This is a genomic window from Serratia sp. JKS000199 (genome assembly GCF_900215455.1).
In the GTDB taxonomy this organism is placed as follows: domain Bacteria; phylum Pseudomonadota; class Gammaproteobacteria; order Enterobacterales; family Enterobacteriaceae; genus Serratia; species Serratia ureilytica.
The window spans coordinates 2,094,190-2,150,693 of sequence record NZ_LT907843.1; the positions used below are offsets into that span (position 1 = coordinate 2,094,190).

56 protein-coding genes (1 of these 56 running past the window's edge) are annotated in these 56,504 nt (G+C 57.8%); 27 read left to right on the forward strand and 29 right to left on the reverse strand.

Going from position 1 to position 56,504, the window contains the following annotated elements; genetic code table 11:
* Positions 1-22: 22 nt before the first annotated feature.
* Positions 23-574, reverse strand: a complete 552-nt coding sequence (locus CPH57_RS10040) for an NAD(P)H nitroreductase (RefSeq protein WP_046687229.1) — start codon at positions 572-574, stop codon at positions 23-25.
* Between the two features lie 160 nt (positions 575-734).
* Between CPH57_RS10040 and sppA the strand changes: the two genes are divergently transcribed.
* The 4 genes from sppA to CPH57_RS10060 all read left to right on the forward strand — a co-directional run bounded on the left by sppA (position 735) and on the right by CPH57_RS10060 (position 5,867).
* Positions 735-2,591: a signal peptide peptidase SppA gene (gene sppA, locus CPH57_RS10045; RefSeq protein ID WP_033643311.1), complete on the forward strand. Its 1,857-nt coding sequence runs from the start codon at positions 735-737 to the stop codon at positions 2,589-2,591.
* Between the two features lie 93 nt (positions 2,592-2,684).
* Positions 2,685-3,701, forward strand: a complete 1,017-nt coding sequence (ansA, locus tag CPH57_RS10050) for an asparaginase (RefSeq protein ID WP_033643312.1) — start codon at positions 2,685-2,687, stop codon at positions 3,699-3,701.
* 22 nt (positions 3,702-3,723) lie between these two features.
* The gene (gene pncA / locus CPH57_RS10055; protein ID WP_046687230.1) at positions 3,724-4,356 is read left to right on the forward strand and encodes a bifunctional nicotinamidase/pyrazinamidase; all 633 of its coding nucleotides are present in this window, start codon (positions 3,724-3,726) and stop codon (positions 4,354-4,356) included.
* Between the two features lie 233 nt (positions 4,357-4,589).
* Positions 4,590-5,867, forward strand: coding sequence for a glycoside hydrolase family 18 protein (locus CPH57_RS10060; protein ID WP_033643314.1), 1,278 nt, complete (start codon positions 4,590-4,592; stop codon positions 5,865-5,867).
* A gap of 45 nt (positions 5,868-5,912) precedes the next feature.
* On the opposite strand, the gene CPH57_RS10065 is transcribed toward CPH57_RS10060, so the two are convergent.
* Positions 5,913-6,185 (reverse strand): YeaC family protein, encoded by a 273-nt coding sequence (locus CPH57_RS10065; protein WP_004932218.1) that lies wholly within the window; start codon positions 6,183-6,185, stop codon positions 5,913-5,915.
* A 63-nt stretch (positions 6,186-6,248) separates the two neighbouring features.
* The gene (gene msrB / locus CPH57_RS10070) at positions 6,249-6,662 is read right to left on the reverse strand and encodes a peptide-methionine (R)-S-oxide reductase MsrB (protein ID WP_033643315.1); all 414 of its coding nucleotides are present in this window, start codon (positions 6,660-6,662) and stop codon (positions 6,249-6,251) included.
* 348 nt (positions 6,663-7,010) lie between these two features.
* Here msrB and gapA point away from each other — a divergent pair, with 348 nt between their 5' ends.
* Positions 7,011-8,006: a glyceraldehyde-3-phosphate dehydrogenase gene (gene gapA / locus CPH57_RS10080; RefSeq protein WP_004932222.1), complete on the forward strand. Its 996-nt coding sequence runs from the start codon at positions 7,011-7,013 to the stop codon at positions 8,004-8,006.
* A 194-nt stretch (positions 8,007-8,200) separates the two neighbouring features.
* Entirely contained in the window at positions 8,201-9,076 is an 876-nt protein-coding gene (locus tag CPH57_RS10085; protein WP_096242314.1) for a D-hexose-6-phosphate mutarotase, read from the forward strand.
* A 94-nt stretch (positions 9,077-9,170) separates the two neighbouring features.
* On the opposite strand, the gene CPH57_RS10090 is transcribed toward CPH57_RS10085, so the two are convergent.
* On the reverse strand, positions 9,171-9,935 hold the full coding sequence (locus CPH57_RS10090; protein WP_069100696.1) for a MipA/OmpV family protein: 765 nt from the start codon (positions 9,933-9,935) through the stop codon (positions 9,171-9,173).
* Between the two features lie 426 nt (positions 9,936-10,361).
* Between CPH57_RS10090 and yeaG the strand changes: the two genes are divergently transcribed.
* From yeaG to CPH57_RS10105, 3 genes are all read left to right on the forward strand, one after another.
* Positions 10,362-12,296: a protein kinase YeaG gene (gene yeaG / locus CPH57_RS10095; protein WP_016927472.1), complete on the forward strand. Its 1,935-nt coding sequence runs from the start codon at positions 10,362-10,364 to the stop codon at positions 12,294-12,296.
* Between the two features lie 132 nt (positions 12,297-12,428).
* Positions 12,429-13,697, forward strand: coding sequence for a YeaH/YhbH family protein (locus CPH57_RS10100; RefSeq protein WP_033643318.1), 1,269 nt, complete (start codon positions 12,429-12,431; stop codon positions 13,695-13,697).
* A gap of 328 nt (positions 13,698-14,025) precedes the next feature.
* Positions 14,026-14,256, forward strand: coding sequence for a hypothetical protein (locus tag CPH57_RS10105; RefSeq protein WP_033643319.1), 231 nt, complete (start codon positions 14,026-14,028; stop codon positions 14,254-14,256).
* Positions 14,257-14,430: 174 nt separating this feature from the next.
* Here the strand turns inward: CPH57_RS10105 and CPH57_RS10110 are convergent, their stop codons facing one another.
* Positions 14,431-15,120, reverse strand: a complete 690-nt coding sequence (locus CPH57_RS10110) for an alpha/beta hydrolase (RefSeq protein WP_033643320.1) — start codon at positions 15,118-15,120, stop codon at positions 14,431-14,433.
* An 874-nt stretch (positions 15,121-15,994) separates the two neighbouring features.
* Here CPH57_RS10110 and CPH57_RS10115 point away from each other — a divergent pair.
* Positions 15,995-16,171, forward strand: coding sequence for a GhoT/OrtT family toxin (locus CPH57_RS10115; RefSeq protein WP_033634815.1), 177 nt, complete (start codon positions 15,995-15,997; stop codon positions 16,169-16,171).
* 161 nt (positions 16,172-16,332) lie between these two features.
* On the opposite strand, the gene CPH57_RS10120 is transcribed toward CPH57_RS10115, so the two are convergent.
* Positions 16,333-16,629 carry a hypothetical protein gene (locus tag CPH57_RS10120; protein WP_096242315.1) on the reverse strand — a complete coding sequence of 99 codons (297 nt, stop codon included), beginning with the start codon at positions 16,627-16,629 and terminating at the stop codon, positions 16,333-16,335.
* A gap of 225 nt (positions 16,630-16,854) precedes the next feature.
* Between CPH57_RS10120 and CPH57_RS10125 the strand changes: the two genes are divergently transcribed.
* From CPH57_RS10125 to CPH57_RS10140, 3 genes are all read left to right on the forward strand, one after another.
* Positions 16,855-17,337 (forward strand): hypothetical protein, encoded by a 483-nt coding sequence (locus tag CPH57_RS10125; protein ID WP_033643322.1) that lies wholly within the window; start codon positions 16,855-16,857, stop codon positions 17,335-17,337.
* Between the two features lie 306 nt (positions 17,338-17,643).
* Positions 17,644-18,204: a 3'-5' exonuclease gene (locus tag CPH57_RS10135; protein WP_033643325.1), complete on the forward strand. Its 561-nt coding sequence runs from the start codon at positions 17,644-17,646 to the stop codon at positions 18,202-18,204.
* A 77-nt stretch (positions 18,205-18,281) separates the two neighbouring features.
* Entirely contained in the window at positions 18,282-19,475 is a 1,194-nt protein-coding gene (locus CPH57_RS10140; RefSeq protein WP_033643326.1) for a Bcr/CflA family efflux MFS transporter, read from the forward strand.
* Positions 19,476-19,483: 8 nt separating this feature from the next.
* Here CPH57_RS10140 and dadX read toward each other — a convergent pair whose 3' ends face one another.
* Together dadX and CPH57_RS10150 are read right to left on the reverse strand one after the other, a co-directional pair.
* Complete coding sequence (gene dadX / locus CPH57_RS10145; protein ID WP_033643327.1) at positions 19,484-20,557, reverse strand: catabolic alanine racemase DadX; 1,074 nt, start codon at positions 20,555-20,557, stop codon at positions 19,484-19,486.
* A 76-nt stretch (positions 20,558-20,633) separates the two neighbouring features.
* A complete protein-coding gene (locus CPH57_RS10150; RefSeq protein ID WP_046687235.1) occupies positions 20,634-21,938 on the reverse strand; it encodes a D-amino acid dehydrogenase in 1,305 nt (434 codons plus the stop codon).
* A 534-nt stretch (positions 21,939-22,472) separates the two neighbouring features.
* Between CPH57_RS10150 and CPH57_RS10155 the strand changes: the two genes are divergently transcribed.
* The gene (locus CPH57_RS10155) at positions 22,473-22,790 is read left to right on the forward strand and encodes an antibiotic biosynthesis monooxygenase (protein ID WP_046687236.1); all 318 of its coding nucleotides are present in this window, start codon (positions 22,473-22,475) and stop codon (positions 22,788-22,790) included.
* A 46-nt stretch (positions 22,791-22,836) separates the two neighbouring features.
* Here CPH57_RS10155 and zinT read toward each other — a convergent pair whose 3' ends face one another.
* Complete coding sequence (gene zinT, locus CPH57_RS10160; RefSeq protein ID WP_046687237.1) at positions 22,837-23,487, reverse strand: metal-binding protein ZinT; 651 nt, start codon at positions 23,485-23,487, stop codon at positions 22,837-22,839.
* A gap of 298 nt (positions 23,488-23,785) precedes the next feature.
* Between zinT and CPH57_RS10165 the strand changes: the two genes are divergently transcribed.
* Positions 23,786-25,321 carry a SpoVR family protein gene (locus CPH57_RS10165; protein ID WP_033643331.1) on the forward strand — a complete coding sequence of 512 codons (1,536 nt, stop codon included), beginning with the start codon at positions 23,786-23,788 and terminating at the stop codon, positions 25,319-25,321.
* Positions 25,322-25,378: 57 nt separating this feature from the next.
* On the opposite strand, the gene fadR is transcribed toward CPH57_RS10165, so the two are convergent.
* Positions 25,379-26,098 carry a fatty acid metabolism transcriptional regulator FadR gene (gene fadR / locus CPH57_RS10170; protein WP_033643333.1) on the reverse strand — a complete coding sequence of 240 codons (720 nt, stop codon included), beginning with the start codon at positions 26,096-26,098 and terminating at the stop codon, positions 25,379-25,381.
* 243 nt (positions 26,099-26,341) lie between these two features.
* On the opposite strand from fadR, the gene nhaB reads away from it, so the two are divergent.
* The 3 genes from nhaB (at position 26,342) to CPH57_RS10185 (ending at position 29,969) form a co-directional block, all read left to right on the forward strand.
* On the forward strand, positions 26,342-27,907 hold the full coding sequence (gene nhaB / locus CPH57_RS10175) for a sodium/proton antiporter NhaB (protein WP_033643334.1): 1,566 nt from the start codon (positions 26,342-26,344) through the stop codon (positions 27,905-27,907).
* Between the two features lie 120 nt (positions 27,908-28,027).
* Positions 28,028-28,558, forward strand: a complete 531-nt coding sequence (gene dsbB, locus CPH57_RS10180; RefSeq protein WP_033643335.1) for a disulfide bond formation protein DsbB — start codon at positions 28,028-28,030, stop codon at positions 28,556-28,558.
* Between the two features lie 649 nt (positions 28,559-29,207).
* A complete protein-coding gene (locus CPH57_RS10185; protein WP_033643337.1) occupies positions 29,208-29,969 on the forward strand; it encodes an aspartyl/asparaginyl beta-hydroxylase domain-containing protein in 762 nt (253 codons plus the stop codon).
* Between the two features lie 118 nt (positions 29,970-30,087).
* Here the strand turns inward: CPH57_RS10185 and CPH57_RS10190 are convergent, their stop codons facing one another.
* The 4 genes from CPH57_RS10190 to CPH57_RS10205 form a co-directional block, all read right to left on the reverse strand.
* Positions 30,088-30,534, reverse strand: a complete 447-nt coding sequence (locus CPH57_RS10190; RefSeq protein WP_025159803.1) for a YcgN family cysteine cluster protein — start codon at positions 30,532-30,534, stop codon at positions 30,088-30,090.
* Between the two features lie 122 nt (positions 30,535-30,656).
* Positions 30,657-31,313 (reverse strand): fumarylacetoacetate hydrolase family protein, encoded by a 657-nt coding sequence (locus tag CPH57_RS10195; RefSeq protein WP_033643338.1) that lies wholly within the window; start codon positions 31,311-31,313, stop codon positions 30,657-30,659.
* A gap of 58 nt (positions 31,314-31,371) precedes the next feature.
* Complete coding sequence (locus tag CPH57_RS10200; RefSeq protein ID WP_046687238.1) at positions 31,372-32,394, reverse strand: lytic transglycosylase domain-containing protein; 1,023 nt, start codon at positions 32,392-32,394, stop codon at positions 31,372-31,374.
* A gap of 28 nt (positions 32,395-32,422) precedes the next feature.
* On the reverse strand, positions 32,423-32,695 hold the full coding sequence (locus tag CPH57_RS10205) for a YcgL domain-containing protein (protein ID WP_033643340.1): 273 nt from the start codon (positions 32,693-32,695) through the stop codon (positions 32,423-32,425).
* 136 nt (positions 32,696-32,831) lie between these two features.
* Between CPH57_RS10205 and minC the strand changes: the two genes are divergently transcribed.
* Genes minC through minE form a run of 3 tightly spaced genes read left to right on the forward strand, consistent with a single transcriptional unit; the run spans position 32,832 to position 34,638 of the window.
* On the forward strand, positions 32,832-33,527 hold the full coding sequence (gene minC / locus CPH57_RS10210) for a septum site-determining protein MinC (RefSeq protein ID WP_033650952.1): 696 nt from the start codon (positions 32,832-32,834) through the stop codon (positions 33,525-33,527).
* A 25-nt stretch (positions 33,528-33,552) separates the two neighbouring features.
* Positions 33,553-34,365, forward strand: a complete 813-nt coding sequence (gene minD, locus CPH57_RS10215) for a septum site-determining protein MinD (RefSeq protein ID WP_004932300.1) — start codon at positions 33,553-33,555, stop codon at positions 34,363-34,365.
* A gap of 3 nt (positions 34,366-34,368) precedes the next feature.
* On the forward strand, positions 34,369-34,638 hold the full coding sequence (gene minE, locus CPH57_RS10220; protein WP_004932303.1) for a cell division topological specificity factor MinE: 270 nt from the start codon (positions 34,369-34,371) through the stop codon (positions 34,636-34,638).
* 237 nt (positions 34,639-34,875) lie between these two features.
* On the opposite strand, the gene rnd is transcribed toward minE, so the two are convergent.
* From rnd to CPH57_RS10245, 5 genes are all read right to left on the reverse strand, one after another.
* Positions 34,876-35,997, reverse strand: a complete 1,122-nt coding sequence (gene rnd, locus CPH57_RS10225; protein ID WP_096242316.1) for a ribonuclease D — start codon at positions 35,995-35,997, stop codon at positions 34,876-34,878.
* 81 nt (positions 35,998-36,078) lie between these two features.
* Positions 36,079-37,767, reverse strand: coding sequence for a long-chain-fatty-acid--CoA ligase FadD (fadD, locus tag CPH57_RS10230; RefSeq protein WP_033643344.1), 1,689 nt, complete (start codon positions 37,765-37,767; stop codon positions 36,079-36,081).
* 209 nt (positions 37,768-37,976) lie between these two features.
* Entirely contained in the window at positions 37,977-38,567 is a 591-nt protein-coding gene (locus tag CPH57_RS10235; protein ID WP_021503867.1) for a Slp family lipoprotein, read from the reverse strand.
* Positions 38,568-38,668: 101 nt separating this feature from the next.
* Complete coding sequence (gene tsaB / locus CPH57_RS10240) at positions 38,669-39,370, reverse strand: tRNA (adenosine(37)-N6)-threonylcarbamoyltransferase complex dimerization subunit type 1 TsaB (RefSeq protein WP_089194857.1); 702 nt, start codon at positions 39,368-39,370, stop codon at positions 38,669-38,671.
* 79 nt (positions 39,371-39,449) lie between these two features.
* Complete coding sequence (locus CPH57_RS10245; protein WP_004932318.1) at positions 39,450-41,366, reverse strand: ATP-dependent DNA helicase; 1,917 nt, start codon at positions 41,364-41,366, stop codon at positions 39,450-39,452.
* A 133-nt stretch (positions 41,367-41,499) separates the two neighbouring features.
* Between CPH57_RS10245 and CPH57_RS10250 the strand changes: the two genes are divergently transcribed.
* Positions 41,500-41,844 carry a RidA family protein gene (locus CPH57_RS10250; RefSeq protein WP_004932322.1) on the forward strand — a complete coding sequence of 115 codons (345 nt, stop codon included), beginning with the start codon at positions 41,500-41,502 and terminating at the stop codon, positions 41,842-41,844.
* A gap of 61 nt (positions 41,845-41,905) precedes the next feature.
* Here CPH57_RS10250 and mdtI read toward each other — a convergent pair whose 3' ends face one another.
* The 4 genes from mdtI to zwf form a co-directional block, all read right to left on the reverse strand.
* The gene (mdtI, locus tag CPH57_RS10255) at positions 41,906-42,235 is read right to left on the reverse strand and encodes a multidrug/spermidine efflux SMR transporter subunit MdtI (protein ID WP_046687242.1); all 330 of its coding nucleotides are present in this window, start codon (positions 42,233-42,235) and stop codon (positions 41,906-41,908) included.
* Positions 42,222-42,590, reverse strand: a complete 369-nt coding sequence (gene mdtJ / locus CPH57_RS10260; RefSeq protein WP_004932327.1) for a multidrug/spermidine efflux SMR transporter subunit MdtJ — start codon at positions 42,588-42,590, stop codon at positions 42,222-42,224. Before mdtJ ends, mdtI begins: the two co-directional genes overlap by 14 nt.
* A gap of 552 nt (positions 42,591-43,142) precedes the next feature.
* Positions 43,143-43,784: a bifunctional 4-hydroxy-2-oxoglutarate aldolase/2-dehydro-3-deoxy-phosphogluconate aldolase gene (locus CPH57_RS10265; protein WP_096242836.1), complete on the reverse strand. Its 642-nt coding sequence runs from the start codon at positions 43,782-43,784 to the stop codon at positions 43,143-43,145.
* Between the two features lie 154 nt (positions 43,785-43,938).
* A complete protein-coding gene (zwf, locus tag CPH57_RS10270; protein ID WP_033643346.1) occupies positions 43,939-45,414 on the reverse strand; it encodes a glucose-6-phosphate dehydrogenase in 1,476 nt (491 codons plus the stop codon).
* Between the two features lie 447 nt (positions 45,415-45,861).
* Here zwf and CPH57_RS10275 point away from each other — a divergent pair, with 447 nt between their 5' ends.
* The 3 genes from CPH57_RS10275 to CPH57_RS10285 all read left to right on the forward strand — a co-directional run bounded on the left by CPH57_RS10275 (position 45,862) and on the right by CPH57_RS10285 (position 49,333).
* Entirely contained in the window at positions 45,862-46,734 is an 873-nt protein-coding gene (locus CPH57_RS10275; RefSeq protein WP_033643347.1) for a MurR/RpiR family transcriptional regulator, read from the forward strand.
* A 190-nt stretch (positions 46,735-46,924) separates the two neighbouring features.
* Positions 46,925-48,367 (forward strand): pyruvate kinase, encoded by a 1,443-nt coding sequence (pyk, locus tag CPH57_RS10280; protein ID WP_019452801.1) that lies wholly within the window; start codon positions 46,925-46,927, stop codon positions 48,365-48,367.
* A gap of 84 nt (positions 48,368-48,451) precedes the next feature.
* Positions 48,452-49,333: a leucine-rich repeat domain-containing protein gene (locus tag CPH57_RS10285; RefSeq protein WP_096242317.1), complete on the forward strand. Its 882-nt coding sequence runs from the start codon at positions 48,452-48,454 to the stop codon at positions 49,331-49,333.
* 49 nt (positions 49,334-49,382) lie between these two features.
* Here CPH57_RS10285 and lpxM read toward each other — a convergent pair whose 3' ends face one another.
* The 3 genes from lpxM to znuA form a co-directional block, all read right to left on the reverse strand.
* Positions 49,383-50,351: a lauroyl-Kdo(2)-lipid IV(A) myristoyltransferase gene (lpxM, locus tag CPH57_RS10290; RefSeq protein WP_042785718.1), complete on the reverse strand. Its 969-nt coding sequence runs from the start codon at positions 50,349-50,351 to the stop codon at positions 49,383-49,385.
* Positions 50,352-50,501: 150 nt separating this feature from the next.
* On the reverse strand, positions 50,502-51,824 hold the full coding sequence (gene mepM, locus CPH57_RS10295; RefSeq protein WP_033643350.1) for a murein DD-endopeptidase MepM: 1,323 nt from the start codon (positions 51,822-51,824) through the stop codon (positions 50,502-50,504).
* Between the two features lie 20 nt (positions 51,825-51,844).
* Positions 51,845-52,789, reverse strand: a complete 945-nt coding sequence (gene znuA / locus CPH57_RS10300; RefSeq protein WP_033644289.1) for a zinc ABC transporter substrate-binding protein ZnuA — start codon at positions 52,787-52,789, stop codon at positions 51,845-51,847.
* Positions 52,790-52,867: 78 nt separating this feature from the next.
* On the opposite strand from znuA, the gene znuC reads away from it, so the two are divergent.
* Both znuC and znuB read left to right on the forward strand, forming a co-directional pair.
* Positions 52,868-53,626: a zinc ABC transporter ATP-binding protein ZnuC gene (gene znuC, locus CPH57_RS10305; protein ID WP_004932357.1), complete on the forward strand. Its 759-nt coding sequence runs from the start codon at positions 52,868-52,870 to the stop codon at positions 53,624-53,626.
* Positions 53,623-54,408 (forward strand): zinc ABC transporter permease subunit ZnuB, encoded by a 786-nt coding sequence (gene znuB / locus CPH57_RS10310; RefSeq protein ID WP_033643351.1) that lies wholly within the window; start codon positions 53,623-53,625, stop codon positions 54,406-54,408. Before znuC ends, znuB begins: the two co-directional genes overlap by 4 nt.
* A gap of 61 nt (positions 54,409-54,469) precedes the next feature.
* Here znuB and ruvB read toward each other — a convergent pair whose 3' ends face one another.
* The 3 genes from ruvB to ruvC form a co-directional block, all read right to left on the reverse strand.
* Positions 54,470-55,474 (reverse strand): Holliday junction branch migration DNA helicase RuvB, encoded by a 1,005-nt coding sequence (gene ruvB, locus CPH57_RS10315; protein WP_033643352.1) that lies wholly within the window; start codon positions 55,472-55,474, stop codon positions 54,470-54,472.
* A gap of 19 nt (positions 55,475-55,493) precedes the next feature.
* Entirely contained in the window at positions 55,494-56,105 is a 612-nt protein-coding gene (gene ruvA / locus CPH57_RS10320) for a Holliday junction branch migration protein RuvA (RefSeq protein WP_033643353.1), read from the reverse strand.
* Between the two features lie 112 nt (positions 56,106-56,217).
* Positions 56,218-56,504, reverse strand: partial view of a crossover junction endodeoxyribonuclease RuvC gene (gene ruvC / locus CPH57_RS10325; protein ID WP_004932367.1) — the 3' portion only. It continues 235 nt past the right edge of the window; only the last 287 of its 522 coding nucleotides appear in the window; its start codon lies off the right edge, out of view; its stop codon occupies positions 56,218-56,220.

The window sequence follows — 56,504 nt, forward strand, 5'->3', positions numbered from 1 at the left end:
GCCGCGCCCCGTCGGATAATACTTAGAAATAGCTGACGAAAGGCGTGCTGTCCGGCGGCGTCACTTTAGTGGCGGCCTTCAGCTGCGGCGTGCCCAGATAGAGGAAACCGACGATCTCGTCCTGCTCGCGGCAACCGAAGGCTTCACGCACCAGCGCATGCTCGGTCCAGGCGCCGGTGCGCCAGATGCCGTTAAAACCCTGCGCCAGCGCCGCCATCTGCATCGCCTGCACGGCGCAACCGGCGGAAACCACCTGCTCCCAGCGCGGCACCTTGGTCTCTTCAGTGCAATGCGCGATGACGGTGATGATCAGCGGTGCGCGGAACGGCGCCTTGGTGGCTTTTTCGATCGCCGCTTCATCCAACTGATCCTGCTTCGCCACCGCCTGCAGCAGCTGACTGAAACGCTCCAGGCCCTGATTCTCGATCATCACGAAACGCCACGGCTGCAGCGCGCCGTGATCGGGCGCACGCAGGCCCGCGTTGATGATGTTTTGGCGCACTTCCCCCGCCGGCGCCGGTTCCGCCAGGCGCGAAGCCGAGCGACGATTCAATAAAAGATCCAGAGCATCCATCGTAAACTCCTGATAACAATTTTCATTCCGGCCACGTTAACATAGCTAAACGGCGAGTTACAGCCTCGGCGATAGCGTCTGTGTGCCACGATTTAAAGCTGACATTTACCCGGCCGCTCATTAGGATAGCGGAACATTCTCGACTCTTGTTGGAGAGCACATGCGCACATTGTGGCAAATTATTGCCGGCATTTTCCGGTGGACATGGCGTCTGCTGAATTTTATCAGGGAACTGATCCTTAACCTGTTCCTGGTCCTGCTGATCCTGGTTGGGGTCGGCATCTATCTGTCCTTCCAAAGTTCCTCCACCTCGACGGCCCCGGCGCGCGGCGCGCTGTTGGTCGATTTAAGCGGTGTGGTGGTCGATCAGCCTTCGGTAAACAACCGAGTGCGGCAATGGGGGCGTGAACTGTTGGGCGCCTCCAGCAGCCGCCTGCAGGAGAATTCGCTGTTCGACGTGGTGGACAGCATCCGCAAGGCCAAAGACGACAAAAACATTACCGGCATGGTGTTGCAGCTAAATGACTTCGCCGGCGCCGATCAGCCCTCGCTGCGCTATATCGGCAAAGCGCTGCGCGAGTTCCGCGACAGCGGCAAACCGATCTTCGCCATCGGCGACAGTTACAATCAAACGCAATACTACCTGGCCAGCTACGCCAACAAGGTCTACCTCTCGCCGCAGGGCGCGGTCGATCTGCACGGTTTCGCCACCAACAACCTGTATTACAAGTCGTTGCTGGACATGCTCAAGGTCACCACCAATATCTTCCGCGTCGGCACCTATAAATCGGCGGTCGAACCGCTGATCCGCGACGACATGTCCCCGGCGGCGCGCGAAGCGGACAGCCGCTGGATTGGCGGCCTGTGGCAGAACTATCTGGAAACCGTGGCGGCCAACCGGCAGCTGACGCCGCAGCAGCTGTTCCCCGGCGCCGCCGGCGTGCTGAGCGGCCTGCAGGCGGCAGGCGGCGACACCGCCCGCTATGCGCTGGACAATAAGCTGGTGGACGAGCTGGCGTCGCGCACCGCGATCGAAAATCAGCTGGTCAAAACCTTCGGCTGGGACAAACAGGCGAACGATTTTAACGCCATCAGCATCTACGACTACCAGCCGAAGCCGGACGCCAACCAGGGTGGCAAGATCGCCGTGGTGTTCGCCAACGGCGCCATCATGGACGGCCCGCAGACGCCGGGCAACGTCGGGGGCGACACCACCGCCGCCGAGCTGCGTCAGGCCCGTCTGGATCCGGCCGTCAAAGCCGTGGTGTTCCGCGTCAATAGCCCTGGCGGCAGCGTCAGCGCGTCCGAAGTGATCCGCTCCGAGCTGGCCGCCGTGCGCGCCGCCGGCAAACCGGTGGTGGTGTCGATGGGCGGCATGGCCGCGTCGGGCGGTTACTGGGTCTCGACGCCGGCCGACTACATCATCGCCAGCCCGAGCACGCTGACCGGCTCCATCGGTATTTTTGGCATCATCAATACCTACGAGAAAACCCTGGATACGCTGGGCGTGCACACCGACGGCGTAGCGACATCCCCGCTGGCCGATATCGCGGTCACCAAGGCGTTGCCGCAGGAGTTCTCGCAGATGATGCAGCTGAATATCGAAAACGGGTATAAGAACTTCCTCGATCTGGTCGCCAAATCACGCAAGATGACCCCGCAGCAGGTTGACCAAATCGCGCAGGGCCACGTGTGGCTCGGCAGCGACGCCAAGGCCAACGGCCTGGTCGATCAGTTGGGCGATTTCGACGACGCGGTGAAGAAAGCCGCTGAGCTGGCGAAACTGCAACAGTGGCAGCTCGACTGGTTCGTCGACACCCCGAGCCTGAGCGATATGGTGCTCAGCCAGTTCGGCGTTTCCATTCACGCCATGCTGCCGGCGGCGATTCAGGCCATGCTGCCTGCCCCGCTGGCCTCGGTCGCCAATGCGGTGAAAGAGCAGCCGGGTTTGTTCAATAACTTGAACGATCCGCAGAACCGCTACGCGATCTGTCTGACCTGCGGAGAAGTCCGCTAACAAATAATTCTGCAGCCCGGCCTCCGCCGGGCTTTTTTTCTGCCGCCATGTCCCTATAATTCAGCCCATCTTATCTTTGTTAAAATCATAACCATGCAAAAGAAATCCATTTACGTCGCCTACACCGGCGGCACCATCGGCATGCAGCGTTCCGAGCACGGCTATATTCCGGTTTCCGGCCACCTGCAGCGTCAGCTGGCGCTGATGCCGGAATTCCATCGGCCGGAGATGCCGGATTTCACCATTCATGAATACGCGCCGCTCATCGATTCCTCGGACATGACGCCGGAAGACTGGCAGCACATCGCCGACGACATCAAACAGAACTACGATCGCTACGACGGCTTCGTGATCCTGCACGGCACCGATACCATGGCGTTCACCGCCTCGGCGCTCTCCTTCATGCTGGAGAACCTGGCCAAACCGGTGATCGTCACCGGCTCGCAGATTCCGCTGGCGGAGCTGCGCTCCGATGGCCAAACCAATCTGCTGAATGCACTGTATCTGGCGGCCAACCATCCGGTGAACGAAGTCAGCCTGTTCTTCAACAACAAGCTGTTCCGCGGCAACCGCACCACCAAAGCGCACGCCGACGGCTTCGACGCCTTCGCCTCCCCGAATCTGCCGCCGCTGCTGGAAGCCGGTATCCACATTCGTCGCCAGCACGGCATCGACAGCCCGGTTTGCAACGGCGCGCTGCAGGTACATGACATCACGCCGCAACCGATCGGCGTCGTCACCATCTATCCGGGCATTTCCGGCGCGGTGGTGCGCAACTTCCTGCTGCAGCCGGTCAAGGCGCTGATCTTACGCTCCTACGGCGTCGGCAACGCGCCGCAGAAGGCCGAGCTGATCGACGAGTTGCGCGCGGCTTCCGAACGCGGCATCGTAGTGGTCAACCTGACGCAGTGCATCTCCGGGCGCGTCAATATGGAAGGCTACGCCACCGGCAACGCGCTGGCGCACGCCGGGGTGATAAGCGGTTTCGACATGACGGTGGAAGCCGCTCTGACCAAGCTGCACTATCTGTTGAGCCAGCCGCTGACGCCGGAACAAATCCGCGCCCTGATGCAGCAAGATCTGCGCGGCGAGCTGAGCATCAACGGTTAATCGACTGAACTCTGGAGCGGCGATGAAAACGGCCCTGTTGTTGATCGATCTGCAAAACGACTTCTGCCCCGGCGGCGCGCTGGCGGTCGCGGAGGGCGACGCCGTCATCCCGGTCGCCAATCAGGCGATCGCCGCCTGCCTGGCGCGCGGCGAACCGGTGGTGGCCAGCCAGGACTGGCATCCCGCCAATCACCGCAGCTTTGCGGTGAACTCCGATGCGCAGGTCGGCACCCTCGGTGAGCTGGAAGGCCTGCCGCAGGTATGGTGGCCGGTGCACTGCGTACAAGGGAGCCTCGGCGCCGATTTTCATCCCCAGTTACAGCGGCAACACATCAATGCCGTCTTTCGCAAAGGGCAAGATACGAACATCGACAGCTACAGCGCGTTCTTCGATAACGGCCACCGTGCGCAAACCGAACTCCACGGCTGGCTGCAATCGCAGGGCGTCCGGCGGTTGGCTGTCATGGGCCTGGCGACCGACTACTGCGTGAAGTTCAGCGTGCTGGATGCGCTGGCTGCCGGCTATCCGACGCAGGTGATCGTCGACGGCTGCCGCGGCGTGAATCTGCAGCCGGACGACAGTGAGCGGGCGCTGCAGGAGATGGCGCGCGCCGGCGCTCAACTGGTTACCCTGTCACAATTTCTCGCCAATTAAATCCTGCCGGGCGCTATCGGCGCCCTCTCTGGGCGGCGGCGAAAATATCGACGCCGCTCACAATGCTGTTCTTCTTCTCCTCCAGCCGCTTGTGACCGGCAGGCGCTTTTGCTGTTATGGCAGCGACGCTTTTGGCGTCAATCGGTTATACGCATCCGGGGCCCGCTGAGCCCGGCTTTATTGTGACCGCTACTGGCGGTACGGTCGGCCTTGCCGATCCCAAGGAGACAAACATGAAAATAACCCGAAAACTGCTGCCTTTGCTGGCAGCGGTGCAGTTGGCTATCGCCGGTACCGGCGCGGCTCAGGCGGCCTATCTCTCCGTCGGCTACTTCAACGGCGGCGGCGACGTCACCGCCGGCCCCGGTGGTGACATCGACAAGCTGGACGTGACGCAAATCACCCACCTCAACTATTCGTTTGGCCTGATCTACAACGACGAGAAAGACGAAACCAATGCGGCGCTGAAAGACCCTGCTCGCCGCCACCAGATCTACCTGTCACCGAAAGTCACGGCCGATCTGCAACGTCTGCCGGTGCTGCGCAAACAGAACCCCGAGCTGAAAGTGCTGTTGTCGGTCGGAGGCTGGGGCGCACGCGGTTTCTCCGGCGCCGCCGCCACCGCGGAAAACCGGGCGATTTTCATTCGCTCCGCGTTGCAGGTGATCGAACAGTACCGGCTGGATGGGATCGATCTGGACTGGGAATACCCGGTAAACGGCGCATGGGGTTTGGTGGAAAGCCAACCGGCAGACCGCGACAACTTCACCCTGCTGCTGAAAGAGCTTCATCAGACGCTGGGTAAAGGCAAACTGTTGACCATCGCCGTTGGCGCCAACGTCAAAAGCCCACGTGAATGGGTCGATGTAAAAAATATTGCGCCCTACCTCAATTACATCAATCTGATGACCTACGACATGGCTTACGGCACGCAGTACTTCAATGCCAACCTGTACGATTCAACGCGTTGGCCAACCGTAGCCGCCGCCGATCGCTACAGCGCCGATAACGTGGTAAAGCATTATCTGGCCGCCGGTCTGAAACCGGCGCAGATGAACCTGGGTATCGGTTTCTACGGCCGGGTACCGAAACGGGCGACCGAGGCGGGCATCGACTGGGACAAACCGGATGCCGCCAACCATCCGGTGACGCAGCCTTACTTCAGCGCGCGAGAAATCGCCCTGTTCCGCACGCTGGGATTGGATCTCAGCAAAGACACTTATTTTAAATACCGCGATATCGTCAACAAATTGCTCAACGATCCGCAGCAGCGTTTCCGCGAGCACTGGGATGACGACGCCAAAGTGCCATACCTGACGCTGCAATCCGCCGAAGGCAAGCCGCTGTTCGCCATTTCGTACGAGAACCCGCGTTCGGTGGCCATCAAGGCCGATTATATTAAAAGCCAGGGATTGGGCGGTGCGATGTTCTGGGAATACGGCGCAGACGACAACAACCGGCTGGCGCAGCAGCTGGCGGAATCGCTGGGCATAAAGGGCGAGAAACGTTGAATCGACGGGGCGATGGCGACATCGCCCCGCTTTAGGGGTGGAGCCTTACTGCGGCTTGAGTTTCACCAGCGGCTCGGCAACGAACTGCTGCTTCAGCTCTTGTTTGCTCTTCATCACGATCTGCCCGTCGGTGCCGATGCTCATATGCTGCGGATCGACGTTGTTCATCGACTGCCACAGCATCACCGCCTGCAGGCTGTTTTCCTTTTGCTCCGGCGTCAGCGCCACGCCGTCCGGCCATTTGCCCAGTTCAACCGCCTGCACCAGGCGTTGGTATATCTCGGGCGTCATCGCCGCAATCAGATCTTTCACGTCCATCAGGGCCCTTCTCGCTTACGGAAGAATAATTAGCTGAATCGATTTTGTTGGTTAAATTACCGCTTAACCGGCCGTTTGATCGCCATTTTCGCCATCGGTGAAACTCAGCGAGGCGGAATTGACGCAGTAACGGTCACCGGTCGGCTGCGGGCCATCGGGGAATACATGCCCCAGGTGCGCGTCGCAGTGGCCACAGCGGATTTCAACACGATGCATATTATGTGAATTATCATCAAGATAACGGATTGCATCGGCGGAAACCGGCTCGTAAAAGCTGGGCCAGCCGCAGCCGGAATCGTATTTGGTTTCGGAATAGAACAGCGGCTGGTTACAGCACAGACAATGGTACACGCCCTCACGCTTGTTATGCAGCAATTTGCCGCTAAACGGCGCTTCGGTGCCACGCTGTTGCGTGACATAACGTTGGATTTCATTCAGTTCCGTGACCGGATGAGCGGGGGTTGTCTCTTTAGCCATTTGTGCTTATCTCTGAATGTGGATAATGTCAACGAAAACAATGATTAATAATAACAAAAAATTAACACCGCTGCAGGGGTTTTTGGCCTAAACTGTAGCCCATAAAGGCCACGTCACGATGATATGTGATAGCGATCACACATCTTGCGTATGCTGACTTTATACTTGGCGGCTTGTCCCCATATAACGGATGAGGCCGAGCGCAAATGGACTGTGCAATAAGCGTGCAAAACCACCCTTCCGGTTTGACTTGCCGCAAGTATTGACACGATTCCGCTTGACGCTGGGTAAGGTTTTTGTAATTTTACAACCAACCTTTTATTCACTAACAAATAGCTGGTGGAATATATGACTATCAAAGTAGGTATCAACGGTTTTGGCCGTATCGGTCGCATTGTTTTCCGTGCTGCTCAAGAGCGTTCTGACATCGAGATCGTTGCAATCAACGACCTGTTGGACGCAGAGTACATGGCTTACATGCTGAAGTATGACTCTACTCACGGCCGTTTCAACGGTACGGTAGAAGTTAAAGACGGCCACCTGGTTGTTAACGGCAAAACCATCCGTGTTACCGCAGAGAAAGACCCGGCTAACCTGAAGTGGAACGAAGTGGGCGTTGATGTGGTTGCTGAAGCGACCGGTATCTTCCTGACCGACGAAACCGCACGTAAACACATCACCGCCGGCGCTAAAAAAGTGGTTCTGACTGGCCCATCCAAAGATGCGACCCCAATGTTCGTTCGCGGCGCCAACTTTGACAAATATGCCGGCCAGGACATCGTGTCCAACGCCTCTTGCACCACCAACTGCCTGGCGCCGCTGGCTAAAGTCATCAACGACAACTTCGGTATCGTTGAAGGCCTGATGACCACCGTTCACGCCACCACCGCGACTCAGAAAACCGTTGATGGCCCGTCTCACAAAGACTGGCGCGGCGGCCGCGGCGCATCCCAGAACATCATCCCTTCTTCTACCGGCGCAGCGAAAGCGGTTGGCGTGGTTCTGCCAGAGCTGAAAGGCAAACTGACCGGCATGGCGTTCCGCGTACCGACCCCTAACGTGTCCGTTGTTGACCTGACCGTGCGTCTGGAAAAAGCGGCTACCTACGAAGAAATCAAGAAAGCCATCAAAGACGCCGCTGAAGGCTCTATGAAAGGCGTTCTGGGCTATGTTGAAGACGACGTGGTTTCCACCGACTTCAACGGCGAAGTGCTGACTTCCGTGTTCGATGCCAAAGCCGGTATCGCACTGAACGACAACTTCGTGAAACTGGTTTCCTGGTACGACAACGAAACCGGCTACTCCAACAAGGTTCTGGATCTGATCGCTCACATCTCCAAGTAATGGCATGATGTTAAGCTGATAATGAGGGCGACATTTTTTTGTCGCCCTTTTTTTACCCGTCATCTTTCGAGTCACAGCGTTGTTCGCTGCACACACTCACCTCAGTCACTGTCTAAGCATGCGCCTGAGGGCCTGGTTGTGACCCGAAAGCTAATAGGGTCCATTTCTATTTCCGGCAAACAATAGGTTATGAAATGAACGAGAAAATTTTCACCCTGCCCGTTTCCGAACAGATTTCTCCTTATATCAGCCAGCGCCAACTCGATGAGCTGGGCGTGGTGGTCGTGTCGCACCCGAAAGTGCGCGCGGCGGTCGCGCTGCAGGGCGCCCATTTGCTGGCCTGGCAGCCCAGCGGTGAGCAGCCGGTGATTTGGCTCAGCAACAACACGCCTTTCGCCAAAGGCAAGGCCATCCGCGGCGGCGTGCCGATCTGCTGGCCGTGGTTCGGCCCGGTGGCGCAACCCTCCCACGGGTTCGCCCGCAACCAGCCCTGGAGCCTGACGGCGCACGATGAAGATGACAACGGCGTCATCCTGACCTTTACGCTGAAAGACAATGAGCAGACCCGCAAGCTGTGGCCGCACGACTTCACGCTGATTGCTCGCTTCAAGCTGGGTGAAGAGTGCGAGATCGAACTGGAATCGCACGGCGATTATCAAGCCACGGCGGCGCTGCACAGCTACTTCCAGGTTGGCGATATCGATCGGGTCAGCGTGGCGGGCCTGGGCGAACCTTATATTGATAAGGTGGCGGGCGGCGTCGAAGCGCGTCAGACGGGCGAAGTGACCTTCGTCGGCCAAACTGACCGCGTCTATACCCGTCCGGAGGCCTTCAGCCTGATCCGCGATCCGGCGCTCGCACGCACCATCGAGGTTCATCACCATCATATGAGCGACGTTATCGCCTGGAACCCCGGCGTAGAGCTGTCCTGCAGCATGGGAGACATGCCGAACGACGGTTACAAGACCATGGTCTGCGTTGAGACCGGGCGCGTCAGCAAACCGCTGGTCGCCGCCGGCGAACAACCCGCCCGTTTGGGTGTGACCTTCCGCAGCCGTAAAAAGGCCTGAAACCCCGTGCGCGCCAGCGCACTACGGATGTGCAAAAGGGGCGCTTGCGCCCCTTTTTGATGCACGCCATGCACGCTTATCGTGCAATGCGCGATTAGAAGGTGTAGCTCACACCCGTCATCAGCAAACCGGTGTAAGATTTATCCACCATCGGGCTGTCTTTCACTTCATCCGACAACTTCACATAGCGGCCGAGGAAGAAGGCGTTCCAGCTCTTGTTGATCTGGTAATTGGCGCTCAGCTCGAGATACGGCGCCCAGCTATCGCTCGGGGTGTAGCTGTCCAGACCGCTGCGGCGCGATTCATTGGCGCTGATGCCATAGTAATATTTGTTCTGGTTTTTGCTGTTCCACATCACGCCTACGCCCGGAACCAGCGTCAACGCGTCCAGATCAAACTTGTACAGATAGGCCACATCGCCCACCAGCCCGTTGCTGTAGTTCAGCGTGTCGCCGGTGAAGGTGGTGCGAATGGTGCCCCACTCTGCGTTGTGTGAATAGGCCAGGCCGGCCATCAGCGTGCCGCGACGCTTGTCGAGACGCTTCATGCGATCGTCGTCGCTGTCGCCCGGACGGTAGCCCCATGGCGTGTAATACCCCATGATGCTCAGCTGATTTTCTTGATCTTTCCACAGGTAGTAACCGGCGGTCAGAGTACGGAAGTAGAAGTCGTCACCTTCATAGTCGATGACGGGCACCGGATAAACGCGATCCTGATAACCGCGATACGGGTCCGGGCTAACCAGCGCGGCAGCACCCAGTGACCAGGTTCCCGCCTGGGCACTTTGCGCACAAACCATTGCGGAAGCGATAATTGCTAGCGTTTTGAGTTTTGAAATCTTCACTGGTTCTTTTTCCATAAATTACAGGGTTAATAGCCGCAATAGTTTATGTGAAAATTTAGTTACGCGCCTAATCTTTACAATAGAAAACGACCAAGATCGAATAACTTATAGCGGAATTATGAATTAATCATGGCGGAACGATGACGATTCATGCCGCAGGCCGCGCCAGACAAGGCATTTGGTTATCCCGGCAATAACTGAGTCATTGATATGACTTAAAAAAAGCTTTTTCTACGGCAGGAAATTTTCCGGCAAGCAAACTAAGCTTAAATCAGAAGGTGAATTTATCCTGGGCCCAGTGGCATACAGCGCAACTCGCGATAATAAGCGCACCAAGTTGGCATACGGGTTGCTGTACTCAGGCGTATTCTCATCTTTCGGGAGCCAGAACACTATCACACGCTCTCTTTAACCTGTGCTAATAACGAAAGGACGGGCATCATGAACATATTTGACCACTATCGCCAGCGCTACGAAGCTGCCAAGGACGAAGAGTTCACACTGCAGGAATTTCTTACCATTTGCCGGCAAGATCGCAGTGCCTATGCCAACGCGGCCGAACGTCTGCTGATGGCTATCGGTGAACCTGTGATGGTCGACACTGCGCTAGAATCACGCCTGTCGCGCCTGTTCTCCAACCGCGTGATCGCACGTTATCCGGCCTTCGAAGAGTTCTACGGCATGGAAGAGGCCATCGAACAGATCGTCTCTTACCTGAAACACGCCGCTCAGGGCCTGGAAGAGAAGAAACAGATCCTTTACCTGCTGGGCCCGGTGGGCGGCGGCAAGTCCTCGCTAGCGGAACGTCTGAAAGCGCTGATGCAGCGCGTGCCCATCTACACCCTCAGCGCCAACGGCGAACGCAGCCCGGTCAACGATCATCCGCTGTGCCTGTTCAATCCGCAGGAAGATGCCACGATCCTGGAAAAAGAGTTCAATATCCCAAGTCGCTATCTCGGCACCATCATGTCGCCGTGGGCGGCGAAGCGCCTGCATGAGTTCGGTGGCGATATCACCAAGTTTAAAGTCGTGAAAGTGCGCCCTTCCATTCTGGAACAGATCGCCATCGCCAAAACCGAGCCGGGCGATGAGAACAACCAGGACATCTCGGCACTGGTCGGTAAAGTGGACATCCGTAAACTGGAGAACCACGCGCAGAACGATCCGGACGCCTACGGCTATTCCGGCGCCCTGTGCCGCGCCAACCAGGGGATTATGGAATTCGTCGAGATGTTCAAAGCGCCGATCAAGGTGCTGCATCCGCTGCTGACCGCAACCCAGGAAGGCAACTACAACGGCACCGAAGGCATCTCCGCCCTGCCGTTCAGCGGCATTATTCTGGCGCACTCCAACGAATCCGAGTGGGTGACCTTCCGTAACAACAAGAACAACGAAGCGTTCCTCGACCGCGTGTATATCGTCAAGGTGCCTTACTGCCTGCGCGTGTCGGAAGAGATCAAAATTTACGACAAGCTTCTGGATCACAGTGAGCTGACCCATGCGCCCTGCGCGCCGGGCACGCTGGAAACGCTGGCGCGCTTTAGCGTGCTGTCGCGGCTGAAAGAGCCGGAAAACTCGAGCATTTACTCGAAAATGCGCGTGTATGACGGTGAAAGTCTCAAAGATACCGACCCGAAAGCCAAGTCCTATCAGGAATACCGCGACTACGCCGGGGTTGACGAAGGCATGAACGGCCTCTCCACCCGTTTCGCCTTTAAAATCCTCTCGCGGGTATTCAACTTCGATCACGCCGAGGTGGCAGCCAACCCGGTGCACCTGTTCTATGTGCTGGAACAGCAGATCGAGCGCGAACAGTTCCCGCAGGATTTGGCGGAGAAATACCTGGAGCACCTGAAAGGCTATCTGATCCCGAAATACGCCGAGTTTATCGGCAAAGAGATCCAGACCGCCTATCTGGAATCCTACTCGGAATACGGACAGAACATTTTTGACCGCTACGTCACCTATGCCGACTTCTGGATCCAGGATCAGGAGTATCGCGATCCCGACACCGGCCAGCTGTTCGACCGCGAGTCCCTGAACGCCGAACTGGAGAAAATTGAAAAACCGGCCGGCATCAGCAACCCGAAAGATTTCCGCAACGAAATCGTGAACTTCGTGCTGCGCGCCCGCGCCAACAACAACGGCCGCAACCCGAACTGGACCAGCTACGAGAAGCTGCGCACCGTGATTGAGAAAAAGATGTTCTCCAATACCGAAGAACTGTTGCCGGTGATTTCGTTCAACGCCAAAACATCGACGGACGAGCAGAAAAAACACGACGACTTCGTCGATCGCATGATGGAGAAAGGCTATACCCGCAAGCAGGTGCGCCTGCTGTGTGAATGGTATCTGCGGGTCAGAAAATCCTCATAACGCCTCAGGTAAGCGGCATTATCAGGGCCATGTCCATAGTCATGGACGTTGCAGCGCAGCCCACGGAGGGGCTGACACATTGCGCTGCCGCGGCCGGGACATGAAGAGTTGGCAACGTCGTTTGGGGGAAGTATGGCCTATTTCATTGACCGGCGGCTGAACGGCAAAAACAAGAGCACGGTGAACCGCCAGCGCTTCTTGCGCCGTTACAAGTCGCAAATCAAACAGTCGATTGCCGAAGCCATCAACAAGCGTTCGGTCACCGACGTAGACAGCGGGGAGTCAGTCTCTATCCCCACTGACGATATCAACGAACCGATGTTTCATCAGGGGCGCGGCGGCACGCGCCATCGCGTTCACCCGGGCAATGACCACTTCGTGCAGAACGATCGCGTCGAACGGCCTCAGGGCGGCGCAGGCGGTGGCGGCGGCCAGGGCAACGCCAGCCAGGACGGTGAAGGCCAGGATGAGTTCGTCTTCCAGATATCCAAAGACGAGTACCTCGATCTTTTGTTCGAGGATCTCGCCCTGCCCAACCTGAAAAAGAATCAGTACAAGCAGCTGACCGAGTTCAAAACCCACCGCGCCGGCTATACCGCTAACGGCGTGCCGGCCAACATCAGCGTCGTGCGTTCGCTGCAAAACTCGCTGGCGCGGCGTACCGCCATGACCGCCGGTAAAAGGCGCGCGTTGCACGAACTGGAAGACGCGCTGACCCAGTTGGAAAACACCGAGCCGGTGCAACTGCTGGAAGAAGAGCGGCTGCGCAAAGAGATTGCCGAACTGCGCAAGAAAATCGAAAGCGTGCCGTTTATCGACACCTTCGATCTGCGTTACAAAAACTACGAGCGTCGGCCGGAGCCCTCCAGCCAGGCGGTGATGTTCTGCCTGATGGACGTATCCGGTTCGATGGATCAGGCCACCAAAGACATGGCCAAACGTTTTTACATTCTGCTTTATCTGTTCCTGAGCCGAACCTACAAAAACGTCGAGGTGGTCTATATTCGCCATCACACCCAGGCGAAAGAGGTGGACGAGCAGGAGTTCTTCTATTCGCAGGAAACCGGCGGCACCATCGTCTCCAGCGCATTGAAACTGATGAACGACGTGGTCGAAGAGCGTTACGATCCGGCGCAATGGAATATCTACGCCGCGCAGGCGTCGGACGGAGACAACTGGGCCGACGATTCACCGCTGTGTCACGAGCTGTTGGCGAAGAAGATCCTGCCAATGGTGCGGTACTACAGCTACATCGAAATCACTCGCCGCGCTCACCAAACGCTGTGGCGCGAATACGAAGATCTGCAAGCGAAATTCGACAACTTCGCCATGCAGCATATCCGCGAACCGGACGATATCTATCCGGTATTCCGCGAACTGTTCCGCAAACAGACCGCGTGAATAATATCGCGGTAATCATAGCAGCCGGAGAACCCGTTTTCCGGCTGTTTCTTTTTCACCCTGATATATCCCTCACACATAAATTTTGACCTTCACCGGCAAAATAATAAGCCGCATTATCCCGAATGACGACCTCTATTATTATTTCTTCTGAGGTTATTCCTAAACCTTCACATCCTCCCTCATGCGTCTTGATGGGAATATTCCCATTCAGTTATCGTTAACACACGCATCGGGTTCCACCCTAAGCGAAATTTGACTCATTTTATTTTCTATGGCTTCTCAGCCCGCTTCGGCGGGCAATTTACCTGTCAGCAGGTTAGACACCATGATCGATTACACCCTCTATGGCCTCAACAAGAATGATGTTGATGAATACCATAAGCAAATCTGCTGCCTGCTCGGCAAAAGCGTGCTGCTGGTGCTCATCGCCAACAAACCGATCACCAAACAGAATCTGCTGGCCAGTCTTATTCAGGAAGTTGAACAACAGCACGACGAGTATTTTCAAAAATTGCATCGCGCGGCAATAGAAATGATCGGCGTTAACGGGCGCTAGATCGATATGCGCAAGGCGGAAATCTACGCCATTATTGCCGCCGTCGTGGTGTTGATTATGCTGTTAATAATGAACTCCGGCAGCGATATCAGCGCTTATCCCTAATGTGAAGCGCAGCACTCCTTTGCCGCAAGGTGCCTCTTTTTTGGCCCGAAGCGCGTTTCTGCCCGGGTTTTATTTTGAACCGGCCGCTTCGTCAATCAATCCCGCCACGTCATCGGCATGGGAAACCAGCGAGGCATGACTGGCCTTCAGCACCATGACTTTCTTAGCCTGCAGCCGCTGCGCCATACGCCGTTGGTTCTCCGGCGCTATCATGCGGTCGTCGCTGGAGAGTTGATACCACGACGGTTTATGTTTCCAGGCGGGCTCACCGAGGGGGTTGCCGAAGGTATCGGCCAATGGCGCCTTCTGCGTCGCCGCCATCACCAGAGCCTCGTCGGCGGTAAGATCCTGGCAAAAGCTTTCGTGAAACTTGTCGTTCTTGATCCACAGATAACCGTCGCTGTCAGGAATCAGATTCGCGACTGCCGCAGGAGGATGCGCTTGCGTAATGCCACCGGGGCTTTCACCGGCATCCGGCGCAAACGCGGCAATGTAGACCAGGCCGACCACGTTAGGCTGGTTGCCCATTTCCGTGATCACCGCGCCACCGTAAGAGTGCCCCACCAACAATACCGGTCCCGCTTGCTGCGCGACCATCTTGCGCGCCCGTTCCGCATCCTCAGCCAGTGAGGTCAGCGGCATTTCCACCGCATGAATCGCCGAATAGCCCCTGCGCGACAACTCGATAATCACCTTACTCCAGTGCGCGGCGCCGCCCCAGAATCCGTGCACCAGCACGATGGTTGGTTTTGTGCTCATTTGCCGACCTCTTCATCTCATTTGGAGGCGCTGTAGACAGATCAACAGCGGCCCTACAGGGACGCGCCTTGCAACCGGCGACGTCGCGCGATCTCCATTTATATAGTTATCACTGCGGCATTCGGCAATAGCTACGACGGGTTAAGGCGCTCGGTTTACAGGCGTCGTCATGACTTGCCGAGGCAGCGTACGCCGTGGCGGCAGTGCAAAAAACGGGATTAAAACTAGGATTTTTACCCATACCGATCTAAAATCCCACGCAAAAACAAAGACAAGTAAATTTGGTTCACTGGGAAAAGGAATGAAGTTGTGAAGGAAATGATCTCCATCGTATTGATGACATGCCTGCTGGCGCTGCTGTTTTCGTGGCTGTTCGTCTACGGTCTTAACATTCATTAAACCTACAGCAACACCAAACCCCCCTTCCTGGCTGACCGGCAGCGCATCCGGACGATGCGCTAAAAACCCCCTCTCCCCGCATGTTTCTATCCCATCATTCGCCCGCCGACAGCTAAAAAGCCCCCCAAAGCTCGCCGGCGCAACGCGATCTCGCCTTCGTCTGCTCGCCCACTAAAACATCAATAATATTTATGAGTTATAACCTCGTCGCGTTTCCGGACGTCTGAATGACTATTTTCCTTCTTCACACCGTTCCCGCCTGAAATCAGGCTGACAACCTTAAAATGTTACCGGTAACTATGTTGTTGATTTCTTTTCGTAATAAGCATAAAGCCGTTAATAACCTTACATTCTTTATAGAAATAAATTATGCATTCTTATGGATAAAGGCATGAATTAACGGCCTTCGGTCATTGATTATCGCCCGCCAAGCTCCTAAAATTCGCGCGTAAAAATACAACTGGGATCGAGTTTCATGTCGTCGCTGTGGGTTGCAACGCAATACTGTTATTTTATTGGTCTGTTAGTTTCAATGATTTTCACCTACCTGGTAAGCAGGGACACCGTCAAAATTCGTTGCATCAGCGCGCTGACCATCGGGTTAACCTGGCCGTTGAGTCTGCCGGTCGTCTTGCTGTTTTCGCTGTTCTAACGCCCTAACCGGCTGTGCCGCCACGGATGCTTTTAAACAGCCGCGCTAATGGAATGGGTCAGCCGACGACGCTGCCCCCTCACCGGCGAAACAAGTGACGATACGGCGCATTGTTAAATGAAAGGCCATTTCCCCGCGTAATGTTTTACTTGGGGGGTAGACTATTCGCCGCGCCGCGATCGCCAACGGCGGTACAGCCGCCCCAAGCCCCATACCATCAGCCATAGCAAAATATTCCCCCCCAACCAAAGCATCAGCAGGTAGAGGAAAGTCTGATAACCGGGTATGCCCCGATCGGCGAAGAACGGATTAAAGTGCAAGAATTTGACGATCGCGAAGGGATTAAGATTGAAACGGGTGAAGACGCAGGCGGTCAGCACAGGCGGCAACAGGATGTAAAACGCCAGGGTGAATATCAGCAGCAGCCTGGTGCCATGCGTGTTTTTATAATCTTTCATATCAGCGTATTGCTTGCTTCATCTCAGTGCGAGAATCGCCTGGCGATCGCTCGCCAATCGACCCTGCGGGCCAAAAATAGTTCCGCGCAAACGTAGGAATAAAGCCGGTTCAGCGTTTAATTCTCATTTAGCGCTCGGGTGATATATACCCTGTGGATTATAAATTACGATGCCGACGCGCCGCCTTCAACTGCAGCGTTTGCGTGGCGTCATCAGGAGGCCCTAATGAAACCGGACGCACTCTCCCTGCCGCCGAGCGCCAAAAAACTCAAAGTGATCTACGGCTGGTATATTTACGTGATCTATATCCTGCTGGTTTTCAACATTTACATGGCGGTCTACAACGTCTGCGTTCGGCATCCGATCGAAGCCCCGCTGCTATCGCTGTTTCACAGCCTGTTTCTCGCGCTGATGTTGCAACAGGTGCTCAAGAAAAACGTCGTTTTCGCCTGGATCTTGTTGGGCTATTTTATTCTGATGCGCCTGTATTACGCCAATGTGCTGCACATTGAGTTCACGTTGGTGAGCCGTGGCCTAGTGCTGCTGATTCTGACGCTGCTGCTGACCGGCACCGTGGCCGTCGGGCAGCTGGCCACGCCGCCACAGCGGCATGACTGGCTGGCTCGCCTAGGCTGGCGGCAATGGACGACGCTCGCGGCGCTGGCAGCGATCCTGACCCCGCTGATCACCACCGATTACCTCGGCTAAACGCGGTGCTATCTGGGGATATGGGGCTCTGAAATGTCTACGATGCGGCATATTTTGGTGTAGTTGCCTGCCTTCTCACAGATCTTGTCCGTGACGAACACGCTAAGGTAGCCCAGCAGCAGCAAGTAGCCAACCATGCACAAAATAAAGATAAGCGTTCTCACCGATAGCGACCAACCTGACAAGAGTATCTCCAGCATCATAACCTGAACGAGGCGCTTTAAAAGGATTTCATGTGCGCACTGGCCGCATCGTCGCACGTTCTGTAGTAACATTAAGCCACCACGCCAACCACCGGAAACGCCGATGCACCATCTGATGTTAGACATTGAAACCCTGGATATAAAACCCAGCGCCGTGATTTTGGTGGTCGCGGCGGTGTTTTTCGATCCCCGCACCGGGGAACTTGGCGCCGAATTCGAGGCCGCCGTCAGCAGCCAGAAAGATCAGCCGGGGCGAACCATAAGCCTGGACACGGTTGCCTGGTGGGCGAAACAATCCGATGAAGCGCGCAAGCTGGCCTTCGGCGGCACCGAGAGCCTCAAGCGCGTGCTGAGCAGTCTCAGCCGTTTTATCCATATGAACAGCACCGATACGGTAAAGGTCTGGGGTAACGGTAAAGAGTTCGACTGCGCGATCCTCGAACACGCCTTCCAGCAGTTGGAGATGCCCTGTCCGTGGAAATTCTGGGATACCCAGGATGTGCGCACGGTGATAACGCTGGCGGAACTGCACGGCTTTAACCCGAAAAAGACCCGTCCGTTCGAAGGCATGCCGCATCGCGCGTTGGATGACGCTCGCCATCAGGCCCGTTATGTGGCCGATACCGTCTCGGCGCTTTATCTCCGCCCGGGAGCGCAGCGCTGACCCGCTTTGCCCCTTTTCATTTGCCGCCAGAATCTCTACTCTAGCCCTCTTTGTCACTCGGACGTGCCTTTCCTGCTATGCAAAAGTTCCTGTTTCTGCTTCTCAGCCTGGTGCTGCTCGGCCCATTGGGCATCGATCTCTATCTGCCCACCATTCCCGCCATCGCCGCCGGCCTGGGCAGCAGTGAAGCGCTGATCCAATCCACCATTTCGCTGTTTATTCTGGTGCTCGGCCTCGGTCAAATCATCGCCGGTCCGTTGGTGGATAACTATGGCCGCAAACCGGTGGCGCTGGCCGGCATTATTCTCTACACGATCGGCGCGGCAATGGCGGCACTGGCCACCAGCCCGACGATCTTCATCGCGTCGCGCCTGTTGCAAGGGGTTGCGGTCTGTTGCACCGCCGTCGTCGCCTTCAGCGGCGTGCGCGATCGGCTGAATGGCGACGACGCCGCCCGCGCCTTCGGCTTTCTCAACGGCACGCTGAACATCATCCCGGCATTGGCGCCGCTGCTCGGCGGCCTGCTCGCCGAAGCCTTCGGCTGGCGCGCGCCCTTTTGGTTCCTGGCCAGTTACGCGCTGCTGGTGTTGGTGCTCATCGCGCTGCGCCTGCCGGAAACTCGCCCCGCCGACACCGTGCCGGTCAAAGGGCTGCCGGTGCGCCAATACGCGCGCATCCTCAGCGAACGGCGTTTCCTCTCTTTCGCGGTGGTGAACTCCGGGGCGATGGGCATGGCACTGACCTACGTTTCTCTGGCGCCTAACGTGCTGATGGGCACTGCGGGCCTGACTCCGCTGCAATTCTCGTTGGTGTTCGGCGCCAACGGCTTCTGGATCATGTTGGTCAGCTTCTTCGCTAACCGCATCATCCACAAAGTCGGCCGCCCGGTTTGTCTGGCGACCGGCGGCATTTTGATGGGGTTGGGCTGCCTGGGCCTGCTGCTGGGCGTCATGTGGCTTCCCGCGGCGGCGCAAGCGCACTGGCTGGCGTATATGCTGCCGGTCGCCAGCGCCTGCGCCGGGTTGGCGTTCGTGATGGGCCCGGCCACCAGCTATGCGCTGGAACCGTACTCCAATGAGGCCGGCGTCGCGTCCGCACTGGTCGGTTTCGTACAGATGGCCGGGGGCGCCGCGCTGGGGCTGCTGGCGATGGCGCTGCCGCTGCAACCGAAGCTGTCGCTGGCTTTGGTCATGCTGGCGGGCTGCCTGCTGGCGCTGCACGCGCGGCGGCTCAGCAAGCAGATTAAAGGACAGATCAGAAAAGTCGCCTGAGCCGCGGCTCAGGCTTCGGTAACGACCGGCACCCGTGCCGCCAACGCCGACAACAGTTCATAGCCTAACGTCCCTGCCGCCGTGGCCACCTCGTCCACCGGCAGGCGTTTTCCCCACAGCTCCACCTCGGCGCCCAGTTCAACGTGGGGACAGGGCGTCAAATCCACCGCCAGCATATCCATCGATACCGTTCCCAGGGTGCGTGTCAGCACGCCATCGACCCATACCGGCGTTCCGGTCGGCGCATGACGCGGATAGCCGTCGGCATAACCGCAGGCCACCACGCCGATACGCTGCGCGCCGGCGGCGCTGTAACGGCCACCGTAGCCCACGCGATCTCCAGACTTCAGCTGCTGAATGCCGATGATCTCGCTGCTCAGCGTCATCGCCGGCTGCAACCCCGTCGATGCGATATCGTTCCAGCATCCGCTCGGCGAAGCGCCATAGAGAATGATCCCAGGGCGCACCCAGCTGCCGTGGGTCGCAGGATGCCACAGCGTAGCGGCCGAGTTGGCCAGGCAACGCGGCAGCGGTACATCGGCCGCCGCCGCCTCGATGGTGGCCATCTGTTGAGTTACGCCTTCCGGCCCGTCGGCGGTGGCGAAGTGACTCATCAGCGTAAGCTCGGCAATATTGGCGACAGCCTGCGCCCTGCGCCACACCTCATGCAGGCGCTCGGGCGCAAACCCCAGCCGATTCATGCCGCTGTTCACTTTCAGATAGACATCAAGCGGCGCACTCAGCTTTGCGTCGGCGATCGCCGCCAGTTGCCAGTCGCTGTGCACCGCCGTCGTCAGGCGATAACGATCGAGCAAGGCCAGATCCTGTCGCTGGAAGAAGCCTTCCAACAACAGGATCGGCCCCTGCCAACCGGACTCGCGCAGCAACACCGCTTCGGCCAGATCCAGCATGGCGAAGCCGTCGGTGTGCGCCATGCTGCGCCAAACGTGTTTGATGCCGTGGCCATAGGCGTTGGCCTTGACCACCGCCCAGACTTTGGCGCCGGGGGCGAAACGGCGCACCACCTGCAGGTTGTTTTCAATTGCACCGAGATGCATCGTGGCGGTTATCGGACGGGGCATCGCTTCTCCTTGGGGCAGCGTACAGCGGCCACGCGCGCCTGCGCGTGGCCGAAAAAGTCTATGACAGCGTCGACGATTAACGTGCGGGATGCACGTCGTTCAGCGGAACCGCGTGTTGCTGGCGAAATCCGGCGCTGTAACGCGCCACCGCCAGGTCATCGGAAGGGATTGCCGGCGTAATGCCGGACATCAGATCGGACAACAACTGCCCGGAACCGCAGGCCATGGTCCAGCCGAGCGTGCCATGCCCGGTGTTGAGGTACAGGTTTTTCAACGAGGTGCGGCCGACGATCGGCGTGCCGTCCGGCGTCATCGGGCGCAAGCCGGTCCAGAACGTCGCCTCTTCCACTCTGCCGCCGTTCGGGTAGAGATCGCGCACCACCATCTCCAGCGTTTCTCGCCGCTTTTGCTCCAGCTGAGTATTGAAACCGACGATCTCCGCCATGCCGCCGACGCGAATGCGCTGGTCGAAGCGCGTGATGGCGATTTTATACGTCTCATCCAGTACCGTAGAGAATGGCGCCGCCGCCTCATCGACGATAGGGATCGTCAGCGAATAGCCCTTGAGCGGGTAAACCGGAATAGACACCAGGCCGCGCAGCAGCGCCGTGGAGTACGAACCGAACGCCACCACATAGCTATCGGCTTTGAACACTTCCTCGCCGCACTGTACGCCGGCGATCTTGTCCCCCTCCACCAACAGACGGTCTACGCTGCGGTTGAACAGGAAGGTCACGCCCGCCTGCTCAGCCATCTTCGCCAACTGTTGCGTAAACAGTTGGCAATCGCCGGTTTCGTCGTTCGGCAACTGCAGGCCGCCGGTCAGCTTGTGCGCCACCTGCGCCAGCGCAGGCTCAACGCTGCCGAGTTGGCCGGCCTCCAGCAATCGGTAAGGCACTCCGGCATCTTCCAATACCGCAATATCTTTCGCGGCGTTTTCGAACTGTTGTTGGGTGCGGAACAGCTGCAGCGTGCCGCCCTGACGGCCTTCGTACTGGATGCCGGTTTCCTGCCGCAGCGCCTTGATGCAGTCGCGGCTGTATTCCGCCAGGCGCACCATGCGGCCTTTGTTGGTCATGTAGTGTTCGGTGTTGCAGTTTTTCAGCATCTGCCACATCCAGTTCAGCTGGAAGCTGCTGCCGTCGAGACGGATCGCCAGCGGCGCATGGCGTTGGAACATCCACTTAATGGCCTTCAGCGGCACGCCCGGCGCCGCCCAGGGAGCGGCATAGCCCGGTGAAATCTGCCCGGCGTTCGCCGCGCTGGTTTCCAGTGCCGGGCCAGGCTGACGATCGATCACCGTCACCTCATGCCCAGCCTTCGCCAAATACCAGGCACTGGCTACGCCCACCACTCCACTACCTAAAATTACCACTCGCATCGCTGACTCCAGCCCAAGGCTTCACAAAGCACAATATTCTGCTAACAGGAAATTAACTCAGTGAAAAAATCCGTCCAACAACTTCGTCATCAAACGTGACAATATTCACAATTAATTTATCGTCGATGGCCCGCGCATTTGCAATAGCCGCCAGAAAATAGCGATAAGATACGGTTTAAGGGGGTTTATGGCGCGAGGTCACCCCTGATTCGCTAGCATTGCTATCATTGATGTCATGGAAAATTGGCGTGATAAGCAACATGGATTTAACAGAATATAAAAATATCAGCTAACCTATAAATAGAATAAAAAACCACAAAAACAAAAAATACCAAAACAACTGGCAAATAACGGCACCACCCGCTGCAGCAGAAAAATCGCGTAAATTTTCAGCCCTTAATAGCCTTATTTTTACTGTTGGAATAAAGCGGCGTTCACTGTGGCGCCATCTTGTTTTCGCTGCAGCACGATATGAACGTTCAAGCCCCCAGCCGCGCCCAGAGTTCATACTGTCGCTATTCAGGAGAACCTCGCATGTTCATCGCTCTCTATCAGTTCTCAGTCAAAACCGGACACGAACACGCTTTTCGCCAGGCCTGGCTTGAATTGACGCAGGGCATCTATCAGCAACGCGGCAGCCTGGGCTCGCGCCTGCATCGGGAGGTGAACGGCAAATATATCGGCTATGCGCAGTGGCCAAGCCGCTCGGCATGGGAAAACGCCGGTGATATTCAGCTGGATGAACGGTACCGAGCGGCTCGGGATCGCATGCGCGCCACTTTATTGGCGGATGAAACGCTATTTGAAATGGACGTCACGGACGATTACCTGCAAATCAGGCCGTTCGACTGACCACAAGCCCACGCGTGCGGGCTTGTGGTGGCAGAAGAGAGACGCATCAATGATGCAGCATCTCGTCCACGACTTCTTTGGTCTGCAGCTGGAATGGGTAGTAGGTCGGCCAGTTATCCATCTCTTTCAGCAACGCCTCCTGCGACGTGTTGCCCATAAAGATATGGAAATGCGCCGATTTGCGCGGCCCGATAATGTGATCGCTGAACTGTACGAATTTCGGTGCCTGGCTGTCGGCATCCTGGCACTCGAACAGATAACGCACGCCTTTCTTACCGGAGACATACGTCAGGATCTTATGCCCGGCGTACTTGTACTGACAGGCGCTGGATTGGTCGCCACGGTGAAATTCCATGACACCGTTCTCAATGCCAATGGTATCCACATCGGTGGCGTAACCTTGGCGGTAATACGCCTTCACCTCTGCGAAGGTTTTGCTCTTATCCTGCGCCGCTTTCTTCTTGAACACCGGGTCAAGATCCCCATTGATCAGATACGGATACACGGATTGCCATACGCCCTCCCAATCAGTCAGGTCGCGATCTTTGACGTCTTTATCGTCGAACACGCCTCCCTCCGCCTTTTTTTCCAATTCCGTCAGCGGCTTGCCATGTGAATGATGCCCGTGAGCCAACGTTTGCCCACTGATGAACAGCGCCGCCAGCGCCACTGCCAATTTGCCCAAATGCCTCGTCAAAACGCGCTCCTTGTCCGTTATTGAGAAAAATGAAAAGTTACAATATAACATAACAATTTTCAATCCCTGTCGCACAGCAGGCAATGTGTTGCACGCCCCTGCCGCAGGGCTATACTCGGAGAAGATGCGCGGTGTTGCACCGCCTTCTGCCGGGACGGGCGCCGGATCGACCGCCGTTCGCCCCTTTGCGTACCGGCATTTTTATTTCACTGATTTGCAATGGTTAATTATGACTTGAACTATGCTTGTTACAGGGTCTGCCGTTTGAGCAAGGCCCGTGAATAATGAGGGTGCGCTGATGACTACTTCAACACATGACAAGGTTAAGGATGATAAACGTCTGAGCGATGGACCGGACTGGACGTTCGAACTGCTGCAGGTGTATTTGGAGCAGATCGACCGCGTCGCCAAGCATTACCGGCTCGACACCTACCCCCATCAGATCGAGGTGATCACCTCAGAACAGATGATGGACGCCTATTCGAGCGTCGGCATGCCGATCAACTATACCCATTGGTCCTTCGGCAAAAAATTCATCGAAACCGAGCAGCGCTACAAACAGGGCCAGCAAGGGCTGGCGTATGAAATCGTCATCAACTCCAATCCCTGCATCGCCTACCTGATGGAGGAGAACACCATCACCATGCAGGCGCTGGTGATGGCGCACGCCTGCTATGGCCACAACTCGTTCTTCAAGAATAACTACCTGTTCCGCAGTTGGACCGACGCCAGCTCCATCGTCGATTACCTGCTGTTTGCTCGCCACTACATCAGCCAGTGCGAAGAACGCTACGGCGTCGAAGAAGTGGAACGGCTGCTGGACTCCTGCCATGCGCTGATGAACTACGGGGTCGACAGGTACAAACGCCCGCAAAAAATCTCTTTGGTGGAAGAAAAAGCGCGCCAGAAAAGCCGCGAAGAGTATCTGCAAAGCCAGGTGAATACGCTGTGGAAGACCCTGCCACGCGTCGAGCGCGAAGAGTCGCCTGAGCAGGCGCGCCGATATCCGAGCGAACCGCAGGAAAATATCCTCTATTTTATCGAGAAGAATGCGCCGCTGCTGGAACCGTGGCAGCGTGAGGTGCTGCGCATCGTGCGCAAAGTCAGCCAATATTTCTACCCGCAAAAACAGACCCAGGTAATGAACGAGGGGTGGGCGACCTTCTGGCACTACACCATCCTTAACCATCTTTACGACGAAGGCCGGGTGACCGAGCGGTTCATGCTGGAGTTTTTGCACAGCCACACCAACGTGGTTTATCAGCCGCCGTACAACAGCCCATACTATAACGGCATCAACCCCTACGCGCTGGGCTTCGCCATGTTCCAGGACATCAAGCGAATCTGCCAATCGCCGACCGAGGAAGATCGCTACTGGTTCCCGGACATCGCCGGTAAAGACTGGTTGGACACGTTGCACTTCGCCATGCGCGACTTTAAGGATGAGAGCTTTATCAGCCAGTTCCTGTCGCCCAAAGTGATGCGCGACTTCCGCTTGTTTACCGTGCTGGACGACGATCGCAACAACTACCTGGAAATTGCCGCGATCCATAACGAAGCGGGCTACCGGGCAATCCGCCAGGAGCTGTCGGCTCAATACAATCTGAGCAACCACGAGCCGAACATTCAGATCTGGAACGTAGACCTGCGCGGCGACCGTTCGCTGACGCTGCGCTACATCCCGCAGGAGCGCGCGCCGCTCGATAAGAGCCGCCGCGACGTGTTGAAGCACCTGCATCGCCTGTGGGGCTTCGACGTGATCCTCGAGCAGCAAAACGAAGACGGCAGCGTGGAATTGCTCGACCGCTGCCCGCCGCGGCCTACGCCGCTGTAACCGCCATAACGACAAAGGGCGCCAACACGGCGCCCTTATTATGTCATTCGCACGGCATCAGCGGCGCGCTTCGGTCAGATCGCTCGGCATGGTGCCCTGCATGCTCTGCCAAATCGCCCCGCTGTCTTTACCGTAGTTGCGCACGGTGTCCATCACCTGGTCGTACAGCTTCTCATGGCAAAGCGTAGACAGCTTGCTGTAGAAGGTCAGCGCCAGCTTGCGCGCTTCCGGGTTGGAGAAGTAGTAACGGCCCACGCGGGTGTACAGCCCTTTCAGGCCGTTGAAAATCAGGCCATAGATCGGGTTGCCGGAAGCGAACGCCAGACCACGGAAGATCTCATAGTCCAGGACATTGAAGGCATCCGCCTGATCTTCCACCTCGGCGGCTTTCGCCAGCACTTCCTGCGCCTGCTCAGGATGATTGCGCACCGCAGCGCGAATAAAGATCGACGCGATATTGGTACGCACGGACAGCAGGTTATCGATCAGCTGCGGGACGCTTTTGTGATCGAGACGAGCCACGGTCTCAAGGATATTGAGGCCGGACGTTTCCCAGAAATTGTTCACTTTGGTCGGTTTACCATGCTGTATGGTCAACCAGCCATCGCGGGCCAGACGTTGCAACACTTCACGTAACGTGGTGCGCGTGACGCCAATCAACTCCGAAAGCTCACGCTCCGCGGGCAAAATAGAGCCAGGGGGGAAGCGATTATTCCAAATACTCTCAATAATGTACTCTTCCGCGAAACCGGCAGGACTCTGCGCCTTTATGACCATGTGTTTGACGTTCCGTTGCGACGATAAAATCAGTAAAAGTAATCAGCTCATCATACCAGATCACACAGACATGACATAGCGTGAGCGAAAAACAATAAACGAAAGTGTGCATAAAGTGGCAAAAAACGCGCAAAAACACCGGCCCTGAGAAATTTGCCGCCGTAAAACAAGCTCCGGTTGCGCCCGCCCCCGCCGCGTTGTTAGGGTACGTGCTACGACTGATTTAAGGATGCATAAAGGACAATGGAAACAACCCTGCGCAGCGCCCTGCTCAAAAACTTCCTGGGGCAATCTCCCGACTGGTACAAACTGACCATTCTCATTTTCCTGGCGATCAACCCGCTGGTGTTCTTTTTCGCCAGCCCGTTTCTCGCGGGTTGGCTGTTGGTGATCGAGTTCATCTTTACCCTGGCGATGGCGTTGAAATGTTACCCGCTGCTGCCGGGCGGCCTGCTGGCGCTGGAGGCCGTGGCCATCGGCATGACCAGCCCGGCGCAGGTTTCGCAAGAAATCGAACACAATCTGGAAGTGCTGCTGCTGCTGGTCTTTATGGTGGCCGGCATCTACTTTATGAAGCAACTGCTGCTGTTCGTGTTCACCAAACTGCTGCTCAATATCCGCTCGAAAACGCTGCTGTCGCTGGCGTTCTGCCTGGCGGCCGCCTTCCTTTCCGCCTTCCTCGATGCGCTAACGGTCGTCGCGGTAGTGATCAGCGTCGCCACGGGGTTCTATTCCATCTATCACAATGTGACGTCGAACCGCTCCGACGGCGACATCGGCGATGACAGCGATTTCACCGGCGAAGAGCGCAAGCAGACGCTGGAGCAATTCCGCGCCTTTCTGCGCAGCCTGCTGATGCACGCCGGCGTCGGCACCGCGCTCGGCGGAGTCATGACCATGGTGGGCGAGCCACAGAACCTGATCATCGCCAAAAGCGCGGGCTGGGGCTTTATCGACTTCTTCCTGCGGATGGCGCCGGTCACTTTGCCGGTGCTGGCATGCGGCCTGCTGGTCTGCTGGCTGGTAGAGCGTTTTCGCCTGTTTGGCTACGGCACGCCACTGCCGGAAGCGGTGCGTGAGGTGCTGAAAGAGTATGATCGCAAGGCCACCGCAGGCCGCAGCAAGCAAGAAAGGCTCAAGCTGGTGATGCAGGCGCTGATCGGCGTTTGGCTGGTGCTGGCGCTGGCCTTCCACCTGGCGGAAGTTGGGCTGATCGGCCTGTCGGTCATCATTCTCGCCACATCGCTGTGCGGCGTGAACGACGAACACGCCATCGGCAAAGCGTTCCAAGAGGCGCTGCCGTTCACCGCCCTGCTGACGGTATTTTTCACCGTGGTGGCCGTGATCATTGAGCAACACCTGTTCAGCCCGGTGATCCAGTTTGTACTGCGCGCCGAGCCCGCTTCTCAGCTTTCGCTGTTCTACCTGTTCAACGGTCTGCTGTCGTCGGTTTCCGACAACGTATTCGTCGGCACGGTTTACATCAACGAAGCGCGCACCGCGCTGGAAACCGGCGCCATTGCGCTGAAACAGTTCGAACTGCTGGCGGTCGCCATCAATACCGGCACCAACCTGCCTTCGGTCGCGACCCCCAACGGCCAGGCGGCGTTCCTGTTCCTTTTGACGTCGGCCTTGGCGCCGCTGGTGCGTCTGTCGTATGGCCGCATGGTGTGGATGGCTCTGCCTTATACGATCGTATTGACCGTGGTCGGCCTGCTGTGCGTACAGTTCACGCTGGAGCCGGCGACCGAACTGTTGACACAGTGGCACTGGCTGACGCTGCCGCCTGTCGACGCCATCGGCCACTGATGCGGCGCCGGCAGGGTAAACCGACTATTTTTACGCTGAAACCGGCCCAGGTGGCTGGCAGCGAGGGGGAATTGGTTTACACTGCCGGTTCAATTGCTTACTGCATGGAAGAATCTAGATATGTTGCAATTCTTTAACCGCTGTTCACAAGGACGCGGCGCCTGGCTGCTGATGGCCCTGACAGCGTTGGTGTTGGAACTGGTCGCGCTCTATTTCCAGCACGTTATGCTGCTGCAGCCCTGCGTCATGTGCATTTACGAGCGTTGCGCGCTGTTCGGCATCCTCGGCGCCTCACTGGTGGGCGCCATCGCGCCGAAAACGCCGCTGCGCTATGTGGCGATCCTGCTGTGGATCTACAGCGCCTGGGAAGGCGTACAGCTGGCGTGGAAACACACCATGATCCAACTGCACCCCTCGCCGTTCAATACCTGCGATTTCTTCGTCAGCTTCCCGTCCTGGCTGCCGCTGGATAAATGGCTGCCTGCGGTGTTCCACGCTTCCGGTGACTGTTCCGTGCGTCAATGGCAGTTCCTGACGCTGGAAATGCCACAGTGGCTGGTGGGTATCTTCGGTGCCTATCTGCTGGTGGCGCTGATTGTGCTGATCGCGCAATTTGTTCGCCCACGCCGCCGCGATTTGTTCGGCCGCTGATAGGCCAACAAACAAAAAACGGCGCCTCAGGGCGCCGTTTTTTTAGGGTATTACTGTTGAATTCAGAGATAACCCCATTTCAGGTATGTGTAAGGAAGTAAACGAGCACGATCAGTGCCCCAGCTACGGCAAACAGACGGACCATTTTCATTGTTATGCTCTCGAACTTGCGGGAGAGCGGCCAAATTACCCAACTTATCGTTTAAAAAGAAGCATCCTGGCTCGATTAAGCGCGTAATTTACATAACATTAAACTTCTGCGTTGCCAGCGGGCCAACACATGCTGTGCAGGCACTTTCCTCACGGCCTGCGGGCATCAATAAATTACCGTTATTTATGAACGACTGCGTCTTTGTCACATTCAGAGCACAATATTTTGGTGAAGTTTGCCCATAAAATCCTTATAGTATCGGCAAAGTGAGTACTACCGATTTCCCTGGTGTTGTTGTGTGTCTTGCCCCTCATCTTTGCAGGGGCTTTTTTCCTTCTCCCCCAACCGTCAGTCCCCGCTGCCTTTAAATAAATCATTCAAATTTAACTCTGCGCGGTATCACTCATCGGCCAACGTTCGCGCACTAATGATTAAAATCGTCCGTGATTCTTTCCTTATGCTGAATGCAGTAGGCCAATGATATCAAGGACACGATTTATGCCGGATAGCACATTTCCCCCCACGTCTCAGCGCCCGTTCCTGCGGCGCATGCTGCTCAAAGCAGGGAAAAAATTCCTGCGCTGGAACGGCGAATTTCAGACTCGCCATTCGCTCATCTCCACCACGCCGCGGATCGGTAATCATGAATTTAATTGGGTGACGGCGCTGGAAGCCCGTTGGCCTGCCATTCGCCAGGAGTTGGATCGGTTACTGGAGCATCCGGAGGACATCCCCGCGTTCCACCAAATATCACCGGATCAGAAACGCATCTCCAAAGGGGATAATTGGAAAACCTTCGGGCTATTTGTCTACGGGCAGCGCGTTGATGAGAACTGCGCCATTTGTCCGCACACCGCACAGGCGGTCAGCGAGATCCCCGGCATGCGCACCGCCATGTTCTCGATTCTTAAGCCGCACTATCACATCGTCCCCCACAAAGGCCCGACTCGTGCCGTGGTGCGCGCGCATTTGGGATTGATCGTGCCAAAGGATCGGGAAAAGCTCTGGATCCGCGTCGACGATCAGATCCTGCACTGGGATGAAGGCAAGGTCATTTTGTTTGATGACTCTTATGAACACGAGGTGCGTAATGATACCGACGAACTGCGTGCGGTGCTGTTTCTCGATATCGACCGGCCGATGGACAAAGTGGGGACGGCGGTAAATAAACTGCTGTTCAGCCTGATTAAAGCCAGCCCTTACGTGAAGCAGCCGCTGAAAAATCTGGCCAACTGGCGCCGCCGCGACAAAAAGGAGTGAAGTGACGGCTTATGCCATAACCTCACGCCTGCCGGTTAGCGCAATTGCAGAGGGCGGCGTGTCCTGACACGCCGCCCTCTTGCATGAAAACGCGCCTTGCTGCGCAAGGGGGCCGGCGTTATCTGGCCCAGTCCGGCTTGTTGAGGATATGGTCCTGCCAGTCCACCACTTCGCTCTCGCGCACCGCGATATGCCGCACCGTGATGCGCTCACCGTGCATCGCCGCCTTGGAGCCGCTCAGCAACGGGTGCCAGGGGAACAGCGGCTTGCCTTCGCCGATCAGGCGATAGGCGCAGGTCGGCGGCAACCAATCGAAGGTGGTGAGGTTTTCGCGCGTCAATTTGATGCAGTCCTCTTCCAGCTCGAAGCGCCGCTCGTAGTTACGGCATTGGCAGGATTTGATGTTGAGCTGGTTGCAGGCTACGTTGGTAAAATAAATCTCGTCGGTATCTTCGTCGATCAGCTTATTCAAACAGCATTGCCCGCACCCGTCGCACAGCGATTCCCACTCTTGTTCTGACATTTCCGCCAGCGTTTTCTGTTGCCAAAAAGCGAGTTGTGACATGTTAGCGTCCGGTTTCGGTAAATGGATAACTCACCTGCGCACAGGTTCGAGGGGGGACTATATAGACATTTTAGCCGCGAGATGCAAGTTTTGCCGCCGACGATGCCGGCGGCGAACAGCGATCAGATCACCCGGGTGCTGAGCGCTTTACCGTTCAGACTGATTTTCAGCATGTCGCCGGAAGCCATCGGGCCTACGCCCTGCGGCGTGCCGGTCAGGATGATGTCGCCGGCGCGCAGCGTGAAGAAACGGCTCATGTAGCTGATTAGCGGCAGGATCGGCGTGATCATGTCACGCGTATTGCCCTGCTGGCGCAGTTGATCGTTGACCGTCAACGACAGCTCGGCGTTTTGCGGATCGCCGAATTCCGCCACCGGGATAAACCCCGACATCGGACAAGACCCGTCGAAGGCCTTGGCCTTCTCCCAGGGCTGACCGGCCTTTTTAAAACCGGCTTGCAGATCGCGCAGCGTCAGATCAAGCGCCACGCCGTAACCGGCAATCGCACGCGCCACGCGATCTTCGTTGGCCTGCTTCAACGGCGTGCCGATCAGTACCGCCAGCTCTACCTCATGATGCACCGCACCGAACTCTTTAGGGATGGCCACCGGCTGGCGGATATCGCATAACGCCGTCTCCGGTTTGATAAACACCACCGGCTCGACGGACACCGCACTGCCCATTTCCTTGATGTGATCGGCGTAGTTGCTGCCGACGCAGACCACCTTGTTCACCGGGAAATCGAGCAGCGAACCCTGCCAGTCTCTGTGTTGATACATACCGCTTCTCCCAAACTGTAGAGGCTTGGCGCGCCAAGCCGATTATTGGTGTGCCGGATCAATGCCCGATCGCGTCTGCCATCATACCCACGGCGATAGCGAAATAGTAAGAGCGATTCCAGTGCATCAGGGTGCGGAAATTATCATAGACCAGGAAGGTCCGCCCCTGCAGATCATCCGGCGCGATGATCCAGCCGCGCTGCACGGCGTGCGGCAACGCGCGGCCATCCGCACGGCGCACGCCGCGTTTCTGCCAGTCGTTGACGCTGCGCGCCTGCGCGTCTTTCAGGCCCAGTTCGGCTCGATTGAAGCCGGCGGGCAGTTTGACCTCGCGCCCCCAACCGATGCCGGGCTGCCAGCCCTCTTTGGACAGGTAGCTGGCCGTGGACGCGAAAACGTCGTCAATGTTATTCCAGATATCGATGCGCCCGTCACCGTCGCCGTCCGCCGCATAGCGCAGGAAGGAGCTTGGCATAAACTGACATTGCCCCATCGCGCCGGCCCAGGACCCTTTGAGCGACGTATCGCCAACGTGCCCCTGTTCGACTATCTGCAACGCCGCCAGCAGCTCCCGGCTGAAAAAGGCCTCGCGGCGCCCTTCGAACGCCAGCGTCGCCAGCGCGGACACCACGTCCTCCCGCCCCTGGATCTTGCCATAGGCGCTCTCCATGCCCCACAGCGCGATGATATAGCGCCCCGGCACCCGATAGCGTTCGCTGGCCCGCAGCCATTGCGCATGGCGCTGCCGGTACAGTTCGCGCCCCTGCCGCACCTTGGCGGGCGACATCACCCGCCGCAGGTAATCGTCCAACGTGATCTTCTGCTCCGGCTGATTGCGATCGGCCTTGATCACCCGATCGACGAAATGGATTTGCGCAAAGGCGCGGTCAAGGGTGGCCTGACTGATGCCCTGTTCCCGCGCCCGGCGCTTCAGTTGCTCGACATACGCCGGGAACTGCGCCGGATCGCGCCCGCTGGTCGCCAGCGTCGTCTCCTGCGCCGCCTGCGGTGCGCCCGGCATCATCGCACCGCCCAGCGCCAGCCAAACGGCCAACGCGGTACTTCTCGCCGAACGTGTCATCATGCCTCCCCTGACCGTGGCGGCGGTCTCAGGCCTTGTCGCCCGCCAAATGCTGATTGAGCAGGTTTTCCACCGGCGGCGGGAACTGCAGGTAATAACCTTCGTCTTTCAGCGCCTGCTTCACCTTTTCGATATCCGCCGAGGCCAATTTCTTGCGTTCATCGAGTGAAAGCATCATGGCGAATTGCGGTACGCCGAAACTTTTCATCAGCGCTTCCGGCACACGAGAGAAATCGTCTTTTTTTTCGACATAAAGATAAGTTTGATCGCGTTTCGGGCTTCTATAGATCACACAAAGCATTTTTTTAACTCTATTTAATTGAGGGAGCGTCTTGCCTGGATATAACTCTGACTATAACATGCTTATAGTACATCGGAATATCGCACCCCGAGTGGTATTCCGGGGATTTAAAGTTGCTGAGACTGAGTCAGGATAGATGTCACAATCGCCAATTGAGCTAAAAGGCAGCAGTTTTACCCTATCGGTTGTTCATTTGCATAATTCGCAGCCCGAGGTAATACGCCAGGCGTTACAGGAAAAAGTTGAGCAAGCGCCCGCTTTTCTGAAAAACGCCCCTGTTGTTATCAACGTCGCAACGCTGGATGGCGATGCGAACTGGAAAGAACTTCAACAGGCTGTCGCGGCGGCAGGTCTGCGCGTTGTGGGTATCAGCGGTTGCAGAGATGAGCGTCAAAAGCGCGCGATAGCCCGTGCCGGGCTGCCGCTGTTGAGCGAAGGCAGAGGCCAGAAAATGGCGGCGCCGGAGCCTGCACCTGCGCCCGTGGTGGCGGACAACGCCCCCGCCAAAACGCGTATCATCAGCACCCCTGTCCGTTCCGGCCAACAGATTTACGCCCGCAACTGCGATCTTATCGTGACCAGCAGCGTTAGCGCCGGCGCCGAACTGATTGCCGACGGCAACATTCATGTCTACGGCATGATGCGCGGTCGCGCGCTGGCAGGCGCGTCAGGCGACACGCAATGTCAGATTTTTTGCACCCACCTGGCGGCTGAGCTAGTCTCTATCGCAGGGCAGTACTGGTTGAGCGACCAAATCCCGTCCGATTACGTCGGGCAGGCCGTACGACTCAGCCTGTTGGATAACGCTTTAACCATACAACCTTTAAATTAAGCCCTTTTGACAAGGAATCCATTTCATGGCACGCATTATTGTTGTTACATCGGGTAAAGGGGGCGTTGGCAAGACCACTTCGAGCGCGGCCATCGCTACCGGCCTGGCCCAGAAAGGCAAGAAAACCGTCGTGATCGATTTCGATATCGGCCTGCGTAATCTTGACCTGATCATGGGCTGCGAACGTCGGGTAGTTTATGATTTCGTGAACGTGATTCAGGGCGACGCCACGCTGAATCAGGCGTTGATCAAAGACAAACGCACTGAAAACCTCTATATCCTGCCGGCTTCGCAGACACGCGACAAAGACGCGTTAACCCGTGAAGGCGTTGAAAAAGTCCTCAACGATCTCGGCGAGATGGATTTTGACTTCGTGGTCTGCGACTCACCGGCCGGTATCGAAACCGGTGCGCTGATGGCGCTGTATTTCGCCGACGAAGCTATCATCACCACCAACCCGGAAGTCTCTTCGGTACGCGACTCCGACCGTATCCTGGGCATCCTTTCCTCCAAATCGCGCCGCGCCGAGAAAGGCGAATCGCCTATCAAGGAACACCTGCTGCTGACCCGTTACAACCCGGGCCGCGTCAGCCGTGGCGACATGCTGAGCATGGAAGACGTGCTGGAAATCCTGCGCATTCCACTGGTGGGTGTGATCCCGGAAGACCAGTCCGTACTGCGTGCTTCCAACCAGGGTGAGCCTGTCATTCTGGATGCCGAGTCAGACGCCGGTAAGGCGTATGACGATACCGTTTGCCGCTTGTTGGGGGAAGAACGCCCATTCCGCTTCATTGAAGAAGAGAAGAAGGGTTTCCTGAAACGCCTTTTTGGGGGATAAACCATGGCCTTATTAGACTTCTTTCTGTCCCGCAAAAAACAGACAGCCAATATAGCCAAGGAACGGCTGCAGATTATCGTCGCAGAGCGTCGTCGCGGGGACAGTGAGCCCCCGTATCTGCCTGATTTGAAACGCGATATTCTGGCGGTTATTTGCAAATACATTCAGATCGATCCTGAAATGCTGCATGTGCAGTTCGAGCAGAAAGGGGACGATATTTCGGTACTTGAACTTAACGTGACATTACCGGAATCGGAAGAAGCAGCTAAATGATTGCGACGCATTAATTACCCCCTGTATATTTTATGCAGGGGGTAACTGTATGTGCATCCAGTTATTAAGCATTATCGGCAGCAAAAAATCGATTTTTCCCTTTGGGACAATTCCCAATTAACTTTGCCGCCACCTCGTTTAAAGTAAATTCTGGCCAGATTTACCTTCAACGCATTATTTCCTGCCTATATTCACCCGAGCAGAGTTTCCCTACCCTGCCCTGGTGATAACCAGCGATTAATAATCTTTCAGGATGTCCTGCAACGGCGCCATTAATAAATCGCCGCGCCAGCCGCTGATTAATTCAGGGCGACTCTCGCCGTCCTTCAGTTTCCAATGCCAGTTCAGCAATTGGTTAATTTGGCGACGGGATGCCAGCAGCTCGCTGCTCAACCCGCTTTGCTCGCTGACGCTGGCGATAGCGGCCTTGATGTCCTTAAACACCTTCTTGTAGCCCGGCTGATCGATAAGGTTAGCCAACGGCGCCGGCAACTCGGACTCCTCCAGCGCTTCGGCTTCGGCCACCAGCGCCAACAGCGTTTTGCCGTGATAACGGATCTCCGGCCCGCTCAGGCCCAGCGAATCCAGTTCTCCCAGCGAAGACGGCATAAAGCGCGCCACCTGCCACAGGTTCTCCTCGCGAACCACGAAGTTCACCGCCAGATCGCGCTCGCGCGCCTGGCGCAACCGCCATTCCGCCAACTTCTGCAGGCACCCCAGCTGACGCGGGCGCAACTGCCAGGCATTGCTGATTTCGCGATAGGCCACTTCCGGCGCCAGCGCCTCGCTACGGCGTTGGCACAGCAGCAAGCACTCGTTATTGGCCGCAGCGGTCCAGCCGGCCTCTTCGGTCTCCTGCACCAGCTGTTTGGCCATCGGCAGCAGGTAGAACACGTCGGCGGCCGCATACACGCACTGTCTTTCAGTCAGCGGGCGCGCCAGCCAGTCGGTGCGCGACTCGCTCTTGTCCAGTTCAACCTTCATGTACTCCGCCACCAGCGTCGCAAAGCCGCAGGAGAGCGGCCGACCGGTAAAGGCCGCCAAGATCTGAGTGTCGATCATCGGCGTCGGCAGCGTTTTAAAGGCGTTGAGAAACACTTCAAGATCTTCACTGCCGGCATGCAGAAACTTCACCACGGCGGTGTCGGCCAGCAGCTCGACAAACGGTTGCCAGTGCTTGATCGGCAGAGGATCGATAAGGGAGAGTTGTTCACCGTCGTAAAGCTGGATCAGGCCCAGCTGCGGATAGTAGGTACGCGTTCTGACAAACTCGGTGTCCAGCGCAACCTGGGCATGCTTTCTCGCCTGCTCGCAGACCTGCTGCAATCCGGCATCGGTAGTGATCAACTGATAATTCAAAACATCATTCTCTTGTAGGATTCAAACACAACAACGCCGGCATTCACCGGCGTTGTTGATAGGCTGACGCGAGAGCGAAACCTAGGCGGCATCGGCCGGCTTAGGCGCTTTTTGCTCATCGCGCAATTCTCGCCGCAAAATCTTGCCGACGTTCGACTTCGGCAGTTCATCGCGGAACTCAACAATTTTAGGCACTTTATACCCGGTCAGGTGGCGTCGGCAATGGGTCAACAGCTCTTCCTTGGTCAGCGAGGCGTCTTTCTTCACCACGCAGATCTTCACCGTTTCGCCGGAGGCCTCGCTGGGCACGCCGATTGCCGCACATTCCAGCACTTTCGGGTGCTGGCTGACCACATCTTCAATCTCGTTCGGATACACGTTGAAACCCGAGACCAGGATCATGTCTTTCTTGCGGTCGACGATGCGCACAAATCCCTGATCGTCCACGGTCACCACATCACCGGTCGCCAGCCAGCCGTCTTTCAGCACTTCGTCGGTGGCATCCGGGCGCTGCCAATAGCCTAACATAACTTGCGGCCCTTTGACCCACAGTTCGCCCGGCTCGCCCGGCGGCACGTCATGGCCGTTGTCGTCCACCAACCGAATGTCCGTCGACGGCACCGGCAGACCGATGCTGCCGCTGTAGTGTTTAAGATCGTAAGGGTTGCCGGCCACCAGCGGCGCGCACTCCGTCAGGCCGTAACCTTCCAGCAGGTGTTTGCCGGTGGTTTTCTCCCACTTCTCGGCCACCGATTTTTGCACCGACATGCCGCCGCCGACCGAGAAACGCAGCGTAGAGAAATCGAGCTTGTGGAAGTCTTCGTTGTTCAGCAACGCATTGAACAGCGTATTTACCCCGCTCATGGCGGTGAACGGGTATTTGCCCAATTCTTTCACCAGGCCCGGAATGTCACGCGGGTTGGTGATCAGCAAATTGCGCCCGCCCAGATCGATAAACAGCAGGCAGTTCACCGTCAGCGCGAAAATGTGATACAGCGGCAGCGCCGTCACCACCAGCTCCTGCCCTTCACGGAACAGCGGCGAATAGGCGGCCTTGGCCTGCTCAAGGTTGGCCTGCATGTTGCGGTGCGTCAGCATCGCCCCCTTCGCCACCCCGGTGGTGCCGCCGGTGTATTGCAGGAAAGCCAGATCGGCATTAATGATGTCCGGTTTTACATATTGCAAACGGCGGCCGCGCTGCAGCGCGCTGCGGAAGGAAATGGCGTCCGGCAGGTTGTATTTCGGCACCAGACGCTTAACGTATTTGACCACGAAGTTGACCAACGTGCCCTTGGCAGCCGACAGCTGATCGCCCATGCGCGTCAGGATCACGTGTTTGACCTGGGTGTTGAACACCACTTTTTCCAGCGTATGGGCAAAGTTGGAGACGATGACGATGGCACTGGCGCCGCTGTCGTTCAACTGGTGCTCCAGCTCGCGCGGGGTATACAGCGGGTTGACGTTGACCACCACCATGCCGGCACGCAGAATGCCGAACAGGGCAATGGGGTATTGCAACAGGTTAGGCATCATCAGCGCGACGCGGTCGCCCTTCTTCAGGCCCAGCTCATTTTGCAGGTAAGCCGCGAAAGCCCGGCTGCGTTCTTCCAGTTTGCGGAAGGTCATCACCTCGCCCATATTGATAAAGGCGGGCTGATCGGCATAGCGCTGCACGGCATGCTCAAACATTTCGATCAACGACGAATAGCGATCGGCATCAATCTCTGCGGGCACATCTGCCGGATACCGTTTTAACCAGACCTTATCCAAGGTATTACTCCTGAAATCATTACTAATTATCATCGCAGCCCTCAAACTCGCAGCCTAACCATAACAATATTTTAACTCAGCAGACCAGTTCGGGTTTTAAACATTACTCAGGTTGCGATGTACGTCACTAATTGTCGGATATTCCTTATCCCAAAAAACAAAAGGGCGGCCTGAGCCGCCCTGTCAAATTTGTTCACATCAAGCGTATGTTACTCGGTTACGATGGTTTGCACCTGTGCCGGGCCGGGGTTGTACCAGCCATAGCCGGCGCCCCAGCCGGGTCCCCACGGGCCACCGCGCCAGCCCCAAGGGCCCATCGGCGCAGGCGGCATCACCACCTGCTGTACCAGATGCCAGCGCTTGAAACCGGTCACGTTCATCGTTACGAAGCGATATGGCGTCATGCCGATCCGCCCCTCTTTCAGGCCGGTGATAGGGCCGACGACGGTCACCAGTTGGCCTTTGAAATCGACCGGTTCGAGGAAGCCGTTCACCGTGGCCAGCAAGCGGCCGTTCGACGGTTCACCCAGTATCGGCCGCGCACCGCTGTCGAGCGGCACCGCCGCGATCTCCAGCAGCGTGCGCCCTTGTTCGTTGGCGACGTTCACCACGGTGCCGCCAAAGCGGGCTTCCGCGCCGGTAAACAGGTTCGGTGCATTTTGTACCGAGGAAAGCTGAGTCACCGGCGAAGGACTGGAGCCTTTGATCGCATCCGGTACGGTGACGCACCCGGTCAGAACCAGCGCGCCGCAGGCGACGGCCAGCAGCGACAGCTTTTTACTTGCAGTGCGGATTAACATGGTCGCAATCTCCTGAAATGCCTGTAACTTTGACCGCGTTTCAGCGCTCAAGTTGCAGGCCTTCATCGCCCGGCATCAACATCAGCACAATAACGCCGCGATTACTCGCGGCCCGGCAGTTTTTTCCAGGTCACTTCATTGCGCAGGTAGGTCGGCTCGGCGTTTTCCACCGCCACCGCCAGCCCCTGTTGCCAGGCGTGCAGCGCCAGCGGCAGCATGTCTTCCGCCTGCGGCAACAGCATCTGGCCGTCGCGCACGCTCAGCGTGGAACCGTTGACCAGATCGGGGTAGGTTTGCCAGCCGGTGCCGACGTGGGCCCATTCGCCCTGCAGGCGCTGTGCGCGCTCGAACGCCTGCGCCGGCGACAGCACCGCCTCGCCTTCGCTTTCCAACCAACGGCCGTCGGCCTGACGTTCGAACTGCCCCCAGTAGACCTCGCCCATGCGCGCATCGATCGCCGCCAGCACACGCTCCGCGCCGCTGACGCGCCAGGCGCCCTGCGCCATGGTTTGCAGCGTAGAAACGCCGATCATCGGCAGATCGGCGCCCAGCGCCAGGCCCTGAGCGATGCCGATGCCGATGCGCACCCCGGTAAAACTGCCGGGGCCGCGGCCGAAGGCCAGCGCATCGAGCTGGTTGAGCGCCAGGCCGGATTCCGCCAGCACCTGCTGCACCATAGGTAAAATACGTTGCGTATGCTCGCGTGGGCACAGCTCAAACAGGGCGTGGATTTCGCCTTGATTCCAGACGGCGACGGAACAGGCTTCCGTCGCGGTATCGATCGCTAAAATTCGCGTGGACATGCCAACCTCTGGCGGGAATAAAACTGGGTTTTTCATACAGGGCGCGCATTGTAGCACAGCCCCGTAAGCCCTTCATCTTTCACGTGGCCGACGTATCAGCGGCCTGCAAGAAGGCGATCGCCTGCTTCAGATCGCGGGTACGCGGCGTAGGCGGCAGGCTATTGAGGAACACCTCGCCATAAGGGCGCATCACCAGACGGTTATCGCAGATCACCAGCACGCCGCGATCGTCGGTATCGCGGATCAAACGGCCCACCCCCTGTTTCAGGGTGATGACCGCATCCGGCAACTGCACGTCATTGAACGGATCGCCGCCGCGCAGGCGACAATCTTCAATGCGCGCCTTCAGCAGCGGATCGTCCGGTGAGGTAAACGGCAGCTTATCGATGATCACGCACGACAGCGCATCGCCACGCACGTCCACCCCTTCCCAGAAGCTGCTGGTCGCCACCAACAGCGCGTTACCGGCGGCGACGAACTGTGCCAACAGCTGCCCTTTGCTGGTTTCCCCTTGCAATAAGACCGGCAGCGTCATCGTGGCGCGGAACTCTTCCGCCAGCTCGCGCATCATCTGGTGCGATGTGCACAAGAAGAAGCAGCGGCCGTTGTTGGCTTCGATTAATGGGCGCAGCATGCGCGCCAGCTGGCGCGCCCCGCCGGGCTGATTCGGCGAAGGCAAAAAGCGCGGCACGCACAGCAACGCCTGTTTGGCATAGTCGAACGGGCTCGGCAACAGCAGCGTTTTGGCCTTGGTCAGCCCCAGCCGTTCGGTGAAGTGACCCAACTGATCGTTGACCGACAGCGTCGCCGAGGTAAAGATCCAGCTGCCCGGCTTCTCGTCCAGCATTTCGCGGAAACGATCGGCCACCGTCAACGGCGTCAGCGCCAACACGAAGTGGCGCGAATTGCACTCATACCAATAGCTGTAGCCCGGTTCCGTCACCGCCTTGAGGCGTTTGAGACGCGCGCGGTACAGCGTGGCGCGCTCAAAGGCGGCATCCAGCAGCGCCGAACGCCCCAGCGACAGTTTCATGACGTCATAACACAGCTCCAGCGCGTCATCGAGCAGCAACAAAGCACGCTGCACGTTCGGTTCGCCGAGCACATCCCGCAGGTTGCCGCGAAAACCCGGCTCCCCCAGATTCAGACGGAAATCTTGCGTGCTCAGGCTGAGACGGTCGGCGCTTTTTTGCAGTTGGGCGGCATCGCGCACCTCGGTGCGGTAGGCGATGGTGATGTCCTTCGCCAGATCCAGCAGTTGGCGGCTGGTGAGCTGCTGGCCGAAATACTGGCTGGCGATGTCGGGAATTTGGTGCGCCTCATCGAAAATCATCACCTCGGCTTCCGGGATCAGCTCGGCGAAGCCGCCCTCTTTCACCACCATATCCGCCAGGAACAGGTGATGGTTCACCACCACCACATCCGCATCCATCGCGCGGCGGCGCGCTTTGACCACGAAGCAATCCTGATACAGCGGGCAGTCGCTGCCGAGACAGTTGTCATTGGTGCTGGTCACCAATGGCCAGACGAAGCTGTCTTCCGCCACTTCGCTGCAGGTGCTGATATCACCCTCTTTGGTCTGCGACGACCACTTGCGCAGTTGCACCAGATCGATCAACGTCTGCCCCGCCAGCTCCCCGCCGGCCATCGACTGTTGCTCAAGACGCTCCAGACACAGGTAGTTGGAGCGCCCCTTCAGCAGCGCCAGCTTGCCTTTGTACTTCAGCGCTTTGGCGACGGTGGGCAGATCGCGCGCATACAGCTGATCCTGCAGCGCTTTCGAACCGGTGGAGATGATCACTTTGCGATCGGCACGCAGCGCCGGCGCCAGATAAGCGAAGGTTTTGCCGGTGCCGGTGCCGGCTTCCACCACCAGTTCCTGCTTGAAATTGATCGCTTCGGTAACGGCTTGCGCCATCTGCCGCTGCGGCTCACGCGGTTTGAATCCCTTGATAGCCTGCGCCAATGCGCCGTCTGTTGCAAAATCGTCTGTCACGCTGTCTCTCTGCCGGTGTCATTCAGCGGTGATTATGCCAAGCCTGCCGCCCGGCTACCACCCACTTTATCGCCGCGCTTTTTCATCACCGGCTGTGCTACCCTTAGCGGGACTATGATATGGAGATAAGCAAATGAATATCGAAAGAATTGATCCCGATCAGCGCTGGTCCGAAGCCGTGGTGCACAACGAGACCGTTTACTACACCAGCGTGCCTGAGAATCTGGACGATGACGCGACCGCGCAGACCGCCAACGCCCTTGCCGCCATCGACGTGCTGCTGGAACGTGTAGGGTCGGACAAAAGCCGTATTCTGGATGCCACCATCTTCCTGGCCAATACCGCCGACTTCGCCGCGATGAACGCCGCCTGGGACGCCTGGGTCGTCGCCGGCAGCGCGCCGGTGCGCTGCACCGTGCAGGCTCAGTTGATGAATCCGAAGTACAAGGTGGAAATCAAAATCATCGCCGCGCTGTAAGCCACGCGCAGACGAAAAAAAACCGCAGACGGCAACGCCTGCGGTTTTTTATTGCCCGCTATCAGGACAGTTTGAGGATCACCATCCCCGTCAACAGCAGCGCCAGGCCAATCCAGCCTTTGGCGTTCAACCGCTGGCCGAACATGATCCAGCCTGCGGCGATGGTGGCGGCGATACCGAAACCGCCCCACAACGCGTAAGCGATTGACAGATCGATGCCCTTTACCGCCTGCGCCAGGGCGCTGAACGCACCGAGTACCGACAGCAGCGACAGCAATCCCAGCCAAACTTTACGGAAACCGTCCGACATCTTCAGGAAGATGTTGGCGATGATTTCCAGCACGATGGCCAATCCCAGGAACCCAATGTGGTACAACTCAAACTGTTGCATGGTTGTCACCTCGCGGGCTGACCTGTTTTCGCTCTTTGCGGGTACCGGATTTCACCAGCATGATACCGGCGATCAGCGTAGCCAGACCCAGTACCTTCAGCGCCGAAATGGGCTCGTCGAACCACAGCACGCTGAACAGGGTAATGAACAGAATGCCGATACCTTCCCACAGCGCATAAGCCACGCCCAACGCCACGCGTTTTACCGCTACTGACAGCAACACATAAGACGCGGTGATCATCACGTACATCACGATATGCCCGATCATGCCGCCATTGACGCTGGCGTATTTCATCGACAAGGTGCCGATGATCTCGGTCATGATGGCCAAACCTAAAAAGATCCAATAAATCATAATTTTTCTCCCAAACGGCGAATAACGCGCGCCAAGGCATATTTATCCCGATTTATCTCGTCGAACGGCCGCAGTACGGCGCGCAAGACGCAGAGATCCCTGGGGATAAACTGACCCAAACGCAAAAAGAATGTTTGTCCGGCTGAACGGTAGAGCGAAGGCGTAAGCCCGCTACCAGCACCGGTTAAGGGAGAAAGACGCTATAGCTCGCTGCACCAGTGATGCTCACTGGCAAGGATCGCAGACAGGAAGAGTTGGCACGTAGAGGTTCTGAGGGTAGTTCCGTTAATAGTCATCATAATAGTTCTCTATTATCAGCCGCACACCGTGCGATTTGCCCAATATCCTCATAAAAGTAAAATTTTCAACTGAGATATTTTTACCATAGCCAAAATAAGAAAGCAAACTGCCGTTTTCATAAAAAAGCAGAAAAAAACGGGTTAAAAATAAGAAAGTTAATCGCGATAAAAATTAAAAAAGGCCCAACGGAGCGTTGAGCCTTGCGAGATCCGCGGGTGAGCAAATAAGCGCCAACCCCAGGCCTGGCGCGGGTTACAACGCGGCGCCGCTGACGGCGCTGCGCGCCAGTTCAGTGATGCGCGCGTAGTCGCCGCTTTCGAGCGCATCGGCCGGCGCCAGCCAGGAGCCGCCGATGCACAGCACGCTTTTTAGCGCCAGATAATCGCGGTAATTGTTCGGCGTAATGCCGCCGGTCGGGCAAAAGCGCACCTGCGGGAACGGGCCGCCGATCGCCTGCAGCGCCTTCACGCCGCCGTTGGCTTCCGCCGGGAAGAATTTGAATTCGCGCAGGCCGTAATCCATGCCCAGCATCAGTTCAGATACGGTGCTGATGCCCGGGATCAACGGGATTGCCCCCGCCGTCGCCGCCTGCAGCAAAGCGTCGGTCAGCCCCGGGCTGATGGCGAACTGCGCCCCGGCCTCGGTCACCTCCCGCAGCTGCTGTGGATTGATCACCGTACCGGCGCCGATGATCGCCTCCGGCACCTCTTTGGCGATAGCGCGAATAGCCTCCAGCGCACAGGCGGTGCGCAGCGTCACCTCCAGTACCCGCACGCCGCCGGCAACCAACGCTTTCGCCAGCGGCACCGCCTGCTCCAGCGTGTTGATCACGATAACAGGCACCACCGGCCCCGCCGTCAGGATCTGTTCAGCGCTGGTTTTCCAGTTTGTCATCATTCTTTCTCCATTACTCGCGGTTAACAATGGCACGCCCCTGCCACAGGGCTCCGCGCAAACGCGCGAACGTCCGGCCGTACCGTAAGTGATGTGGCCCACGCGCAGATCGCAGGCAAAAAAAAGCCGGCAGACGGGCTGCCGGCATTGCGCATTACTCGAACTCGTTCCAGGAACGGCCGTCGCGGGTGATCATCGCCACCGAGGCCACCGGCCCCCAGGTGCCCGCCTGATAAGGCTTAGGCGCTTCGTTGTCGGCTTTCCACGCGTCCATGATGGAGTCGACCCACTTCCAGGCCTCCTCCACTTCGTCACGGCGCACGAACAGCGCCTGAATGCCCCGCATGGTCTCCAGCAGCAGGCGCTCGTAGGCGTCCGCCACGTGCTCCTGGTTGAAGGTTTCCGAGAAACTCAGATCCAGCTTGGTAGTCTGCAGGCGGTGCTTGTGATCCAGCCCCGGCACCTTGTTCAATACCTGAATTTCGATGCCTTCGTCCGGTTGCAAACGAATGGTCAGCTTGTTTTGCGGCAGCTGCTGATAAGAGTCGCTGAACAGGTTAAGCGGCGGATTCTTGAAGTACACCACCACTTCCGAGCATTTGGTCGGCAGACGTTTACCGGTACGCAGATAGAACGGCACCCCGGCCCATTGCCAGTTGTCGATGTCCACGCGGATGGAAACGAAGGTCTCGGTGCTGCTGCTCTTGTTCGCCCCTTCTTCTTCCAGATACCCCGGCACTTTCTTGCCCTGAACGAAACCGGCGGTGTACTGACCGCGCACGGTGGTTTCCCGTACATTGGTCTGATCGATGCGGCGCAGCGAACGCAGCACCTTCACCTTCTCGTCGCGGATGCGGTCGGTGGTCAGATCCGCCGGCGGCGACATGGCGATCATAGTCAGGATCTGCAGCAGGTGGTTCTGGATCATGTCGCGCATCTGGCCGGCCTGATCGAAGTAGCCCCAGCGCCCTTCGATGCCCACCTCTTCCGCCACGGTGATCTGCACCGAATCGATGGTGCGGTTGTCCCAGTTGGACGCGAACAGCGAGTTGGCGAAACGCAGCGCCAACAGGTTCAACACCGTCTCTTTGCCGAGGTAGTGGTCGATGCGGTAGACCTGGGACTCGTTGAAGAACTCCGCCACCTGATCGTTGATCACGCGGGAGGACGCCAGATCGGTGCCCAACGGTTTCTCCATCACCACGCGCGCCGGCTCATGGTTCAGCTTGGCTTCGCCCAACCCTTTGCAGATGGCGCCGAAGGTGCTTGGCGGCATGGCGAAGTAGTTGATGGTGGTGCGGTGCTTCTGATCCAGCATTTTACCGAGTTTGGTAAAGTTCTTGCTGTCGTTGACGTCCAGATTGCAGAAGTCCAGGCGCGCGCTCAGCGTGGCCCAGAGTTCGTCATCCAGCTTTTCCTTCATGAAGGTGCCAAGCGCTTCCTTGACCACTTCGGTATAGGCTTTTTTATCCCACTCCGCGCGGCCGACGCCGATGATCCGCGTATCCGGGTGGATGTGTCCGGCTTTCTCTAACTGGTACAGGGAAGGCAGCAGCTTACGGCGCGCCAAATCACCTTTCGCGCCGAAAATAACCAGGTCACACGCCTGGGCTGTAGAGGTTACCGCCATGTTCATCTCCTCGTTGCAGGATATTTGTAATTTTCTTACATTACTAATGTACTCTGTTTGACTACGGCCAGCAAACCCGGCGCAGAAGCAGAAAAAAGACGTTAAGATCTCAGTGGTAGCGCCACTGCGCGCCGGCGCCCTCACAGGCGGGCAAAACTGTAATTTTTCGTCTTTTTTGACGCTCTGTTACCATTATGAAAGTTAGACACAGGTCATATTCTGGTGAAAAAAGCCTGCATACGCCCTGTCGAGACTGCCAACGGTTACCAGCACGTAGTATATTTTCACTAAACCGGCATTGATTTCTCCTTTGTTTGCAATCGACATACCCTATCGATTTCAGGTTACAGCCGCTCGTTTGGCGTCTGCTTGCACGGCGAACACGGGCGAAATTCGGCGCTGTTGCTTGAAAGCCACAGGGATAAAACCATGAGTGACTCTCGTTATATGAATACGCTGGACAAAATCCAGAGCCATCTGGAGCTCCTGAGCAAATCTGAAAGGAAAGTCGCCGAGGTGATCCTGGCCTCCCCGCAGACCGCCATTCACTCCAGCATCGCCACGCTGGCGCGCATGGCCGACGTCAGCGAACCCACCGTCAACCGTTTTTGCCGTCGCCTTGATACCAAAGGCTTTCCCGACTTCAAACTGCATCTCGCCCAAAGCCTGGCTAACGGCACGCCCTACGTGAACCGCAACGTCGAGGAAGATGACAGCGTCGATTCCTACACCAGCAAGATCTTCGAATCAGTGATGGCCAGCCTGGATACAGTAAAGGCAAATTTGGATATTGCCGCAATCAATCGTGCGGTTGACCTGCTCACCCAGGCAAAAAAGATCTCTTTCTTTGGCCTGGGCGCCTCCGCCGCCGTGGCCCACGACGCGATGAACAAATTTTTCCGCTTCAATATTCCGGTGGTCTACTTCGATGACATCGTCATGCAGCGCATGAGCTGCATGAACTCCGGCGAGGGCGACGTGGTGGTGTTGATCTCTCACACCGGCCGCACCAAGAACCTGGTGGAAATGGCCCACCTGGCGCGAGAAAACGACGCCACGGTACTGGCTATCACCTCGCGCGACACCCCGCTCGCCCAGGCGGCGACCCTCGCGTTGCTGCTCGACGTGCCTGAAGACACCGACGTTTACATGCCGATGGTGTCGCGGATCGCGCAATTAACGCTCATTGACGTGCTCGCCACCGGATTTACCTTGCGCAGAGGGGCTAAATTCAGAGATAACTTGAAGCGGGTCAAAGAAGCGCTCAAAGAATCGCGCTTTGATAAAGGCGTAGTCATTCCCAACAGTTTTGACTCGTAACCCGACGAAGAAAAAAGTCGCCGTTCAACAGACATTTGAATGGCGACATCAGAGGCTGTACCCTGTTAATACGCTCATGCGGGTAACCCGGGTGAAATATCAGTGTTGTAAAATTACATTTCACGCCTGGTTTCGTTATCCGACGTTATCGCAACACCAATATTTGCTTCACCAGTCAACGGAGTAATACATGTCCAGACGGCTCAGAAGAACCAAAATCGTTACCACCCTGGGTCCGGCTACAGACCGCGACAATAATCTGGAAAAGATCATTGCCGCCGGCGCCAACGTAGTTCGGCTTAACTTCTCCCACGGCAGCCCGGAAGATCACCAGGCTCGCGCAGACAAAGTTCGCGAAATCGCTGCCAAACTGGGACGTCACGTCGCTATCCTTGGCGATCTGCAAGGGCCGAAAATCCGCGTTTCCACCTTCAAGGAAGGCAAAATCTTCCTCAACGTGGGCGATAAATTCCTGCTGGACGCCAACCTGTCAAAAGGCGAAGGCGATAAAGAAAAAGTCGGTATCGACTATAAAGGCCTGCCTGCCGACGTCGTGCCGGGCGACGTCTTGCTGCTCGACGACGGCCGCGTTCAGCTGAAAGTGCTCGAAGTTCAGGGCATGAAAGTATTTACCGAAGTCACCGTTGGCGGCCCGTTGTCCAATAACAAGGGCATCAACAAACTCGGCGGCGGCCTGTCGGCCGAAGCGCTGACCGAAAAAGACAAGGCGGACATCGTCACCGCCGCCAAGATCGGCGTCGACTACCTGGCGGTCTCCTTCCCGCGCACCGGTGAAGATCTGAACTATGCTCGCCGCCTGGCGCGCGACGCAGGCTGCAACGCCAAGATCGTGTCCAAGGTCGAGCGCGCCGAAGCGGTCTGCAGCGACGAAGCGATGGACGACATCATTCTGGCCTCCGACGTGGTGATGGTCGCCCGTGGCGATCTGGGCGTCGAAATCGGCGATCCGGAGCTGGTCGGGATCCAGAAGAAACTGATCCGCCGCGCCCGTACTCTGAACCGCGCGGTGATCACCGCGACTCAGATGATGGAGTCGATGATCACCAACCCGATGCCGACCCGCGCCGAAGTCATGGACGTGGCCAACGCCGTGCTGGACGGCACCGACGCCGTCATGCTGTCGGCGGAAACCGCTGCCGGCCAATACCCGGCGGAAACCGTGGCGGCGATGGCGCGCGTTTGTCTGGGCGCCGAGAAGATCCCGAGCATCAACGTTTCCAAACACCGTCTGGACGTGCAGTTCGACAATATCGAAGAGGCGATCGCCATGTCTTCGATGTATGCGGCCAACCACCTGAAAGGCGTCACCGCGCTGATCGCCATGACCGAGTCCGGCCGCACCGCGCTGATGATGTCACGCATCAGCTCCGGCCTGCCGATCTTCGCCATGTCGCGGCATGAGCACACGCTTAACCTGACCGCGCTGTATCGCGGCGTGACGCCGGTGTATTTCGACAGCCATAAAGACGGCGTCATCGCCGCCAACGAAGCCGTCAATCGCCTGCGCGACAAAGGCTTCCTGGTCTCCGGCGATCTGGTGATCGTCACTCAGGGCGACGTGATGGAAACCGTCGGCACCACCAATACCAGCCGTATCCTGCGCGTCGAGTAATTCACACCGCAGACGAAATGCCGGCCGGCCCACCTAGGCCGGCATTTTTTTTGCTCTGACACTGCCATTACGACGGAGAACGCCATGCTCCACCAGCACAATTCCGCCTCGGCCTGTGATGAGCTCGAGCTCGATGGACGCGGCCTGACGCAGCTCGACGAATCGCTGTTTGCCGGCCACGCGCTGCGCAAGGTCAGCCTGTACGACAATCGGCTGACGGTCTTCCCTACTTCCCTATTCCGGCACCAGAACCTGCAGGTGCTGAATATCTCCTGCAATCAGCTCGAGCGTCTGCCGCCGGAGATAGGTCAGTTGCAACAGCTCGAGATGTTCGATTTTGGTCACAACCGCGCGAGCGAACTGCCTGAAACATTGGGGCAGCTGCACCGGCTGAAATACCTCTACCTGAGCGATAACGGCTTTAGCGACCTGCCGCGCGCGCTGGCGCAACTGCAGCAGTTGGTTTACCTCAACGCGACCGATAACCAGCTGACCGTCTTGCCGCAGGCAATACCGAGGCTGGCGGCGTTGCAGGAGCTGCGTTTATACAACAATCGCATCCGCAGCCTGCCCGGCGAAATCGGGCAACTGCGCGCGCTGCGCGAGTTGCATATCATGAAAAATGCCCTGACCACGCTGCCGGCGGAAATGGCTCTGCTCGGCGAGCTTGAAATACTCGATGCGGCCAACAATGCCATCACCGAACTGCCGGCAGCCTTCTGCCGCCTGCCGCGATTGAGCGAGCTGAACCTGCGTTTTAATCAACTGACGCGCCTGCCGGAAAATATCGGTGAGCTCACGGCGCTGAGAAGTCTGGATCTGCGCGCCAACCGCCTGAGCGATCTGCCGGAAAGCCTCGGTGAACTGAGCCGGCTGCGCAAGCTGGATCTGCGCTGGAATGATTTCACCCACACGCCCAACGTCATTGAGATCCTGCGGGCGCGCGGCTGTATGGTGCACATCTGAAGTGACGCCGGCCAGGGTGTGGCCCGACCGGCGTTAGCGGTAGATAGGATTAACGATACAGATCGTCGCGCGAGTAGGGTTCAATCTCCCCTTCCTTGCGCGTCTTCAACAGTTTGAGGATCCAGGTGTACTGCTCCGGGTTCGGGCCCACCAGATTCTCCACCTCTTCGTTCATGCGGCGGGCAATGCGCGGATCGTCCGCTTCGGCCAGATCGTCCATCGGCTCGCGAATATAAATATCCAGCATGCTGGTTTTGCCGTCGTACACCGGGAACAACGGCACGATCGCCGCACGACACACTTTCATTAACCGCCCGACCGCCGGCAACGTCGCCTTATAGGTGGCGAAGAAGTCGACAAACTCACTGTGCTCAGCGCCGTGATCCTGATCGGGTAGATAGTAACCCCAATATCCCTGGCGAACCGAACTGATAAACGGTTTGATGCCGTCATTACGCGCGTGCATGCGGCCGCCGAATTTACGACGCACGGCATTCCACAGGTAGTCGATCAGCTGATTGCGCTGATTGTGGAACATCGCCGCCATCGGTTGACCGCGCGCGGCCATCAACATCGCCGGCACATCCACCGCCCAGCCATGTGGCACCAGGAAAATCACGTTGCGCCCTTCCGCGCGGATCTTGTCCAACACCTCTTCACCGTGCCAACGCACGCGCTTGAGCACTTTTTCCGGTTTGGTGCAGGCCAGTTCCGCCATCAGCACCATCGACTGCGGCGCACAGGCGAACATCTGGTCGATAATGTGCTCACGCTCGCTTTCCGGCAGTTCCGGCAAGCAATACAGCAGGTTGATGCGGGCACGACGACGCGCCCCTTTCGCCAGCTTGCCGGCCAGTGTGCCGATCGCCCCCAGCACCGGATCGCGCAGGCGCGCAGGCACCAGCGAAACGCCGGCCATCAGGCCGGTTCCCAGCCACACGCCCCAGTAGCGCGGGTATAAAAAGGCTTTTTGAAACTGCGGGATGAACTCTACGTTCGATTTCTTCTCGTTTTGCATGCACATGCTCTTCGCTTAGCAATTCGGCTAATCATAATTGCCATCACCAATTTTGCAATTAACAACCGCGAACCGCCCAGATAAAACAGCATCGGCCCGCAATCAGGCCGATGAAATTAACGGCGCCGGAGCGCCGGAATAAGGGGGACGTTAATCCAGTTGCAGCTGAGGAACCACTTCCTTCACCTGCGCCAGATAATCGCTGCGGTCTTTGCCGCTCAGGCCTTCGGAACGCGGCAGCTTGGCCGTCAGCGGGTTCACCGCCTGTTGACCGGTCCACAGTTCAAAGTGCAGGTGCGGCCCGGTGGAACGGCCGGTGTTGCCGGAGAGCGCTATGCGATCGCCACGCTTCACCTTCTGGCCCGGTTTCACCAGCAGCTTTTTCAGGTGCATGTAGCGCGTGGTGTATTGGCGGCCGTGGCGGATCGCCACATAGTTGCCGGCTGCGCCGCTGCGCTTGGCGATCACCACCTCGCCGTCGCCGACCGCCAGCACCGGTGTGCCGACCGGCATGGCAAAATCGACGCCTTTGTGCGGCGCCACGCGGCCGGTCACCGGGTTCACCCGGCGCGGGTTGAAGTTGGAGGAGATGCGGAACTGTTTCATGGTCGGGAAACGCATGAAGCCGCGCGCCAGGCCAGAGCCCTGGCGATCGTAGAACTTGCCGTCCTCGGCGCGGATCGCGTAGTAATCTTTGCCGCCCGTGCGCAGACGCACGCCCAACAGTTGGCTTTGTGATTTCTTGCCGTCGAAATGTTCGCGCGACATCAGCACGGAGAACTGGTCGCCCTTGCGCAGTTTGCGGAAATCGAGCTGCCATTGCAGCGCCTTGATCACCGCATTGATTTCGTTACGGCTCAACCCGGCGTCGCCGGCGCTGCTGACGAAGCTGCCGTTAACGCGGCCGCTGATCACGTTGTTGCGCCATTCGCCCTGCTGCGCCTCTTTCGACTCTTTGAAGCTGTTGCCGACGCGATCGTAGGTGCGGGTTTCTCGACGAGAAACTTCCCAGGTCAACTGCTGCAGATCGCCCGCTTCGTTCACGGTCCACGACAGCTGTTGGCCGATCTTCAGGTTGCGCAGATCGCGGTTTTGCGAAGCCAGCAGCGTGACATCCGACATATCGATGCCGTACTGCGTCAGAATGCTGCCGAGGGTATCGCCGGTGGAAACCACATATTCATGCACGCCATCATCGCCGGCATCCTTCTGGTCCAGCTCATCCTGCGGGATTTCGTCATCGGGGGTGGGTTGGTCGGCATCTATCGGTTCACTGGCTTCGGGGAGCAATGACCGCAACTGGCTGGATTCTAACTCGACGCTCTTGGCGATGGGATTGTGTTCTGGGTGGTAAACAAAAGGCCGCCAAACAGCGACGGCCAATGTGACGACTGTCAGCGACCCCAGCATGACGCGGTGGGGCCGTGGCAGGTTGTTATACGCCAGAGCGATAGTTCGGACTATCTGCTGCACTCGATATTATCCTCATAAGCTTACTTCAGGCAGCTCACGTACTGGCTTGACAACTGTGTCAGGAATTTCCCGTAGCTGTCCTTCCCCAGCGCGATGCCGATGCCCAGCGGGTCCAGCGTTCCGGAACGCACAGTGGTACCCTTGGCGACGGCATTGATTACGGCCGGCCTGAATTGTGGCTCAGCAAAAACGCATACCGCTTTCTGCTCAACCAACTGTGTTCGAATTTGGTGTAGGCGCTGTGCTCCAGGCTGAATTTCGGGATTGACGGTAAAATGGCCCAGCGGACTCAAACCGTAGTGTTTCTCAAAGTAGCCGTAAGCATCATGAAAAACAAAATAACCCTTACCTTGCACAGGCGTAAGCATGTTACCAACATTTTTGTCAGTTTGCGTCAGCAGATTCTCGAACTGGCGCAGGTTTGCGTCTAATTTGTCCTTATTTTGCGGCATAAGTTCCAACAATCTGTCGTGAATCGCGATCGCGGTCACTTTTGCCACCTCCGGCGACAGCCAAACGTGCATATTGTACTCGCCGTGATGATGCCCATGATCGTCATCAGCATGGTTATGCGCCTCGCCTGCATGATCATGATCGTCGTCATCTTCGCCTTTCATCAGCAGCGGCTTCACCGCGGGCAGTTCGCTGATGGCGAGCTTGCGGGTTGCCGAGATAGGCACCAGCGCCTTGGTCAGGAACGCTTCCATGTCCGGTCCGACCCACAGCACCAGGTCGGCAGAACGCAAACGCTGAATATCGGAAGGCCGCAGCGCGAAGTCGTGCGGCGAAGCGCCATCCGGCAGCAGCACCTCGGTCGGCGTCACGCCGTCGGCGATAGCCGAAGCGATAAAGCCCAGCGGACGAATCGTCGTCACCACCGCAGCGGAAGCGCTGCTCAGCGGGCCGGCCATCACGAGTGCGCTGGCCAGCAGCGTGCGCTGCAGCCATTTATTTTTCTGTGCCATCATCAGTAATCCCATCGTTTTCATCAACAAGGCGTGATATTATAACATTCGCTTCGTTCTGCAACCTGTAATCTCGAGATGTCTACACTGATAACGCTAAAAAATATCTCCGTCGCCTTCGGCAGCCGCAAGGTGCTGTCGAATATTTCCCTCAGCCTGCAGCCTGGCCGTATTCTCACCCTGCTGGGCCCGAACGGCGCGGGTAAATCCACGCTGGTGCGCGTAGTGCTGGGATTGGTAAAACCGACCGCCGGCACGCTGGAGCGTGAGCCCGATCTGCGCATCGGCTACGTGCCGCAAAAGCTGCACCTCGACGCTACCCTGCCATTGACCGTCAGCCGCTTTATGCGCCTGAAACCGGGCGTAAAGAAAGCCGACATTCTGCCGGCGCTCAAACGCGTGCACGCCGCCCACCTGCTCGACCAGCCCATGCAAAAGCTCTCCGGCGGCGAAAACCAGCGCGTGCTGCTGGCGCGAGCGCTGCTGAATAAACCGCAGCTGCTGGTGCTGGACGAACCCACGCAAGGGGTGGACGTCAATGGCCAACTGGCGCTGTACGATCTGATCGATCAACTGCGCAAGGAGCTGGGGTGCGCCGTGCTGATGGTCTCGCACGATCTGCATCTGGTGATGGCGAAAACCGACGAGGTGTTGTGCCTCAATCAGCACATCTGCTGCTCCGGTGCGCCGGAGGTGGTCTCGATGCATCCCGAATTCATCGCCATGTTCGGCAACCGCGGCGCAGAGCAGCTGGCGGTGTATCGCCACCATCACAACCACCGTCACGACCTGCAGGGAAGAATTGTCTTGAAGAAAACCGGGAGCCGCGAAGCATGATCGAATTGTTACTTCCCGGCTGGCTGGCCGGGGTGTTGTTGGCCGGCGCCGCCGGGCCGCTGGGCTCCTTTGTGGTCTGGCGCCGGATGTCCTACTTCGGCGATACCCTGGCGCACGCCTCGCTGCTCGGCGTCGCCTTCGGTCTGCTGCTGGACATCAATCCTTTCTATGCGGTGATCGCCATTACGCTGCTGCTGGCCCTGGCCCTGGTGTGGCTGGAGCGCCGCCCGCAGCTCTCGGTGGATACGCTGCTCGGCATTCTGGCCCACAGCGCGCTGTCGCTGGGGCTGGTGGTGGTGGCGCTGATGTCCAACGTGCGGGTCGATCTGATGGCCTATCTGTTCGGTGATCTGCTGTCGGTCACGCTGAGCGACATCGTGATGATCGCCGGCGGCGTCGCCGTGGTGCTGTTGGTGCTGTGGTGGCAATGGCGCGATCTGCTGTCGATGACCATCAGCCCTGAGCTGGCGCACGTCGACGGCGTCAATCTGGCGCGGGCGCGCACCGTGCTGATGCTGGTCACCGCCTTGACCATCGGTCTGGCGATGAAATTCGTCGGCGCGCTGATCATCACCTCGCTGCTGATCATTCCGGCGGCCACCGCTCGCCGCTTCGCGCGCACGCCGGAGCAGATGGCGGGCATCGCGGTGCTGCTCGGGATGGTGGCGGTTACCGGTGGCCTGACCTTCTCGGCGTTTTACGATACGCCTGCCGGCCCTTCGGTGGTGCTCTGCGCCGCCGTGCTGTTCACACTGAGCCTGTTTAAAAAACAGCAGGCTTGATTAAAGCCGGGATATGACGAGGGCCGCATCTGCGGCCCTTTCTTATTGGCGGATTAAAAACTTACGCTTCGCGTTCGAGGCCGAAATGCCGGTAGGCGTGCTGCGTCGCCAGACGGCCGCGCGGCGTGCGCTGGATAAAGCCCTGCTGGATCAGGAACGGTTCGATCACGTCTTCGATGGTCTCACGCTCCTCGCCGATCGCCGCCGCCAGGTTATCCAACCCGACCGGGCCGCCGGTAAACTTGTCGATAATCGCCAACAGCAGTTTGCGATCCATATAGTCGAAGCCTTCGGCATCGACGTTGAGCATATCGAGCGCCTGCGCCGCCACCGCGCCGCTGATCACACCGTTGGCACGCACTTCGGCGAAGTCGCGCACCCGGCGCAACAGACGGTTGGCGATACGCGGCGTGCCGCGCGCGCGGCGGGCCACTTCATGGGCGCCCTCGTCGGACAGCTCCAGCCCCAGACAGCCGGCGCTGCGCGAGACGATGTGCTGCAGATCGGCTACCTGATAAAACTCCAGCCGCTGGACAATGCCGAAGCGATCGCGCAGCGGTGAAGTCAGCGAACCGGCGCGGGTGGTTGCGCCCACCAAGGTAAACGGCGGCAGATCGAGCTTAATCGAGCGCGCCGCCGGCCCTTCGCCGATCATGATATCCAGCTGATAGTCTTCCATCGCCGGATACAGCACCTCTTCCACCACCGGTGACAGACGGTGAATTTCGTCGATGAACAACACGTCATGCGGTTCAAGATTGGTCAGCATCGCCGCCAGATCGCCCGCCTTCTCCAGCACCGGGCCGGAGGTGGTACGCAAATTCACGCCCATTTCGTTGGCCACGATGTTGGCCAGGGTGGTTTTCCCCAGCCCCGGCGGACCGAAGATCAGCAGGTGGTCGAGCGCGTCGCCGCGCTGCTTGGCCGCCTGGATGAAAATCTCCATCTGCTCGCGCACGTGCGGCTGGCCCACGTATTCGGTCAACAGCTTGGGACGAATGGCACGATCGAGGACTTCTTCCTCGTTGAGCGGTTCGGCGGAGATCAGGCGATCGGCTTCAATCATTATCTACCTCTTAGCGGCCTTACAAAGCAGCGCGCAACGCGTCGCGGATCAGGGTCTCGCAGTCGGCACCCGGTTTGGCAATTTTGCTGACCATGCGGCTGGCTTCCTGCGGCTTATAGCCCAGCGCCACCAATGCCGAGACCGCTTCGGCCTCCGCATCCGCCTCAGGCGCTTTCTCAGCGGCGGACGGCAAGCTGATCTCGCTGCTGTTGAACAGATCGCCGTTGAGCCCTTTGAAGCGGTCTTTCATCTCTACCACCAGGCGTTCGGCGGTTTTCTTGCCCACGCCCGGCAGCTTGACCAGCGCGGTGATCTCTTCACGCTCCACCGCGCTGACGAACTGCTGCGCGGACATGCCGGACAGGATCGCGAGCGCCAGTTTCGGCCCGACGCCGTTGACCTTGATCAGCTCGCGGAACAGCGCGCGCTCTTGCTTATCGTTGAAACCATACAGCAGTTGCGCGTCTTCGCGCACCACGAAGTGGGTAAACACGATGGCCTCTTGCCCCAGTTCCGGCAGCTCGTAAAAGCAGGTCATCGGCATGTGCACTTCATAGCCCACGCCGTTCGCCTCCAATAACACTAGCGGCGGCTGCTTTTCCAGAATATTTCCTCTGAGACGACCTATCATTTACCCTCCTGCAGAATGACCGGGCATGGCGCCCTGCCATGCCGTTGCTGGTAAAGCTTATAACATAAAAAAGGCTGGATGAATATCCAGCCTGAGCAATCATCGCTTCGCGTCAGCGCAAACGCCCGCGCGCCAGGTTAAGCCGCCCTTCGCTCATCCGCAGCACGTTCTGGCTGAGGTGGCAGTGGGTGATGGCGATGGCCAGGGCATCGGCGGCGTCCGCCTGCGGGTTGGCCGAGAGTTTGAGCAGCGAGCGCACCATGTGCTGCACCTGCGCCTTTTCGGCTGCGCCGGTGCCGACCACGGTTTGTTTGACCTGCCGCGCCGCATACTCGAACACTTCCAGATTCTGATTCACCGCCGCGACGATCGCGACGCCGCGCGCCTGGCCGAGCTTGA

Coding starts and splice junctions, on each gene's coding strand:
- CPH57_RS10120 (WP_096242315.1), bottom strand. CDS start 16,629: ATGAAAGATTATAAAAACACGCATGGCACCAGGCTGCTGCTGATATTC.
- tsaB (WP_089194857.1), bottom strand. CDS start 39,370: ATGTCCACGCGAATTTTAGCGATCGATACCGCGACGGAAGCCTGTTCC.
- sppA (WP_033643311.1), top strand. CDS start 735: ATGCGCACATTGTGGCAAATTATTGCCGGCATTTTCCGGTGGACATGG.
- ruvB (WP_033643352.1), bottom strand. CDS start 55,474: ATGATTGAAGCCGATCGCCTGATCTCCGCCGAACCGCTCAACGAGGAA.
- CPH57_RS10060 (WP_033643314.1), top strand. CDS start 4,590: ATGAAAATAACCCGAAAACTGCTGCCTTTGCTGGCAGCGGTGCAGTTG.
- znuC (WP_004932357.1), top strand. CDS start 52,868: ATGTCTACACTGATAACGCTAAAAAATATCTCCGTCGCCTTCGGCAGC.
- CPH57_RS10265 (WP_096242836.1), bottom strand. CDS start 43,784: ATGACAAACTGGAAAACCAGCGCTGAACAGATCCTGACGGCGGGGCCG.
- fadR (WP_033643333.1), bottom strand. CDS start 26,098: ATGGTCATAAAGGCGCAGAGTCCTGCCGGTTTCGCGGAAGAGTACATT.
- CPH57_RS10100 (WP_033643318.1), top strand. CDS start 12,429: ATGGCCTATTTCATTGACCGGCGGCTGAACGGCAAAAACAAGAGCACG.
- CPH57_RS10125 (WP_033643322.1), top strand. CDS start 16,855: ATGAAACCGGACGCACTCTCCCTGCCGCCGAGCGCCAAAAAACTCAAA.
- CPH57_RS10150 (WP_046687235.1), bottom strand. CDS start 21,938: ATGCGAGTGGTAATTTTAGGTAGTGGAGTGGTGGGCGTAGCCAGTGCC.
- minC (WP_033650952.1), top strand. CDS start 32,832: ATGTCACAATCGCCAATTGAGCTAAAAGGCAGCAGTTTTACCCTATCG.
- CPH57_RS10110 (WP_033643320.1), bottom strand. CDS start 15,120: ATGAGCACAAAACCAACCATCGTGCTGGTGCACGGATTCTGGGGCGGC.
- zwf (WP_033643346.1), bottom strand. CDS start 45,414: ATGGCGGTAACCTCTACAGCCCAGGCGTGTGACCTGGTTATTTTCGGC.
- nhaB (WP_033643334.1), top strand. CDS start 26,342: ATGGAAACAACCCTGCGCAGCGCCCTGCTCAAAAACTTCCTGGGGCAA.
- mdtJ (WP_004932327.1), bottom strand. CDS start 42,590: ATGATTTATTGGATCTTTTTAGGTTTGGCCATCATGACCGAGATCATC.
- CPH57_RS10205 (WP_033643340.1), bottom strand. CDS start 32,695: ATGCTTTGTGTGATCTATAGAAGCCCGAAACGCGATCAAACTTATCTT.
- ruvA (WP_033643353.1), bottom strand. CDS start 56,105: ATGATAGGTCGTCTCAGAGGAAATATTCTGGAAAAGCAGCCGCCGCTA.
- mdtI (WP_046687242.1), bottom strand. CDS start 42,235: ATGCAACAGTTTGAGTTGTACCACATTGGGTTCCTGGGATTGGCCATC.
- CPH57_RS10235 (WP_021503867.1), bottom strand. CDS start 38,567: ATGTTAATCCGCACTGCAAGTAAAAAGCTGTCGCTGCTGGCCGTCGCC.
- msrB (WP_033643315.1), bottom strand. CDS start 6,662: ATGGCTAAAGAGACAACCCCCGCTCATCCGGTCACGGAACTGAATGAA.
- CPH57_RS10190 (WP_025159803.1), bottom strand. CDS start 30,534: ATGTCACAACTCGCTTTTTGGCAACAGAAAACGCTGGCGGAAATGTCA.
- CPH57_RS10275 (WP_033643347.1), top strand. CDS start 45,862: ATGAATACGCTGGACAAAATCCAGAGCCATCTGGAGCTCCTGAGCAAA.
- ansA (WP_033643312.1), top strand. CDS start 2,685: ATGCAAAAGAAATCCATTTACGTCGCCTACACCGGCGGCACCATCGGC.
- pncA (WP_046687230.1), top strand. CDS start 3,724: ATGAAAACGGCCCTGTTGTTGATCGATCTGCAAAACGACTTCTGCCCC.
- yeaG (WP_016927472.1), top strand. CDS start 10,362: ATGAACATATTTGACCACTATCGCCAGCGCTACGAAGCTGCCAAGGAC.
- dadX (WP_033643327.1), bottom strand. CDS start 20,557: ATGCCCCGTCCGATAACCGCCACGATGCATCTCGGTGCAATTGAAAAC.
- znuA (WP_033644289.1), bottom strand. CDS start 52,789: ATGGCACAGAAAAATAAATGGCTGCAGCGCACGCTGCTGGCCAGCGCA.
- CPH57_RS10165 (WP_033643331.1), top strand. CDS start 23,786: ATGACTACTTCAACACATGACAAGGTTAAGGATGATAAACGTCTGAGC.
- CPH57_RS10200 (WP_046687238.1), bottom strand. CDS start 32,394: ATGACACGTTCGGCGAGAAGTACCGCGTTGGCCGTTTGGCTGGCGCTG.
- CPH57_RS10140 (WP_033643326.1), top strand. CDS start 18,282: ATGCAAAAGTTCCTGTTTCTGCTTCTCAGCCTGGTGCTGCTCGGCCCA.
- CPH57_RS10285 (WP_096242317.1), top strand. CDS start 48,452: ATGCTCCACCAGCACAATTCCGCCTCGGCCTGTGATGAGCTCGAGCTC.
- CPH57_RS10155 (WP_046687236.1), top strand. CDS start 22,473: ATGTTCATCGCTCTCTATCAGTTCTCAGTCAAAACCGGACACGAACAC.
- CPH57_RS10085 (WP_096242314.1), top strand. CDS start 8,201: ATGAACGAGAAAATTTTCACCCTGCCCGTTTCCGAACAGATTTCTCCT.
- CPH57_RS10135 (WP_033643325.1), top strand. CDS start 17,644: ATGCACCATCTGATGTTAGACATTGAAACCCTGGATATAAAACCCAGC.
- dsbB (WP_033643335.1), top strand. CDS start 28,028: ATGTTGCAATTCTTTAACCGCTGTTCACAAGGACGCGGCGCCTGGCTG.
- CPH57_RS10185 (WP_033643337.1), top strand. CDS start 29,208: ATGCCGGATAGCACATTTCCCCCCACGTCTCAGCGCCCGTTCCTGCGG.
- CPH57_RS10250 (WP_004932322.1), top strand. CDS start 41,500: ATGAATATCGAAAGAATTGATCCCGATCAGCGCTGGTCCGAAGCCGTG.
- CPH57_RS10065 (WP_004932218.1), bottom strand. CDS start 6,185: ATGGACGTGAAAGATCTGATTGCGGCGATGACGCCCGAGATATACCAA.
- lpxM (WP_042785718.1), bottom strand. CDS start 50,351: ATGCAAAACGAGAAGAAATCGAACGTAGAGTTCATCCCGCAGTTTCAA.
- minD (WP_004932300.1), top strand. CDS start 33,553: ATGGCACGCATTATTGTTGTTACATCGGGTAAAGGGGGCGTTGGCAAG.
- CPH57_RS10105 (WP_033643319.1), top strand. CDS start 14,026: ATGATCGATTACACCCTCTATGGCCTCAACAAGAATGATGTTGATGAA.
- minE (WP_004932303.1), top strand. CDS start 34,369: ATGGCCTTATTAGACTTCTTTCTGTCCCGCAAAAAACAGACAGCCAAT.
- CPH57_RS10115 (WP_033634815.1), top strand. CDS start 15,995: ATGTCGTCGCTGTGGGTTGCAACGCAATACTGTTATTTTATTGGTCTG.
- CPH57_RS10040 (WP_046687229.1), bottom strand. CDS start 574: ATGGATGCTCTGGATCTTTTATTGAATCGTCGCTCGGCTTCGCGCCTG.
- CPH57_RS10195 (WP_033643338.1), bottom strand. CDS start 31,313: ATGTATCAACACAGAGACTGGCAGGGTTCGCTGCTCGATTTCCCGGTG.
- gapA (WP_004932222.1), top strand. CDS start 7,011: ATGACTATCAAAGTAGGTATCAACGGTTTTGGCCGTATCGGTCGCATT.
- CPH57_RS10090 (WP_069100696.1), bottom strand. CDS start 9,935: ATGGAAAAAGAACCAGTGAAGATTTCAAAACTCAAAACGCTAGCAATT.
- znuB (WP_033643351.1), top strand. CDS start 53,623: ATGATCGAATTGTTACTTCCCGGCTGGCTGGCCGGGGTGTTGTTGGCC.
- pyk (WP_019452801.1), top strand. CDS start 46,925: ATGTCCAGACGGCTCAGAAGAACCAAAATCGTTACCACCCTGGGTCCG.